We start from the raw sequence: 56,253 nt of genomic DNA on the forward strand, positions 1-56,253 counted from the left end.
CAGCGGGTGGCACGGGTGGCCCGGGAGCACAACGCGACCAGTTTCATGGTGATCCAGGCCGGCCTGGCGGTGTTGCTGTCTAAGCTCAGTGCCAGTTGCGATGTGGCGGTGGGGTTCCCGATCGCGGGACGCGGTGATCCGGCGCTCGATGAGCTGGTGGGGTTTTTCGTCAACACGCTGGTGTTGCGGGTCGATTTGGCCGGTGATCCCAGCATGGCCGAGGTGTTGGGTCAGGTGCGCCGGCGCAGCCTGGCCGCCTACGAGCACCAGGATGTGCCTTTTGAGGTGCTGGTGGAGCGGCTCAATCCGACGCGGTCGTTGACCCATCATCCGCTGGTGCAGGTGTTGTTGGCTTGGCAGAACAACGACACCCCAGAACTGGACTTGGGTGATGTGCACGTCACACCGTTGCCGACTGATACCCATACCGCCCGAATGGATTTGGCGTTCTCCCTGACCGAGCAATGGGCCCCAGAGGGTGCACCGGCGGGGATCGGCGGGACGGTGGAATTCCGCACCGACGTGTTCGACCCGGCCAGCATCCACACACTCATCGAGCGGTTCGAGCGGGTACTGCACGCAATGACCGCCGACACCACCCGGCGGCTGTCGTCGATCGATCTGCTCGGCGCATCCGAGCACGCCCGCCTCAACGAGTGGGGCAACCGGACGGTGTTGACCCAGCCCGCACCCGCACGGGTATCGATCCCGGAATTGTTCGCCGACCAAGTGGCGCGCTCACCCGAGGCGATCGCGGTCACCTTCCAGGGTCACTCGTGGAGCTACCACGAGCTCGATGAGTCCTCAAACCGGTTGGCGCACTTGCTGTGCGACTATGGCGCCGCCCCGGGACAATGCGTGGCCCTGCTATTCCCGCGATGCCCGCAGGCCATCGTGGCGATGCTGGCCGTGCTCAAAACCGGGGCCGCCTACCTGCCGATCGACTCAGCCCTGCCCGATGCCCGGATCGATTTCATGCTCACCGACGCCGCGCCGATCGCCGCCATCACCACCACCGATCTGGCCCAGCGGCTCGACAGCTGGGATGTGCCGGTGGTGGATGCCGACGATGGCGCCCTCGAGGCTCAGCCCCGTACCGCCCTCGCGGTGCCGGCGGCGGAGAACATCGCCTACATCATCTACACGTCGGGCACCACGGGAGTCCCGAAAGGTGTTGCCATTCCTCACTACAACGTCGCCTGGCTGATCGAGTCACTGGACCAAGCACTGCCGCCGGGGCGCGTGTGGACGCAGTGTCATTCCTCCGCCTTCGACTTCTCGGTCTGGGAGATCTGGGGTGCGCTGCTGCAGGGCCGGCGGTTGGTGGTGGTGCCGGAGCCGGTGGCCGCCTCGCCGGAGGACTTCCGCGCGTTGCTGGCCGCAGAAAAGGTCAGCGTGTTGACCCAGACCCCGTCGTCGGTGGCGATGCTGCCGGCGGAGGGGTTGGAGTCGGTTGCGTTGGTGGTGGCCGGGGAGGCCTGCCCGACTGAGGTGGTGGAGCGGTGGGCGGCGCCGGGTCGGGTGATGGTCGATGCCTACGGACCGACGGAAACTACGGTATGTGCCTCGATCAGTACGCCCCTGGTCCCGGGATCAGCGGTGCCGATCGGTTCGCCGATGCCGGGTGCCGCAATATTCTTGCTGGACAAGTGGTTACAGCCGGTGCCGTCCGGCGTAGTCGGAGAATTGTATTTGGCCGGTCGTGGCGTGTCTGTAGGGTACGTGCGTCGGGCCGGGTTGACGGCGTCGCGATTTGTGGCCTGTCCGTTCGGCGGGTTGGGAACACGGATGTATCGCACCGGCGACCTGGGTCGGTGGGGTGCTGACGGGCAGGTGCAATACGTTGGGCGGGCCGATAAGCAGGTCAAGATTCGCGGTTACCGCATCGAACTCGGCGAGGTGCAGGCGGCATTGCTTGCGCTGCAGGGGATCGACCAGGCGGTGGTGATCGCCCGCGAAGACAGGCCCGGCGACAAACGGCTGGTGGGCTACATCACCGGGACCGCTGACTCCGCCGAGATCCGGGCTCAGCTGATCGAACGGCTCCCGTCCTACATGATCCCGACCGCGGTAATGGTGCTTCAGACACTGCCGCTGACACCCAACGGCAAACTCGACACCCGCGCCCTACCGGCACCCGAATACCAGGATGCCAACCGCTACCGCGCCCCGGCCGGTCCTCTCGAGGAAACCCTGGCCGGCATCTACGCCCAGGTACTCGGGCTCGAGCGCGTCGGGGTCGACGACTCCTTCTTCGATCTCGGTGGCGACTCGCTGTCGGCGATGCGCCTGATCGCCGCCATCAACACCAGCCTGGATGCGGACCTGGCGGTGTCAACCGTGTTCCGCGCGCCGTCGGTGTCAAGCCTGAGTCAGCAGTTGGAGAGCGATGGCGGCTCGATGGGAGCAACCCCGCTGACCGGGCCCAGCTTTGCGTCCGTGCACGGCCGCAACGCCTTTGAGGTCTACGCGGGCGACCTCACGTTGGACAAGTTCATCGACGCCGCAACCCTGAACGGCGCCCCGGCGCTGCCCGGACCGAGCGCCGAGGTGCGGACGGTCTTGCTGACCGGGTCGACCGGATTCCTTGGGCGCTACCTGGCCCTGCAGTGGCTCGAGCGCATGGAATCGGTCGGTGGCACCCTGGTCTGCCTGGTGCGAGCCCAGTCCAACGAAGATGCGCGGCGGCGTCTGGAAAAGACGTTCGACAGTGGCGACCCGAAGCTACTACGCCACTTCCAGGATTTGGCCGCCGATCATCTGCAGGTCATTGCCGGCGACAAAAGCGAGGCGAACCTGGGCGTGGACGAGCAGACCTGGCAGCGGCTGGCCGCCACCGTCGATCTGATCGTCGATCCCGCGGCGGTGGTCAGCAGCGTTCTGCCCTACGCCGAGCTGTTCGGGCCCAACGTGGTGGGGACCGCCGAACTGATCCGGTGCGCTCTCACCACGAAGCTCAAGCCGTACATCTACGTGTCGACGGCCAACGTGGGCGACCAGATTGAGCCGTCGGCGTTCACCGAGGATGCGGACATCCGCGTCATCAGTCCCGCGCGAATCAACAACGGCGGCAACGTCAACGGCTACGGAACAAGCAAATGGGCCGGCGAGGTGTTGCTGCGCGAGGCCAACGACCTGTGCGGGCTGCCGGTCACAGTGTTCCGTTGCGGCATGATCCTGGCCGGCACCACTTATGCGGGTCAGCTGAACGTGTCGGACATATTCACTCGGATGGTGCTGGGCCTGGTAGCCACCGGCATAGCGCCGGCTTCGTTCTACCCCGTTGGCGCCCAAGGTAATCGGCGACGGGAACACTTTGACGGGTTGCCCGTCGAATTCGTTGCCGAGGCGATCACCACGCTGGGTAATGGGGCAATCGATGGGTTCGAGACCTATCACGTGATGAATCCGCATGACGACGGCATTGGAGTCGACGAGTACGTCGACTGGTTGATCGAGGCCGGTTACCCGATCGAACGCATCGATGACTTCGGGGAGTGGTTAGAGCGGTTTGAGACCGCCCTGCGTGCCCTGCCGGAGCGGCAGCGTCAGCATTCGCCGCTGTCGGCGTTGCCGTCGCGAAACTCCAATCATTCGATCGATTTTCAGCCGGCAAGGCCGGTGCGCGGCTTCCTCGCCTCGGCCGACCGATTCCGTGCCGCGGTGCAAGAGGCGAAAGTAGGCCCTGATAAGGACAGCCCAGACATCCCGCACGTCTCGGCACCGATCATCATCAAATATGTGACCGACCTGCAGCGGCTCGGATTGCTTTAGGCCGCTTGAGGAACGTTCGCAAACGGCTATTTCGCGTCACGAATCAAGCTTCGCCAGAGCGGCATCGGCAATGGCGAACACTTCATCGGTGTCATAGAGGTCCCTGGCGAACGTGACATTGCCGGTCAGGCGGCCGTGCAACCTGAATACGGTGAAAAGAACCGTTTGGGATTTGGTGGTGCCGGTGCCGGACTCGACTTGAGCGCAGATTGCCGGAGATTTGATGCTACCGATGTTTGTCACGGCGCAGGAAACGTCCTGAAACGGTCCGCGGTGCAGGACAGGAAGCGACGCAGCACGGGCGCCGGTTTTCAAAAGTTTCTGCTGGTTCGCGGACAAGAAACCGATGACCCGGGTGAGCCAGTAATCGATTCCCCAGCGAAACCAGCGAAATTGCCGGGCCACCTGCGAATGCAGTGGCGCTCCCCGGCGCAATTGCACCGACAGGCTGCCGGTGAAATTGCCGGGTACGGTATGTGGCAAACCGGGTGCATAGCGGGCGAGATCGGTGGGGACGGCGATACAGACGCGCGATTTCTCGGGGTGGGCGGAAAGCATTGCTTCGCCGACCGCGAGGCAAACGTATTGGTGCAGCGAGAGACCGAGGGCGTGGGCCTTGTCCAGGATCCGAGTCGTCTCCTGCTCAGAGAATCGATAGGTGCGGGACGCGTAGCCCTTATCGTGGGGAATCGGCGTCTTGCCATGGGTGAGGTCGACTGTTTTGCGGGCTTGCTTCAGACCCGCCCTGGCGAGAAAGCTGAGGAAATAAAACGGCAACAGAGCCAGTCCGACTAAAGGGGCGGTGGAGCGGAAGCGGCCCGCCGGATGGTCCACTTTCTGGTCGACAGCGGCGCATTCACCATCGGTGGCAGCGAGCCAATATTCAATCCATTGCAGGGCGCCGCGACCGCTGGTGAACGCGTGGCTCATCTGGAAGCAGACTTCCCTGTCGCCGACCCGCGAGATCTGAATGGGTAGCGGGGGCCGCAGCGCATGAGCGGGCAAAAGTAATTCCTCGAAGGAGAATGGCTGTGAGAAGTGTGCGCGCTGTTGGTCGAGGGCGGCGGTGAGCTCCGCAGAATCGATGGATTCCCACGAATAGGAATTGCCAACAGGTTTGAGGGCTACTTGTAAGGCAGGGTTTCGGCGCACCAGAGATTCGTACGAAGCCCACAAGCGATCGGGATCGTAGCCTTCGCGAAATGTGACCACGAATGCGATGTCTTCGCCACGCAGTACCGGCTCCAGTGCGTGGATGAGCAAGCTGCCAACACGGCCTACGTCCATATCGCTCTCCAGGTTGATCGGCAAGCGCGCACGATGGCTTTTAAGCGTACCGGCTCATCAGGCCCAGTTGAGAACTCTTGGTATACCCCAAAATATGGGCCCGGCGGCCCGCCCCGCGTCGTGAATACCTGATTGCTACGGCTTCCGAACGGATGGTGTTCCACGACCGGGGCCAACCACCCAGTGGCTCAGCCGGCCGCGGAATCGCCGTCGGTGAACCGATGCTTGCGCGCGGGCGCGCCCCCAGGCTCCCGGTCGCTTCCGAGAATGCGGTTTCCACTTTTCGGAAACCTGTTATACGGTTCAGTGAGCAATATTCTGTTGGCGGATTGTGCACGATCCTGGAGGATCCCTCGATGCAGAAGGCACTTGCCCCCGAGATCTCTACCTGGCCCGATGAGAGCCCGCAGCTGATCGGCAGCCGATGCGGCAGCTGTGATGCCACCACCTTCCCGGTGCAGCAGTGGTGCCCGCGGTGCAGCGCCGGCGAGATGTCCGACGTGCTGTTGCCCCGCCGCGGGACGCTGGTGGCGTGGACCACCCAGGGCTTCCCGCCCGGAGCCCCCTATGCCGGCCCGACCGGCAAGGACTTCGTGCCGTTCGGTGTCGGGTTGGTCCAGCTCGGTGACGTCATCCGCGTCGAGGGCCGGCTGACCGAGAACGACCCGGCCAAATTGCAGTTCGGGCAGGAAGTCGAGCTCACCATGGTGCCGCTCACCACCGACGCCGAGGGCGCCGAAATCATCACCTTCGCGTTCCAGCCGGTCTAGGCGGACTCATGGCGATCACGAGGGCGGCGCAGCCGGGCGAAGCGGGTCGCCGCCATCTATCCAGGGAGGATTTGAGATGACCAACGACGTCGCCATCATCGGCGTGGGCCTCCACCCGTTCGGCAGGTTCGAGAAGACCGCGATGCAGATGGGCGCCGAGGCCATCCAAAGCGCGCTCACCGATGCCGGTCTGCAGTGGAAAGACATCCAGTTCGGCTTCGGCGGCAGCCACGAAGTGTCCAACCCCGACGCGGTGACGCGCCTGGTCGGGTTGACCGGCATCACGTTCACCAACGTGTTCAACGCCTGCGCCACCGCGGCCAGCGCGATCCAGCAGACCGCCGACACCATCCGGCTGGGCAAGTACGACATCGGCATCGCCATCGGTTTGGACAAGCACCCGCGCGGCGCGTTCACCGATGACCCCGCCAAGCTGGCGCTGCCCCAGTGGTACGCGCAGAACGGCCAGTTCGTCACCACCAAGTTCTTCGGGATGAAGGCCAACAAGTACCTGCACGACCACAACATCTCGCAGGAGACGCTGGCGCGAGTGGCCAACAAGAACTTCCGCAATGGCGCGCTGAACCCGAATGCGTTCCGGCGCAAGGAGATCTCCGTCGAGGAGATCCTCAACTCGAACGTGCTCAACTACCCGCTGACGCAATACATGTTCTGCGCGCCCGACGAAGGCGCCGCGGCCGTCATCATGTGCCGCGCCGACATCGCGCACAAGTACACCGACAAGCCGGTCTATGTGCGCGCCTGCGAGATACGCACCCGCACGTTCGGCGCATACGAGGTGCATGCCACGTTCGCCCCGTTGGACGAGGACGTTTCTCCGACGGTATACGCGTCCAAGGCGGCCTACGAAGCCGCAGGCATCGGCCCAGAGGATGTGGACGTCGCCCAGCTGCAGGACACCGACGCCGGCAACGAAGTGATCCACATGGCCGAGACCGGTCTGTGCGCCGACGGCGAGCAGGAGAAGCTGCTGGCCGACGGCGCCACCGAGATCCACGGCTCGATGCCGGTCAACACCGACGGCGGGCTGATCGCCAACGGCGAGCCGATTGGCGCGTCGGGGCTGCGGCAGATGCACGAACTGGTGCGGCAGTTGCGCGGCGAGGCGGGGGAGCGTCAGGTACCCGGCAACCCGCGCGTCGGCCTGGCCCAGGTGTACGGCGCGCCCGGCACCGCATCGGCGACCATTTTGTCACTCTGAATCGCCCGATTCGCAACGCTTCTCAGGTCAAGCGGTCGGCCCGGCTATGCGGCATAGTCGGGTAATGCGATGTCGTCGCGGAATTCGCTGCGGACGGCCCAATCGGCCAGCCGCGGAATGTTCAGCAGTTTCGACGCCTGGTTGCGGGTCCACACGCCCAGCGCCGTCTTCGGCGCGAACATCGTGGCGAATGCCCGCGCCGACCGCTGCCTGGCCTCAACGATCGGACGCAGCCGCCGCTCATAGCGACGAAACGCATCCTGGTGATTGGCTGCTGCGCGATTGAGTTCGCCGGCCAGTATGTAGGCCTGCACCATCGCGAGACCCGTTCCCTCACCGGCCAGCAGCGAGACCGCGGCCGCGGCGTCACCGATGAGCGCTACACGTCCCTTCGACCAGCGGTCCATGACGATTTGGCTGACGCGATCGAAGTACAGATCGGAGGTCTCGTCGAGTTTGCGCAAGATCTCCGGACATTCCCAGCCCACGTTGCCGAAAGCCTCACGCAGGGTCGTCTTGGCCTGTGGCACATCCTGTGGATCGGGGCCGCTCATGTGATCAGAGGTGAAAACAAAAAGGAACATCGTTTTATCGCCGCGCATCGTGAATCGTGCGACCATGCGGCCGGGCATGGTGTGCGCGAGGTAGACGAGTTCATCACGCGGTTGATAGCCCTCGGCCTCGAACGCCGCGACTCGGTAGCCGAGGTCGACCTCGTATTGGGGTTGCGGGCCGAATACCAAATCCCGCACAGGCGAATGGATACCACCTGCGCCAACGAGCAGGTCGAATTGCCGTGACCCGCCGCGATCGAGGGTCACGTGCACCCCCGAGTCGTGTTGTTCGATGGCCGAAACGCTTTCATCGAACAGAGTTTCGGCATGGTTGTCGATGGAGCGATAGACCATGGCCGCCAAATCACCGCGGGGGACAGTCACGAACCGGCCATCGACGTTGCGCCGGAACGCTTCAGCCGAAAAGCCGCCTACCTTGCGCGAATTCCGGTCCACGATTCGCACCTCCTGGACCGCGTATCCGGCGGCGTGCAATTCGGCGGTAAGACCCATACGTTCGGCAACGGCATACCCGCCGCCCCAAAAGTCCACTGCGTAGCCGCCGGTGCGAAGATGCGCCGCCCTCTCGATCAGGGTGGGCTCGTGGCCATGGCGCCAGAGCCAATACGCAAGTGTTGGACCGGCGATGCCAGCACCGACAATGGCGATCTTCATAGGCGTACCTCCGCGGCGAGCACGGTCCGGACTATCATAGCACTATGCAATAGTTGCGCTGGGCTATTATTCTAGACGTTGGAGTGGCCTGGGCGAGCGCGTCGATTTGCCCGTCGACGACGGAGAGGAGACCGCGGTGCTGAAGGAACTTCTGGGTATGCCCGCCGGCATGCAAGGACTGGAGGCCGTCGGAACAGTGACCGCAGCAGATTACGAGCGGGTCTTCGCGCCGATGATCGAAAATGCAGGGCGCGCAGGGGCTCGGATGCGGCTGCTGTACGCGTTCGGACCGGAATTCCAGCGCATCACGGCGGGAGCGCTGTTGGCGGACGCGCGACTCGGGTCGGCCTATCTGCGCCTGCTAGACGGCTGTGCCGTCGTGAGTGATATCCGCTGGATTCGGGCACCAAGCCGCGCCATCGGTACCTGGATGCCATGCCCGCTTCGGGTGTACGGCAACGATGAACGCGATGACGCCGTCGCATGGCTAGCCTCGCTATCGGAAGGCGCTAACGTGTCCGTCCGCGATATGGCCAAGGCCTACATCGGTGGAGTCGGTGCTGGTCTCGTCAGCCTCGGTCGGTTCGTCGTTTCGAAGGATGCCAAGAAGCGCAATAGCATTCGTTGCTGACGGGGGTGTCGACGATATCGCGGCCGCTGGGCTGAGCGGCGGCCCTGAGCCCCAGGCTAAATCGCCGGGCCCAGAAGATCGTCCGCGTCGCGGATGATGTAGCCGTAGCCCTGCTCGGCCAGGAAGCGCTGCCGGTGCGCGGCGTACTCGGCGTCCAGGCTGTCGCGCGCCACCACGGAATAGAAGATGGCGCCGCCACCGTCGGACTTGGGCCGCAGCAGCCGGCCCAGCCGTTGCGCCTCCTCCTGGCGTGATCCGAACGTTCCCGAGACCTGCACTGCCACAGAGGCTTCCGGCAAATCGATGGAGAAGTTGGCGACCTTGGACACCACCAGGGTGGACAGCTCGCCGCGGCGGAAGGCGTCGAAGAGTTCCTCGCGTTCCTTGGTCCGGGTGGATCCCTGGATCACCGGGGCATTCAGCTCGGCACCGAGTTCGTCGAGCTGATCGAGATAGGCGCCGATCACCAGGGTCTGTTCGCCGGGATGCTTCGCCAGGATTGATTTGACCACAGCGATTTTGGTGTGCACCGTCGAGCACAGCTTGTAGCGCTCGTCGGGTTCGGCGGTGGCGTAGATCATCCGCTCGTTGTCGGTCATGGTGACCCGCACCTCGACACACTCGGCGGGCGCGATCCACCCCTGCGCCTCGATGTCCTTCCACGGCGCGTCATAGCGTTTCGGGCCGATCAGGGAGAACACGTCGCCCTCGCGGCCGTCCTCGCGGACCAGCGTGGCGGTCAGGCCCAGGCGCCGCTTGGACTGCAGGTCGGCGGTCATCCGGAACACCGGCGCCGGCAGCAGGTGGACCTCGTCGTAGATGATCAGTCCCCAGTCGCGGCTGTCGAAGAGCTCCAGGTGCCGGTACTCGCCCTTGGTGCGGCGGGTGATCATCTGGTAGGTCGAGATGGTGACCGGCCGGATCTCCTTGCGTTCGCCGGAGTATTCGCCGATCTCGTCCTCGGTGAGCGACGTGCGGGCGATCAGCTCGCGTTTCCATTGCCGCGCCGCGACGATATTCGTGACCAGAATCAGCGTTGTTGCACCGGCTTTCGCCATCGCGGCCGCCCCAACCAGCGTCTTACCGGCGCCGCACGGAAGCACCACCACGCCCGACCCGCCGGACCAGAACGAGTCGGTGGCCATCTGCTGATAGTCGCGCAGGTGCCAGCCGTCCTGGGCCAGGCTGATCGGATGCGCCTCGCCATCGACATAGCCCGCGAGATCCTCGGCGGGCCAACCGATCTTGAGCAGCATCTGCTTGACGCGGCCGCGCTCGCTGGGGTGGACGATGACGGTGTCGTCGTCGATCCGGGCGCCGAGCATCGGGGCAATCTTCTTGTTGCGCAACACCTCTTCGAGCACCGCGCGATCCAGGCTCACCAGTGTCAGCCCGTGCGCGGGGTTCTTCACCAACTGCAGGCGGCCGTAGCGGGCCATGGTGTCGACGATGTCGACCAGCAGCGGTTGGGGCACGGCGTAGCGCGAGAAGCTGACCAGCGCGTCGACCACCTGTTCAGCGTCATGACCGGCGGCGCGCGCGTTCCACAGCGCCAACGGGGTGATGCGGTAGGTGTGCACGTGTTCGGGCGCGCGTTCCAGCTCGGCGAACGGCGCGATGGCGGCGCGCGCCGCGCCGGCCTGCTCGTGGTCCACCTCGAGCAGCACCGTCTTGTCGGACTGCACGATCAACGGTCCGTCAGTCAATGGCGCCACTCCTCCTGAGCTGTGTTCGTCTCGGCGGGCATGCCAACCATTATCGGGCGGTGGCCGACACGACCGACGTGATGCGGTGGACGGCGAAGTCCCGCAGCCGTCCGGACGCGGAGTCGAAGGCCACCAGCTGGCCACCCTTGATGGTGATGGGCGACACCACCCGCTGGGTGGCCACGCCCGCCGCATCCAGATAACCGATCACCAGGGTGTCTTGTTCCTTGGCCGCGCGCTGCAACAGCGTCATGGTGACCGCCGGATCGACGCGGATATTGCCGAACGGGGCGGCGGTCACCTTGCGCAGCACCGCCACCACCGCGTTGAGGCTCTCGCTGTTGGGACGCCGGACCGGGCGATACGGCCGGCGCTGCTGCGGTGTGGCCACCCGGGCGCCGCGCGGACGGACGTCGACGATGGCGCCCGAGGAATCCTCGGCCGCCGGAGCGAAGCCCGCGGCCCGCAACGCGACGAGCACCTCGCCGATCGGCGCCGGCGACACCGCGACCGTCGGCGCCAGGGCCCGCAACTGCACCTCTTCCGTCGCCGGTGCGGCCACTGCCTGGGCCAGCAGCGCCGGGTCCTCGCAGCGCACGAACGACGTGGCCATGCCGATTCGCAGCTGCCCATGCCGTCGCGCAACATCGTCGATGAGGTAGGTAAGCCCTTGAGGCACCGGCGTTTTGGAATGCTTGGCAAACAGGGAATGCATCCAGTCGCGGGTCTTGCCGACATCGAGTGCATGCCGGATCGACTGCTCGCTGACCCGGTACACCATCGCGGTGCCGGCCGATTCGACGGTGGCCACGACGGCCAGCTGCTCGGCCAGGTCGCGTTCCAGCGGCCCGGGCACGACCACGGTCAGGTCCGCCTGTACCAGGAAATGGTCGACCGGTTGGGGCAACGACCGGTTCATCGCCTCGATCGCGACCTGCGGATCGCCGTCGTCGTCCAGCAGCGCGCGGCCGGGCGTGCTGATCGCGCCGCGGCCCACCAGGCCCAGGGCGTTGCTCTCGGCGAGCAGATCACCGACGGGCCCGGGCTGCAATCGCTTGGACCACCGCGGACGCCGCCAGATCAGCGCGGCCGAGGCTTCCGCCGCGTTGACGCCGGCACCCGGGGGCAACTCGGCCAGCATGCCGAGCAACAGCCGGCGGTCCAGCGGGGCGGCCGTGGAGTACAGGCCGTCGGTGAGGGCCCCGTAGGGCTTGGCGTCGGGGCCGCGACTGCCGATCAGCGCCGGCCGGCCGGGCAGGTCGAGCCAGCTGCTCGCCAACAGCTGCCAGCGCTCCGCGGCCGACATCGCGGCGTACCGGTCGGTGGCGTTCGTCGGCGCCCAATACGGTGCCTCGCCGGTGACCGGCTCGGGATCGGGCATGCCGCTGGCGATCAGTCCGGCCGCCGCCGCGACTTCGAGGATCAACCCCAGCCGCGGCTCTTCGATGCCGGTCACCTTGCTCAGCCGCTTGACGTCGCGAATGCCCAGGCCGCCGCTGCGCAGCTCGGAAACCGGTGCGGTGGAAAGGGTTTCGAGCAGGACATCGACCTCGCGCAGCAAGTCGATGACGGCCCCGGCGGCCGCGGCGTCGGCGTCGCCGGGCGTGGTGGTCGACACCACCGGGTCGGGCGCGGTCAGCCGCATGGGGCCGGGCTGCTCGCCGCGCAGCACCTGCCCGACGTGGCGGGGCAGGATCACCGTCTCGGCGTCGATGCGCCGCAGCAGGCCCAGGGCCAGCAGCTGGGGCACCGGCCGGTCGGCGGGGGCGCCGGGCGCCGCGTCGCGGGTGCGGCCCATCGGGGAGCCCTCGAGAAGTTTCTGTAGAACGTCGAGCTGCGCCTGGTCGAGGTCGTCGATCAGGGCGGCGATCTGCTCGGCGCTGCGGGAGGAATCCTCGAGCATGACCTGGCCCGGATGCCACGGCATTCCCGTCCCGGCGTCGGCGGCCACCCGCAGCGCGGCCTCTCCCCAGACCAGGGCGCGTTGCCGGAGGTCGTCGACCGCGTCCACAACGCCGGTTTCGGGGGCGCGGTCGCCGATCAGCGCCAGCAGCTTGGCGGTCGGCACCGGCTCGGCGTCGGCCTGTAGCACCAGCAGCGCGTCGAGTACGGCCAGCCGCAGGAAGTCGAGGTCGTCGGTGCCGGCCTTGATCGACTGGCGGGCCTGGGCGCGCGCGGCCAGCGCGGCGATGCTGCCGGGTGGGGGCTGGGCGAGGTCCGGCCGCAATTCCAACAGTCGGATCAGCCGCTCATCGGACAACTCGGCCAGCCACGACCCCAGCGGGATATCCGGGGTGTTCTCGGTCATTGCTGACCAGCGTAAAGCAGGTTGCGGGCGCCCAGCAGACGCTCTGGTCGCCGGAATCGTTCGGTTGAACGGCGCCTAGCGGTGAGGGTGGCCGCTCCAGCGTCGGATCGCCTCTGCGGCGAAGTGGCGCACCGGGACGTTCGTACGACCAGCATGGCGGCGCAACTCATTCACGGCGTCGTCCAGGGAAATGTCGAGTCGGGAGCTGAGCATCCCGGCGGCGATGGTCACGTTGAGGTAGGGGTCGTCGATGCCTAGTTGCGATTCGATATGCACTCCGTCCGCGAGCAGAGCCGATACAGCCAGATCGGCCGCGATCGCGGTGTCAATCCACTCGGCGTCGTCGGGAGCTTGCCCGCGCTGGCTGCGGTAGACGGTGAACGTTCCCGCCGTGTCGCTGCTAAGCGGCATCGGGAATGCCGACACTCCGACGATGCCGAGGTCGAGGGCGGCCGTGGCGTAGCCAGGCCAGAGGGCACGGTCGCTCGCTATGTCGGCGACGTGCACCGGAACACCGCTGAGCAGCGCCGCATGTAGGGGGCCTTCCCCCAGCACGGCGCCCAATTCTTCCATCTTGCTTGCGCGCGCATCGCTGGCGGTCAGGAGTGCGAGCTGCCCAGGCGCGTTCCGCACCGAAATGGCAGCACCAACGACGGTGTCGAATGCTTCCACGGCGAGCGCGCATAACGACGCCGACCACCCGCGCCGGGACTTTTCGCCGGTGCGCGCCGCGAGCAGCCGCCAGAGCCGGCGACGTCGTTGGCTTGACGCCGTACGGCCGGCCGGCCCGCGCGAGGTGCCTACCGCGATCAGCGCATCAGTCAACCGCGAGTTCTCCTCCAGCAGGAGATCGTGAACACTCCGATAGCGCAATGCCGTCACGGCAAGGGCGCGGACCTCGGTAGTCTCGTCGATCCCATCGCCTATCAGTTCGGTGAGGTCTTCGACGTGGTGCAGCAATCCCACCGCGCGGCCCTCGTCGTCGGTGATCGGAGAGTTGACCGGACTCCATATCTTGGGGATGAACTCGGCGCTGCCGCTGGGCACGACGTCGTAACGCTGGATCGGCATCTGGTGCGCCGCCGCGTCCCGCAGGACCCGGCTCAGCGACGCCTGCAGGTTGTGCACACCGGTGGCCGCAGCGTCGGCGGGATTATCTGGGAAAGCGTCGAACATGTGCGCGCCGATGAGTTCGTCTCGCTCGCGACTCGTCGCCCGCAGGTAGGCGTCGTTGACGGCCCGGATGTTGAGTTTCGCATCCAGGAGCAGGTAAGGAGCAGCCGTCACGGCAAAAACCGGACTGTTCGCGGCTGCGTCTAGCACAACTGGCACGGTCGTTTCAGCGTAACTCGGCGGTGGTCAACTGTCGCATTACGTTTCAAGGCGCCCATACTTGAGGCCTTGCCGCCGCATACCCTCGGGCCACCTGTCAGAATGGACCTCGTGGCTGACACTGCTGAGGGCAAAGCACGCAAGACCAAGTACGTCGACAACGGGTGGCCGACGACGGACCCCGACGACCATGCGGTCAGTGAGCTCGTGACCGATCGCACGGGTGCGCTGTCGCCCTTCGGCGAGCTGGTGTTCCCGCTGCCCTCCACCGATCTGCCCTATCTGCACCCGGTCACCGTCGTCAATCGGTAGGCCGCCGGATGGCCAGGGCCTCTGACGCCTCGAAAGCCCCGGCGACCTGGGCGTCGGGAGATTCCGGCTCGGGCGCCCTGTCACACCTGGACGACCACGGGGCGGCGCACATGGTCGACGTCAGCGAGAAGGTGGCCACCAAGCGCACCGCGGTCGCCGCGGGTGTCCTGCGCACGTCGGCGCAGGTGGTGGCGCTGATCTCGACTGGCGGCCTGCCCAAGGGCGACGCGCTGGCCACCGCGCGGGTGTCCGGCATTCAGGCCGCGAAGCGCACCAGCGACCTCATCCCGCTGTGTCATCAGCTCGCACTTACGGGGGTCGACATCGACTTCACCTTGGGCGAGTCTGAGATCGAGATCATCGCAACGGTGCGAAGCACCGACCGCACGGGGGTGGAGATGGAAGCGTTGACGGCGGTCAGCGTCGCGGGGCTGACGCTCTACGACATGATCAAGGCGGTAGACCCGGCGGCACGGATCGACGACATTCGAGTGCTGCGCAAGGAAGGCGGCAAAACCGGAAAGTGGGCACGCCCATGAGCTCCCGTTCAGCCCGCGTCATCATCGCCTCGACTCGTGCGTCGTCAGGTGTGTACGACGACCGATGCGGTCCCATCATCGCCGAATGGCTTGCAGAGCGGGGCTTTTCGGCCGTGCAGCCCGAGGTGGTCGCCGATGGGCCGCCGGTCGGCGAGGCGCTGCGCACGGCGATCGACGCCGACGTCGACGTGATCATCACCTCCGGTGGCACCGGCATCTCGCCCAGCGACAGCACGCCGGACCAGACCGTGGCCGTCGTCGATTACCTGATTCCGGGGCTGGCGGAGGCGATCCGCCAGTCGGGCCTGCCGAAGGTGCCCACGTCGGTGCTGTCGCGGGGGGTGTGCGGGGTGGCCGGTCAGACCCTGATCGTCAACCTGCCGGGTTCGCCCGGCGGGGTACGCGACGGTCTTGGAGTGCTCGCCGACGTGCTGGACCACGCGCTCGATCAACTCGCCGGTAAAGATCACCAGCGATGACGCTCGTCCTGCGCGCAGCGATGACCGAGCACCCGATTTCGCTGGCTGAACATGAGGAGTTGGTGGGCCATCAGTCGGCCGGGGCCGTCGTCGGCTTCGTCGGAATGATCCGCGACCACGACGGCGGACGCCGGGTGGTGCGGCTGGAATACTCCGCGCACCCTTCGGCCGACCAGGTCATCGCCGAGGTGGTGGCCGACGTGGCCGAGCAATCCAGCGGCGTGCGCGCCGTCGCCGCCAGCCACCGGATCGGCGCGCTGCGCATCGGGGAGGCGGCGTTGGTGGCGGCGGTCGCGGCCGATCATCGGCAGGCCGCGTTCGCCACCTGCGCGCACCTGGTGGACACCATCAAGGCCCGGCTACCGGTGTGGAAGCACCAATTCTTCGCCGACGGCACCGAGGAGTGGGTGGGCTCGGCCTGACGCCCTAGGCGCGGTCGGCCGCCGGAATGGTCCGCCGTGCCCGACACGCCCCGAACAGGAGGGTTTCGGGGCGTGCGGGGAGTGTGGCGGTGTCAGGCGCTGGGCGACGGCTGCGCCAGAGCGTCCAGCGCGTCGTTCCCCTGAACGTCCTGCGCCCGGATCGCGTCCCACAGTTGCTGCGTGTAGCCGGCGTCGGCGACATGCTGCGGCATGCCGGCCGGTACGAAACCGTGGAAGTCGGTGTCCACCGCGGGCGGTGCGTCGGCCGGGGGTACGGGCGGCATCGCGTCGGCCGGCGGCGGGGCGTCGGCCGGGGGTACGGGCGGCATCGCGTCGGCCGGCGGCGGCGCGTCGGCCGGGGGTGCGGGCGGCAGGTCCCCGGGAGGCGCGGGCGGAACCGCGTCCGCCGGGGGAGCGGGCGGCAGGTCCGCCGGCGGCGGAGGAGCGTCCGGCGGCGCGGGCCGGTCAAACGAGGCCAATTGCACCGGCGCGGGCGGCGGGGCGTCCGGCGGGGGCGCGTCCGCGGGCGGGGCCAGCGGCGCCGGGGCGCCGTTGATTCCGGGCGCGTCCAGCCCGGCCGGCGCGGGCACGTCACGCTGGGTGGGACCCGACAACGGGCCGCCGCACACGGGCCACGCGCCGCGGCCCTGAGTGGCGAGCACCCGCTCGGCGACGGCGATCTGCTGTTCCCGGGTGGCGAGTTCGGCCGACGGGGCATACTGGCCGCCGCCGTGCGAGGCCCAAGTGCTTGCGCTGAACTGCACGCCGCCGTGGTAGCCGTTGCCGGTGTTGATGCCCCAATTGCCGCCGGATTCGCAATGGGCTACCTGATCCCATTCGCCGTCGGTGGCCGCGGCCGCTTGGCCGGCAAGGGCGATGCTGCCGCCGCCAAGAACCGCGCCGGTGACGGCGATCTTGGCGACGCTGATGTTCGAACTGCTGGGCTTACGGTGACGTCCACTCATACGCGCCGACTTATTCCTCTCGTCACGCGCCTGCGAGGTCAGCTGTCGGGTTCGGGTTGGAGAGGCCACCCGGCCGGCGTGGTCTGCAAAGCGAGACGACGCCGGCTTCACCCCTAGGAGCCGCGAGCGGCCCCAGTTCGATCACGGTGGACCGGTGGGTCCCCCGTCTCCATCCATGTAGTTCGGTGGCCCCCGCCTATTGGATGGAGCTCGGCGCGATAGGGAGGGGAGGTCCGCCAATCGGGATGGCTGGCGAGCCTTCGGAGACGGTAACGGTTTCTGTTGGTCGCGTCACGTTCTGCGAAACCCGGCGTTTCCCTCTCGGCCATCCGCGAAAACCGCAGGAACACAATGTGTTTGCGCAGGTCATGAGGGGCGATATCGGAGCGTGATCGCGCCGTTATCGTTCCGTTACGTGATGTATTTCACAGTTTCAGCCGCCAGAAAAGGGCGGCAGAACATCGATCGTGTCACCGGATTGCAACGCCGCGGTCTCGTCGCGGACGGCGATCCCGTCGCGCAGGTACGAGCATCGGGTCAACACGGTGGCCAGGCGAGACCCCCGATCGGCGAGCCGGTCGACCAGCTCGGCAACCGTCGTGCCGGGGCGCAGCACCACCGTCTCCGAGTCCACGCCGGCGGCCGCGCGGGCGGCCGCGAAAAAGCGCACCGTCACGTGGATTCCGTTTGCTTGGACAGGGGCCTGTCCCATGGGGCTAGCCACCGATCGCGCTCATCGGGCGGTCGGGCTGGATGAAGTTCGGGTCGTTGATGCCGTGACCGGCGGGCTTGCCCCACATCGCGATGCGCCACGCCGACTCGATCGCGTCGTCGGGTGCACCGCCGCGCAGCAGTCCCCGCAGGTCGGTCTCCTCTTCGGCGAACAGGCAGCTGCGAATCTGGCCGTCGGCCGTCAACCGGGTGCGGTCGCACGCCGCGCAGAAAGCGTGCGAGACCGAGGCGATGACGCCGAACTTTCCGCTCGGTGTGCCCGGGCCGGTGTCGACCAGCCAGAGCTCGGCGGGTGCCGATCCGCGCGGCGCCGGGTCGGGCCGCAGCCGAAAGTGTGGGCGTAGCGCTGCCAGGACGTCGTCGGCGCTCAGCGCCGCATCGCGGCGCCATTGGTGCCCGGCATCCAGCGGCATCTGCTCAATGACCCGCAATTGGTAGCCGTGCTCGAGGCAGAATCGCAGCAGCTCAACCACGTCCTCGCGGCCGGTGGCCGGGTCGAGCACGGCGTTCACCTTCACCGGCCGCAGGCCGGCACCCTTGGCGGCGGCCAGGCCGGCGAGCACATCGTCGAGCCGGTCGCGCCGGGTGATGGCGGCGAAATGCTGCCGGTCCACGCTGTCCAGCGAGATGTTGACCCGGTCCAGGCCCGCCCGAACCAGCCCGGCGGCGCGCCGCGCCAGCCCGATGCCATTGGTGGTCAGCGAGATCTCGGGGCGGGGCTGCAGCGCGGCGGCCGCGGCGACCACCTCCTCGAGGTGGCGCGCCAGCAGGGGTTCGCCGCCGGTGAACCGCACGCTGGTGACCCCCAGCCGGGTGACGGCGATATGCATCAGCCTCGCCAGCTCGGCGGCACTGAGCAGCTGCTCACCGGGCAGCCAGTTCAGGCCCTCCGCCGGCATGCAGTAGTTGCAGCGCAGGTTGCAGCGGTCGGTCAGCGAGACCCGCAGATCGGTGGCGACCCGCCCGTAGGTGTCCACCAGCGGACCGGCGGACGGCGCGTCCGTCGGGACGGCACGGTCACCGGCCGGGCCGTCGGCACGGCTCGGCACCGTCGGGACACCCAACGCCGTCAGCGTCATGCGGCCACCGGCGGCAGGTAGTGGGGCGGCGAGCTGACCGGCACGATCTCCTTGCCCAACGGCATCAATGACACCGGAATCAGCTTGAGGTTGGCCAGCGCCAGCGGAATGCCGACGATCGTGAGCGCCATCGCCGCCGCGCTGACCAGATGGCCGATCGCCAGCCACACGCCGAACAGCACCACCCAGATGATGTTCCCGATCAGGGCGCCGGACCCCGCGGTCGGCTTGTCCACGATGGTGCGGCCGAACGGCCACAGGGCGTACAAGGCGATGCGCAGCGCCGCGAAGCCAAACGGGATGGTGATGATCAGCACGAAGCTGATGAGCGCCGCAGCCAGGTATCCGACGGCCATCCACAGGCCGCCGAAGACTAGCCAGATGACGTTCAGGATCAGGCGCATATCTCCTCCGCAGGTATTACCAAGCGTACCGAGTACCCGATAACGGGGGTGCTCGTTACCCGGGCATCCGAGTAGGATCAGACTCCTAATACGGCGTCCTGCGCAGGCGGGACGCTTATTGCGTTGCCTATTTCAATTGATCCGCTAGACAAGCAGGTGAGACCAGTGCCGACGGGCAAGGTTAAGTGGTACGACGCTGAGAAGGGCTTCGGCTTCCTGTCGCAAGAGGACGGTGAAGACGTCTACGTCCGCTCGTCGGCGTTGCCCGCGGGGGTCGAGGGCCTCAAGGCGGGCCAGCGTGTGGAGTTCGGCATCGCCTCCGGACGGCGCGGACCGCAAGCGTTGAGCCTCAAGCTGATTGAGCCGCCGCCCAGCCTGACCAAGACTCGTCGCGAGGCGCCCGCCGAACACAAGCACAACCCCGACGAGCTGCACGGCATGGTCGAGGACATGATCACGTTGCTGGAAAGCACCGTGCAGCCCGAGTTGCGCAAGGGTCGCTACCCGGACCGCAAGACCGCCCGTCGGGTTTCCGAGGTGGTCAAGGCCGTGGCCCGGGAGCTCGACGCCTAACCGGCCGGTGACTCAGAACCGACTGCGCCAAAAGCTACTGGGTGGTAACTTCGACATCCGTAGGTGTGGTGTTCGGGTCAGTAGTGGTTAGCCACACGTCGTGTGAGTCGTTAGCAAGGAGGCTGCGATGTCACAGCAAGCGCAGGTCACCGAGGAGCAGGCGAGAGCGCTCGCCGAGGAATCTCGCGAAAGTGGTTGGGACAAACCATCCTTCGCCAAGGAGTTATTCCTTGGTCGTTTTCCGTTAGAGCTGATACACCCATTCCCCAAACCGTCTGACGCCGACGAGGAGCGCACCCGCGCGTTTCTCGACAAGGTGCGGCAATTTCTGGACACTGTCGACGGCAGTGTCATCGAGCGCGACGCGCAGATTCCCGATGAGTACGTGAAGGGCATGGCCGAATTGGGTTGTTTCGGCATGAAAATTCCGTCCGAATACGGCGGGCTGGGCATGTCCCAAGTTGCCTACAACCGCGCGCTGATGATGATTTCGAGCGTTCATCCCAGTCTCGGCGCACTGCTATCGGCCCATCAGTCGATCGGAGTACCCGAACCGCTCAAGCTCGCCGGCACCCCGGGACAGAAGCGGAAGTTCTTGCCGCGGTGTGCTGCTGGGGCTGTATCGGCGTTCTTGCTTACCGAACCGGATGTGGGCTCAGACCCGGCGCGCTTGGCCTCGACGGCCACACCCGTCGAAGAGGGGAAGGCTTACGAACTCGAGGGTGTGAAATTGTGGACCACCAACGGCGTGGTCGCCGAACTGCTGGTGGTCATGGCCCGGGTGCCCAAGAGCGATGGGCACCGGGGTGGAATCAGCGCATTCGTGGTCGAGGCCGATTCGCCGGGGATCACCGTGGAGCGGCGTAACAAGTTCATGGGGCTGCGCGGCATTGAGAACGGAGTGACCAGGCTGCACCGGGTTCGGGTGCCCAGCGAAAATTTGATCGGCCGCGAAGGTGACGGGCTCAAGATCGCGTTGACCACACTCAACGCCGGACGGCTGTCGCTGCCTGCAACCGCGACAGGTGCGTCTAAGTGGGCGCTGAAGATCGCCCGCGAATGGTCTGGTGAGCGTGTGCAGTGGGGCAAGCCGCTGGCCAAGCATGAAGCAGTGGCCGGCAAAATCTCGTTCATCGCCGCGACCAATTACGCGCTTGATGCGGTGCTCGAGCTGTCTTCGCAGATGGCCGACGAGGGACGCAACGACATCCGCATCGAGGCGGCGTTGGCCAAATTGTGGGCTAGCGAGATGGCCTGCACCATCGGCGATGAGGTTTTGCAGATCCGGGGTGGGCGGGGCTATGAGACCGCGGAGTCATTGGCCGCGCGAGGTGAGCGCGCGGTGCCCGTCGAGCAGGTGGTGCGGGACCTGCGGATCAACCGCATCTTCGAAGGATCCAGTGAGATCATGAGGCTGCTCATCGCACGCGAGGCGGTCGATGCACACCTCGCAGCGGCCGGCGATCTGGCCAAACCCGACGCCGGTTTGCGGCAGAAGGCCGCCGCGGCGGTCGGTGCGAGCGGGTTCTACGCGAAGTGGTTGCCACAGCTGGTCTTTGGCGAAGGTCAGCGACCGAAGGCCTACAACGAGTTCGGCCCGCTGGCGACGCACCTCCGGTTCGTCGAACGCTCCTCCCGCAAGCTGGCCCGTAACACCTTTTACGGGATGGCGCGTTGGCAGGCCAAACTGGAGCAACGGCAGGGATTCCTCGGGCGCATCGTCGATATCGGTGCCGAACTGTTCGCGATGTCCGCGGCGTGCGTGCGCGCCGAGGGCCAGCGTGTCGCCGATCCCACCGTCGGTCAACAGGCGTACGAGCTGGCCGAGACGTTCTGCCAGCAGGCGACCCTCCGCGTCGAAGCGTTGTTCCATGCGTTGTGGGCCAACACCGACGGCAGCGATGTTCAGCTGACCCATAACGTCCTGGAGGGCCGCTACGCCTGGCTGGAGGATGGGATCGTCGACCAGTCAGAAGGCACCGGACCTTGGATCGCGCACTGGGAGCCCGGCGAGTCCACCGAAACCAACCTGGCCCGGCGATTTTTGACGGTGTCTGCGCCGTCGGAGGCGAACCTGTAGCTCCGCGTTCGATTCTCCGGGTTCGTCGACAGCCGTCGCGGGGGCAGAATTGTCGTCATGGCTACCTACGTTGCTCCGGCAGGCGAATTCACCCGCGACACCAACTACATCACCACCCGCATCACTGCCGACGGGCGTGACGGCTACCCGGTGGAGCCCGGCCGGTATCGGCTGGTCGTCGCGCGGGCGTGCCCGTGGGCGAACCGCGCCATCATCGTGCGCCGCTTGTTGGGCCTGGAAAGCGTTCTCTCCATTGGCTTTTGCGGTCCCACCCACGACGAGCGCAGTTGGACGTTCGACCTCGATCCGGGCGGTGTCGACCCGGTATTGAAGATTCCACGGCTGCAGGACGCCTACTTCAAGCGCTTTCCCGACTATCCCAAAGGCATCACGGTCCCGGCGATCGTCGATGTTCCAACCGGGGCGGTGGTCACCAATGACTTCGCGCAGATGACGCTGGATCTCTCGACGGAGTGGTCGGCCTACCACCGCGACGGAGCGCCCGATTTGTACCCGGAGCACCTGCGCGCGGAAATCGATGAGGTGAGCAAGAGGGTCTACACCGAAATCAACAACGGTGTGTACCGGTGCGGGTTCGCCGGCTCACAGCAGGCCTACGAAGCGGCCTACGACCGGTTGTTCACCGCGTTGGATTGGGTGAGCGAACGGCTGAGCAATCAGCGATTCCTGGTGGGCGACACCATCACCGAGGCCGACGTGCGGTTGTTCACCACCCTGGCCCGCTTCGACCCGGTCTATCACGGGCACTTCAAATGCAATCGCAGCAAGTTGAGTGAGATGCCGGTGCTGTGGGCCTACGCGCGCGACCTGTTCCAGACACCGGGCTTCGGTGACACCGTCGACTTCGTCCAGATCAAGCAGCACTACTACATCGTGCACGCCGACATCAATCCCACTCGGATCGTGCCCAAAGGCCCCGACCTGGCCGGCTGGCTATCCCCGCACGGGCGAGAAAGCCTGGGAGGCAAGCCCTTTGGTACTGGAACGCCGCCCGGGCCACCGGTCGAGGGTGAACGCGTACCCGCCGGCCACTCGGCTTGAGCCACACCGGCGAGCCGCGCGGCGGATCCTCAAAAGGTCAGCCGCACCGACCATTCCGCGTGCGGGACATCGCGAAGCTCGCCGGCCGGATCAACGGCCAACGTCAGCAACTGCACCACGATCCCGGCCAGCCGCCCGCGCTGTGGGTCGACCGAGGGGATCGTCACGGCGAATCGGGTGCCCGGTCGGAAGATGGTGCTGGTGGTGTTCGTCGGGTCGTCATACACCTGCAGCAGCCGCCACGGCGCGCGGTAAATCGCATCGGGCACCGACAGCTGAATCGGGTACCGCTCGCTGACCCGCAGCTCGCCCTGATTCTGCGGCGTCTCACAGTCTTCGAGGTTGAGCACGTTGCAGTACAGGTAGGGCCCCACCCGGGTCAGGTGACCGTGTGAATACGCGCTGATTTCGGGGTGCCGCGGTCCGGTGCGGCCGACCAGCAGCCAGGTCCCGACGCCGGCGCCGACGCACAGGAGGGCCACCAGGCAGGCGAGCAGCACGGCCACCCCCCGCTTGCTTCCGGGTTTCACTCGGCTACCACCGCCGAAGCGCCGACACCGCGACGCGTGCCCTCCTGCTCGACCATGATTGGTCTATTTCCTCCCAGGCCGGGAATCAGTGAGTTGCCGCGGAAGCTGACAAGGGTCTGCGCCAGGCCCAGGATGAGCAGCGCAGTGACCGCGGTGAAGCCGACCCACAGTTCGGTGTACACCAACACGCCCAGCGCGCCGCCGAGGACCCAGGCCAATTGCAGCGTCGACTCCGAGCGCCCGAAGCCCGACGCGCGGGACTCCTCCGGCAGGTCGTTCTGCAGCGACGCGTCCAGCGACGCCTTCGCGATGGCGCTGGACCCCGACGTGACCAGGGTGGCGATCACGGCCAGCATCAGGTTGCCGGCCACCGCGGCGGCCAGCGCGACCGCGCTCACCGCGACCGTGCAGCGCACCACCAGCACGGCGGGCCTGCCCAGCTTCAGGCGCGCACTGGTGAAGTTGCCGACGAAATTGCCGATCCCCGCCGCGGCGCCGATCATGCCGAGCATTGCGATCTGGGCCCAGCCGTTGGCCTGGTGGGCCTTGGCGACGAACGCGGGATACAGGAACAAGAAACCCACCATGACCTTGATGGTGCAGTTACCCCACAGCGAGGTGATGATGTTGCGGCCCAACGGTTGCCGAAGCGCCCCGCTGACCTCCTGATGCCAGCTGCGCCGCAGCGGTTCACTGTCCTGGCGGTAGCTCAACGTGGCGGGAACCTCACCGGCGGTCACCTCGACCCAGCGGGGTATCCGCATGGACAGCATCGCGCCGGCGATCGTCACCGCGATCACCACGAACAACGCCCCGGGCAGCTTGAACAGGTGGGTGCAGGCGAATTCCACGCCACCGGCGATGGCACCGCCGACGATGGTGCCGCCCAGCAGGCCGAACGTGGTCAGCCGGGCGTTGACCCGCACCAGGTCGATGGTCGGCGGCATCACCCGAGGCGTCACCGCGCTGCGCAACACGCTGAACGACTTCGAGAAGACCATCATCGCGAGCGCGCACGGGTAGAGCACCCACGACGGGAAACTGCCGGTGGGGCCGTCGTAGTTCATGATCAGCAGCACCGCCAGTGCGGTGCGCAGGGCGAACGACGCGGCCAGCGCGACGCGGCGGCCGTGCTGCAGCCGGTCCAGTGCCGGACCGATGAACGGTGCGACGACGGCGAACGGCGCGATGGTGATCAACAGGTACAGCGCGACCCGGCCCTTGCTCTCCCCGGTCGCCGCGGCGAAGAACAACGTGTTGGCCAGCGCGACGGCCATCGCGGCGTCGACGGCGAAGTTGGCCACCACGGGCCACGTCAGCGCCGTCAGGCCGGACTTGTCGGCGCCGTCCGCCGTCGCGGCGCGCTGCACCATCCAGTACATCCGCGAGCCCATTTCGCGGCTGCGCAGGGCGGCGGCGCGGGTGACGGTGATCCGCTCGCCGGAGACCGGACCGCGAGAAGCCGTGCCGCTGCTGCGCTCCGGCTCCGGCTGTTGGCCCAGCGGGGGCAGATAGCGGTTGGCGCTCGGCATCGGCGAAGGCCGCCGTGTGCGCCGATCGGTGCTGTCGCCGGCGGGGTAGTTGGCCGCGCCCGGATGTTGGGAGGCGGCGCCGTTGCGGGGCCGGCGGCCCCGCTGAGAGGGCACACGGCCCGGATCGTTTTGCCGCCGTCCAGACACGTCCCGATTCTCCCCTATGCCGACTCCGTGCGTCTGCAGGTAACGGGGTGTGGCTCGTCAACCTAGTATTGGAAACGCAATGCAGAAAGAAGACAGCGTGACCAGACCCAGCGAGGAGCCCTCCGTGGAATCCGCCGTGGCAACCGTGGACGACTGGCCGGAGGGGTTGGCGGCGGTGCTCACGGGCGCGGCAGACCAGGCCAGGGCCGCCGTCGTGGAGTTCAGCGGGCCGGAGATGGTCGGCGACTACCTGGGCGTCGGCTACGAAGATCCGAACACCGCGACCCACCGGTTCCTGGCGCACCTGGCCGGTTACCAGGGGTGGCAGTGGGCGGTCGTCGTGGCGGCCTATCCCGGCGCCGAGCACGCCACCATCAGCGAGGTGGTGCTGGTGCCGGGGCCGACGGCATTGCTGGCACCCGAGTGGGTGCCATGGGAGCACCGGGTGCGGCCCGGGGACCTGAGCCCCGGCGATCTGCTGGCGCCCGGCACCGACGATCCTCGGCTGGTTCCCGGCTACACCGCCAGCGGGGACCCCCAGGTCGACGAGACCGCCGCCGAGATCGGGTTGGGCCGGCGTTGGGTGATGAGCGCCGAGGGCCGCGCGGAGGCGGCCGAACGCTGGCGCACCGGCGATTACGGCCCCGACTCGCCGATGGCGCGATCCACCAAGCGGGTGTGCCGCGACTGCGGTTTCTTCCTGCCGCTGTCGGGATCCCTGGGGGCGCTGTTCGGGGTGTGCGGCAACGAATTGTCGGCCGACGGGCACATCGTCGACAAGCTGTACGGCTGCGGTGCTCATTCGGACACCCCGGCCCCGGCGGGCACTGGGTCGCCGGCGTACGAGCCCTACGACGACGGCCTGCTGGACGTCACCCAGGCACCGGTCGAGCCGTCCGCGCCGTCCGGGGAAGCGGAGGCGCCGGAAGCGCAGGAGGAGCCCGCGACCCAGGAGCCCGCGACCGAGGAGTCCGCGATCCAAGAACTTGCGGCCCAGGAACCGGCGGCCCAAGAGTCTGCGGCCCAAGAATCTGCGACCCAGGAGTCCCGGCCCGAGACACCGGCCGAGACGGCCGAAGCCGAGCCCGAGACGACGGAAGCCGAGTCCGAGACGACGGAAGCCGAGCCCGTGGCTGAGGCGCCGGAAGGCGAGCAGCCGCCGCAGAGCGAAACGCCGGACTAGCCGGTTTCGGCGGCGGCCTTGATGCGCGCCAGCGAGGCGTTCATGCCGTCGAGCAATTCACGCTCGAAGTTGGCGGTGCCGCCGAAGAGCGTATTCACCGACAGGTTCGAAAACGCGGTGACACCGTTTTCGGCGTGACGGCTCTCGATCAGCCGGGTGCCCTCGCCGCTGGGCTCGAGCTCGTAGCTCCAGATGGTGTTGTTCGTGTCGACGCGGAACGCGAGCTTGCGGTCGGGAACGACCTCGACGACCGTGCACGTGGTCGGCCAGAACATGCGCTTGCGGCGGTTGAGGTTGAGGGTCCGGGTGCCCTGACGTACCGGGCCGAAGGGCTTCATCCAACGACACTGCGGACTCCACTGCGGCATTCGCCGCAGGTCGGAAATCAATCCCCACACCGTGGCGACCGGTGCGTTGATGTCGACGTGGGCTTGCAACAGCGGGGCTACCATCGCTCCTCCAGTGGTGCGAATTACTTGTGGTCGAGATAGTTTTCGAGGCCGGCCTGCGCGCCGCGGGCACCGCGACGGGCCGCGGCGAGCTGCAGCAGGAAGATGCTCGTGCCGAGCACCCCCACACCCAGCCCGGCCAGGGCGACCGGACGCCAACATTGCAGGGCGGGCACCAGGAAAGCGGCCGCCACCGCGGACAGCCACCCCAGCGCGCCGAGCGCGATGAACGGCCACACCTGCAGCAGCGCGGCCGGCAGCGGCGGCGCGGTGGGGTTCTGACCGGGTTCGGCAGACATCGCGCTTAACATAGCCCGCCGCCGGTGTCCGCGGGCGGCGCACCCACTAGCCGAATCGAATGACCCGGCCCGGCCGAACGGGATACCCGCGGCTATAAGCGTTTCGATGAAAAGCCCGCAGCACGGTGAAAGGGATCAATACCGGTCGTTCACCGGTTGGTGTCCCGGTTTCTCAGCCTGCCGTGTAACCTCGCGCCATGCCTGACAGCGATGCGCGGCTGGCCAGCGACCTGTCACTGGCTGTTACGCGGCTGGCCCGACAACTGCGGTTTCGCAATCCGTCGTCGCCGGTGTCCCTCTCGCAGCTGTCGGCGCTGGCGATGCTGACCAACGAAGGCCCGATGACGCCCGGGGCCCTGGCGATTCGCGAACGGGTCCGGCCGCCGTCGATGACCCGGGTGATCGCGTCGCTGGCCGAGATGGGGCTGGTGGACCGCGCGCCGCACCCTGTCGACGGCCGCCAAGTGCTCGTCTCGGTCTCGGAGTCCGGGGCCGAGCTGGTCAAGGCCAACCGCCGTGCCCGCCAGGAGTGGCTCGCCAAGCGGCTGGCGACGTTGAACAGCGAACAACGCGACACCCTGCGCAGCGCCGCCGACCTGATGTTGGCCCTGGTCGACGAAGGCCCGTGAGTTACCGGACCGAAGCCCTGAATATTCAGGACGTTGACGACCCCGACGATCCTAGGCTCGACGATTTCCGCGACCTGAACAGCGTTGATCGCCGTCCCGATCTGCCGTCCGGCAAGGGGCTGGTGATCGCCGAGGGTGTGCTGGTGGTGCAGCGCATGCTCGCCTCACGGTTTCACCCGCACGCCCTGCTGGGCACCGACCGCCGGCTCGCCGAGCTCAAAGATGATCTGGCCGGCAGCGCCGTGCCGTTCTACCGAACGTCCGCCGACGTCATGGCCCGGGTGGTCGGCTTTCATCTCAACCGCGGCGTGCTGGCGGCCGCCCGGCGGGTACCCGAACCCAGCGTCGCCGAGGTGATCGCCGGGGCCCGCACCGTCGCGGTGCTCGAAGGGGTCAACGATCACGAGAACCTGGGCTCGATCTTCCGCAACGCGGCGGGGCTCGGCGTCGACGCGGTGGTCTTCGGTAGCGGCTGTGCCGACCCGCTGTACCGTCGCGCGGTCCGGGTGTCGATGGGCCACGCGCTACTGGTGCCGTATGCGCGCGCAACCTGTTGGCCCGCCGAGCTTGCGACATTGCGGCAGAACGGTTTTCGACTTCTGGCGATGACGCCGCAGGGCACCGCATACGCGTTGTCGGAGGCGATGACGGCCGCGCGCGACGAACGGGTCGCGGTGTTGGTCGGCGCCGAAGGGCCGGGGCTGACGCCGGCCACCCTGCGGTTGAGTGATGTGCGGGTGCGTATTCCGATGTCGCGGGGCACCGACTCGCTCAACGTCGCGACGGCGGCGGCGTTGGCGTTCTACGAGCGGGCCCGCATGGTGACGGGAGGTGGCGATGGACAGCCAGGCTAGGCTCCGGCTGATGAGAGACGAGTCCGTGCCCTGGGCAACGGGTTTGACGGTGACCGCGTTCGTCGCTGCGGTCACGGGCGCCGCGATCGTGGTGCTCAGTCTGGGGCTGGTGCGCGTGAACGCGCTGCTGGCCGTCGGGCTCAACGTCGTGGCCGCCGGGGGATTGGCGCCCACGCTGTGGGGGTGGCGGCGTACGCCGGTGCTGCGCTGGTTCGTGTTCGGTGCCGCGGTGGGGGTCGCGGGGGCGTGGATTGTGCTACTCGCCTTGGCGGCGGGTCGCGCCTAGTGGTGATCGCGAGCGCGGCAAAGCCGGGCGAAGCGGGTCGCCACCGTCGGCCCTAGCGCTGTCCGCCCGAGCGCACGCCGAGCAACACGTCCTCCCACGCCGGGATGACCGGCTTGCCCCGGCGGGTGTGCACGGGCTTTTCGTCGGGCTCCGCGACCGGTGCTTCCGCGACGGGCGACTTCGCCGGCTCTTCGAAGTCGACGTGGGCCACCCGGGCCACCGGGCGCAGCGGGCGTTCGAAGGTGGGGTCGATCAGCGCGCTGGCCGCGTCGTCGATGGCCGTGACCGTTCCGCCGTGGGCGCCCGGAGAGAAGCAGAAATGCGCGAGGTTGTCGGAACGGCCGACCTTCCACGCGAGCTGCACCGTCCATCGGTTGTCTTCGTTGCGCCAGGCGTCCCAGCTGAGTTTGTCGTGGCTGAGGCCCCGGGTCACCAGGGCGGCGCTGACCGTCTCCAGCAGCGTCAGGACGGCGGGGCCGTCGGCCAGCATCGGATGGGCGGCGGTTGCCAGCTCCGCGGCGCGGAACCGTTCCAACAGCACCGGATGGGCAAAGCGGCGGATCCGCGACACTTCCGAACCCGACGCCGCGGCGACCTGCTCGACGGAGGCGCCGGCGCGGATCTTGGCCTGAATTTCTTTGGGGCTCAGCATGTTGGTGACTTCAATCTCGAGCTGCGGTTGCTCAGAGGACAGGGCCGCCTCGCGCAGCAGCGTTCGCAGGCGGTCGTCGGCCACCAGCTTGAACTGCTCCGCGGGATCGTCACCCTCGCAGATGACATATTTGCTGTCGGCATCCAGCCCAACCACTTTGAGTTCCCGCATGGTTATCTCCTCGCAGGCTCCGTGCAGGTCAGCGACGGACCCGTCACGTGCGCACTCTAGTCCAGCAACCGCCCATCACCTGTGCTGACACGCGGTGTGGTTGCCGGTCGATTGCCGCCCGGTTACAAGCGCTCGACGACCCAGTCGATGCATTGGGTCAGGGCGCTGACGTCGTCGGGGTCAACCGCCGGGAACATCCCCACCCGTAGCTGATTGCGGCCGAGTTTGCGGTACGGCTCGGTGTCGACGACGCCGTTCGCCCGGAGGATCTTCGCGACGGCCGCGGCATCGACGTCGTCGGCGAAGTCGACGGTGCCCACCACCTGCGAGCGCAGCTTGGGGTCGCTGACAAACGGCGTGGTGTAGGACCGCTCCTCGGCCCAGGAGTACAGCCGGCTCGACGAGTCCGCCGTGCGCTTGACGGCCCAGTCCAGCCCGCCGTTGCCCAGCATCCAGTCGACCTGCTCGACCATCAGCGCCAGGGTGCCGACCGCCGGGGTGTTGTAGGTCTGGTCCTTCAGGCTGTTCTCCACGGCGATGGGCAGCGACAGGAAGTCGGGAACCCAGCGGCCGGAGGCGGCGATGGACTCGACGCGGGCCAGCGCCGCGGGGCTCATGACGGCCAGCCACAGGCCGCCGTCGCTGGCGAAATTCTTCTGCGGGGAGAAGTAGTAGGCATCGGTCTCGGCGATGTCGACCGGCAGTCCGCCGGCGCCCGAGGTCGCATCGATGACGACCAGTGCCTCGCCGGAATCGGCGGGCCGGGCGATGGGCACCGCGACGCCGGTCGATGTCTCGTTGTGCGCCCAGGCGATCACATCCACCGAGGGGTCGCTCTGCGGCTCGGGTGCGCTGCCGGCGTCCGCCTTGATGACGACGGGATCGCCGACGAAGGGGTTCTTGGCGACCGCGGAGGCGAACTTGGAGCTGAACTCGCCGAAGGACAGGTGCAACGAACGCTTGTCGATCAGGCCGAAAGCCGCGGCATCCCAGAACGCGGTCGCGCCGCCGTTGCCCAGAATGACCTCATAGCCCTCGGGCACCGAGAACAGGTCGGCGAGCCCGGACCGCAGCCGGCCGACCAGATTCTTGACCGGCGCCTGCCGGTGCGAGGTGCCGAACAACGGGGCGGCTGTCGTGGTCAGCGCCTGCAATTGTTCGGGTCGGACCTTGGACGGGCCGCACCCGAAGCGGCCGTCGCGGGGTTTCATGTCAGCGGGGATCTCGAGCTGGTCAGCCATGCTCATCAGGGTAGTGAGCCGACCCGGCGCCCCGGCGCGGAGGCCCGGCTGTCGGCCCCCGTCGCCGGGACAAAAAGCCTGTTCGGCTGCCCTCGGACGTTTCGTCGCGTGTGATCTGGGGCATAAAATTTCCATGACCACCGGTCAGGTCACAGTGCCCGGAAGGGGCCTAGGAAATATCCGGTACCTGCGGTACTGTCTGGACACAGCACAGCCAAATGTAAACCTCGTTGGGGAGGCCTGGATATGGCTAGGACGCGATTGGTCCGGCGTTGGCGAAGCAACATGGAAGTGCGCGACGACGCCGAATACGTCAACATGCTTGCCACACTGTCCGAGGGGTCGGTGCGGCGTAACTTCAATCCCTACACCGATATCGATTGGGAATCACCAGAATTCGCCGTCACGGAAAACGATCCGCGGTGGATCCTGCCGACGACCGACCCGCTGGGTCGCCATCCCTGGTATCTGGCGCAGTCGGACGAGCGCAAGATCAAGATCGGGATGTGGCGCCAGGCCAACGTGGCCAAGGTGGGTCTGCACTTCGAGTCCATCCTGATCCGGGGCCTGATGAACTACACGTTCTGGGTGCCCAACGGGTCACCGGAATACCGGTATTGCCTGCACGAGTCGGTTGAAGAGTGCAACCACACCATGATGTTCCAGGAGATGGTGAACCGCATCGGCACCGACGTGCCGGGCATGCCGCGAATCCTCAAGTGGCTCTCGCCGTTGGTGCCGCTGGTGGCGGGCCCGCTGCCGGTGGCGTTCTTCATCGGGGTGCTCGCCGGCGAGGAACCGATCGATCACACGCAGAAAAATGTTCTGCGCGAAGGCAAGTCGCTGCACCCCATCATGGAGCGGGTGATGGCCATTCACGTGGCCGAGGAGGCCCGGCACATCTCGTTCGCCCACGAATTCCTGCGCAAGCGGGTGCCGGAATTGACCAAGAGGCAACGATTCTGGACCGCGCTGTACCTGCCGCTGACCATGAAGGCACTGTGTCGCGCAATCGTGGTGCCGCCCAAGGCATTCTGGCAGGAGTTCGACATCCCGCGCGACGTCAAGAAGGAACTGTTCTTCCGGTCGCCGGAATCGCGTAAGTGGCTCAGCGACATGTTCGGTGATGTGCGGATGCTGGCCTACGACACCGGCCTGATGGAAACGCGCTCCGCGCGGTTGATGTGGCGGTTGTGCAAGATCAACGGCAAGCCGTCGCGGTACCGGAGCGAGCCGCAGCGCCAGCACCTGGCCGCGGTCCCGGCCGCGTAACCACTGCGAGTTCCTTTATGCCGCACGTTATTACCCAGTCGTGCTGTAACGACGGGTCCTGTGTTTTCGCGTGCCCGGTGAATTGCATTCACCCGACACCCGATGAGCCCGGTTTCGCCACCTCGGAGATGCTCTACATCGATCCGGTGGCGTGCGTGGACTGCGGTGCCTGCGTGAGCGCATGCCCCGTCGGCGCGATCGCGCCCGACACCCGGCTGGACGCCAAGCAGCTGCCCTTCATCGAGATCAACGCGTCCTTCTATCCGGACCGGCCGAAGGACGAGAAGCTGCCGCCGACGTCGAAGCTGGCCTCGGTGATCCCGGCCGTCGAGGTGCACGCCCGCCGTACGCCGCTGACCGTGGCCATCGTCGGATCCGGGCCGGCGGCGATGTATGCCGCCGACGAACTGCTGACTCAGCACGGCGTGCGCGTCAACGTCTTTGAGAAGCTTCCTACCCCTTACGGTTTGGTGCGCGCCGGGGTGGCCCCCGATCACCAGAACACCAAGCGGGTCACTCGGCTGTTCGACCGGGTCGCCGGGGATCGGCGGTTCCGGTTCTATCTCAACGTCGAGGTCGGCAAACAGCTGAGCCACGCCGATCTGCTGGCTCACCACCACGCCGTGCTGTACGCCGTCGGCGCACCCGATGACCGCCGCCTGGACATCGAGGGCATGGGCGTGCCCGGGACCGGAACGGCGACCGAATTGGTCGCATGGATCAACGGGCATCCCGATTTCACCGATCTGCCAGTCGATCTCAGCCACGAGCGGGTGGTGATCGTCGGCAACGGCAACGTCGCCCTCGATGTCGCCCGGCTGCTCACCTCGGATCCCGACGACCTGGCCCGCACCGACATCGCCGACCACGCGCTGTCGGCCTTCCGGGCCTCGGCGGTGCGTGAGGTGGTGATCGCCGCTCGGCGCGGACCCGCCCAGTCGGCGTTCACGTTGCCCGAACTGATCGGGCTCACTGGCAGCTCCGAAGTGGTGCTCAGCGCGGCCGACCGCCAGCTGGTGGCCGCCGACCTCGCGACCGCTTCGGACGCGTTGACCAAGCGCAAGCTGGAAATCTTGAGCACCCTCGGCGACGATTCGGCGCCGTCCTCGCGCCCCAGGATCAGGCTGGCGTATCGGCTCACCCCGAGCAGGGTGCTGGGGGACCAGCGCGCCACCGGCATGGAGTTCTCGGTCACCGGCACCGACGAGACGCGCCTGCTGGAAACGGGTCTGGTGCTGACGTCGATCGGCTACCGCGGCAAGCCGATTCGCGATCTTCCCTATGACGAGTCGTCGGCCGTCGTGCCGAACGACGCGGGTCGCGTCGTCGATCCCGCATCTGGTGAACCGGTGCCGGGCGCATACGTCGCGGGCTGGATCAAGCGGGGGCCCAGCGGGTTTATCGGCACCAACAAGTCCTGCTCATTGCAGACAGTGCAGGCCCTGGTCGCCGATTTCAACGCCGGCAAGCTGACCGATCCGGCGGCCAAACCCGAGGCGCTGGCCAGCCTGGTGCGCGCCCGTCAGCCTCACGCGATCGACGCGGCGGGATGGCGCGCCATCGACGCCGCCGAGATCGCGCGCGGCACCGACGACGGCCGGCCTCGCAACAAGTTCACCGACGTCTCCGCCATGCTCGCGGCCGCCGCCACCGCACAGCCGGCGCCGCCACCGCGACGCCGGCTGCTGGATCGGCTGCTCGGCTAGCCGGCTCCCTGCCCGGCCATCGCCGCCGAGATCTCTTCCATGCTGACCTCGCGGACCGGCTGCCCCAGCGACCAGTGGTGGCCGAACGGGTCGGCGACCATGCCGTAGCGGTCGCCCCAGAACTGGTCCGCCAACGGGGTCACCACGGTGGCACCGGCATCCAGCGCACGCTGGAAGCTGGCGTCGACGTCGGTGACCGTCAGGTGGATCATCACCGGGGTGCCGCCCAGCGATGTCGGCGTCATCGACTTGCCGCCACACACTTCCGGAAAGTCGTCGTTGAGCATCACCGTGAATCCGTTGATGCGCACCGCGGCGTGCACCAGTTTGCCGTCGGGACGCGGCACCCGCCCTATTTCTTCGGCCCCAAAGGCCTTGACGTAGAAGTCGATTGCCGCGGCGGCATCGTCGACCACCAGGTGCGGGGACAGTGCGGGTTCGATGTTGATCGCCATGCTGATTCTCCTTGTGTCGCGTTTGCCCGTGAGGGATCACAAGTATTGACCGGACGCCGCGGCAATACTCATCGCGCCGCCCCGAACCAGTTCGTCACACCGGGTTGAAGCTGTTGATCAGCCAGCGTCCCTGCACCTTGGCGAGGCCGACCCGCACCGAGCTGGAGGTGGCCGCGGGCGCGGGTTGGTCCGCCGACGTCGTCGTCTGGGTGACGAAGACGAGGATGGCCGCCTTGTCGGTGGACAGGGTTTCCACCCCGGCGCGCGGGACGGTGGCCTTGGTGGTCACCCGCTTCTGCCGCGCGGCGGGCGCGACGACCTGGCTGGTGAACTGCCGGTAGTAGGCGAGGAAGTCGCCGGTCAGCATCGCGCTGGCGGCGTCGAAGTCCTGGTCGAGGGTGTCCGGTGTGTAGCTCAACACCTTGACCGTGCCGGCGCTCGCGGCGTGGGTGACCGCCTGGCGATCGGCGAATTGGTCCGCCACCGGCGGCGGTTGCTGACTCTTGAGCCCCATCTCCCAAACGCCCAGTGCCGTCACGGCCAGCGTGGCGACGGTGAGGACGACGACGACCGCCCACCACGCGATGCGCCCCAGCAGCCCGGACCTCATGACACGAATTCCACCTTGGACACCTTGTAGGTGTCACCGACCTGCTCGACCCGCATCTCCAACCGCCACTTTCGCGGGTCTTGCGTCGCGCCCGCCTTGTTGGTGACGTTGGAGGTCGCGGCGACCAGGACCTGCGCCTTGGTGCCGCTGATCGACTCGAGTGCCGCGGCGTTCACGCTCCCTTGGGTCGACACATTGGAATCCACGACGGTCTTGAGGAAGTCGTTGCGCGACTTCGCAAACTCGTCGTGGAATTCGCCGATCGATCCGTCGAGCAGGCGCTGGATGTCGCTGTCGGCCGACTGCGGGCTCAGGCTGGTGAGCCAGCCGGCGAACTGCTTGGCGTAGTCGACGTACGGCTGCCACTGGGGTGCGGCGGTCGACGGCTGTGCCCGCGGACGCAACACCTGCGTCCCGGTGAACGCGGCGGCGCCCAGCAACAGGACGGTGAGCACCAGCGGCACCAGCACGGCCGCGAGCACTCGTCGTCGGGGCGCAGGTGCCGGATACGGCGGCATGGGAGGCATCGCGGGCCAGGCGCCGGCCGTCAGAATCGGCGGCGCGCCCATCGCCGGCGGGCCCGCCGGCCACGGCGTGGCGGTCGGATTCCACTGCGCGCCGGCGGCATTGAGCGACTCGCCGAGGGCTTGAGCAAAGTCGAGGCACCGCGAAAAGCGTTGCGCCGGATCCTTGCTCATCGCTTTTGACAGCACCGGGTCCAGCGGCGCCAGATCGGGGCGTCGCTGCGCCAGCAGCGGTGCCGGCGCGTTGAGATGGTTGGCGAGGCCCACCGCAGGGCTGGTGTCGGCGTACGGAGCGACACCGGTCAGCAAGTGAAAGGCCGTGGCGGCCAGAGCGTATTGATCGGCCCGCCCGTCGAGGGGGCCGCCCATCAACTGTTCTGGCGCCGCGTAGCTGTCCGCACCGGCGGCGTCGGTCGACGTCAAACCGTTGATGTCATCGGTGTAGGGGGCAATGCCGAAGTCGGCCAACAGGATTCGGCGGGGTTCCGAATCGGGTTGGGTCAGCAGGATTTTCCCGGGTTTGACAGCGCGGTGCAGGATTCCACGCCGGTGTCCATGGTCGAGTGCGTCCGCGACGGCCGTGACGATCTCCAGCACGTCGCGCGCGGGCCATGCCGAAGGGGTGCCGTTCGCGCAGCAAGCGTCCGGCGTCGCTGCCCTGCGCGTAGTCCATCGCGATCCAGAGCCGGCCGTCGAATTCGCCGCGGTCGTGCAGCGCAACGATATTGGGATGCCGCAGCGCGACCGCCAAGTCCGCCTCCCGGTCGAACCGTTGCCGGAAGTCCGCGTCACCGGTCAACGAGGCGGGCAGCACCTTCAGCGCGTCCAGTCGCGGCAATCGTGGATGCCGCGCCACGTAGACGTCCCCCGTCGCACCGGAACCGAGTAGACCCTCAATGGTGTAGCCGGCGAAGACGGCGCCATTCCCCAGGGGCATGGGGCGATCCTACTGAGTGATCGCCAAAAAGTTGGGTCCCGACGGCGCGGCTCAGGCGTTGGTGAGACTGCGGTCCCAGCCCTCGACGGCGTCCGGTTTGCGCGGGCCGGGGCCCACGTAGATCGCCGACGGGCGGACCAGCTTGCCGAGCCCCTTCTGCTCGAGGATGTGGGCGCACCACCCGGCGGTACGTCCACAGGTGAACATCGCCGGCATCATGTTGGCCGGTACTCGGGCGAAGTCCAGCATCACCGCGGCCCAGAACTCGACGTTCGTCTCGATGGCCCGGTCCGGACGGCGCTCGCGCAACTCGGCCAGGGCCGCCTGCTCCAGCGCGACGGCGACCTCGTGGCGCGGCGCGCCCAGCCGCTCGGCGGTGGCGCGCAGCACCCGTGCCCGCGGGTCCTCCGCGCGGTAGACCCGGTGCCCGAAGCCCATCAGCTTGTCGCCGCTGTCCAGGATCTTCTTGACCAGGCCGCGCGCGTCACCGGTGCGCTCGACCTCTTCGAGCATCGGCAGCACCCGCGCCGGGGCCCCGCCGTGCAGTGGGCCGCTCATCGCCCCGATCGCCCCGGACAACGCCGCCGCCACGTCGGCGCCGGTCGAGGCGATCACCCGCGCGGTGAACGTCGAGGCGTTCATGCCGTGCTCGGCGGCCGAGACCCAGTAGGCGTCGATCGCTTCGATGTGCCGTGGGTCCGGCTCGCCCTGCCATCGCGTCATGAAACGGGCAGTCACCGTTTCGCATTCGTCGATGATCCGCTGCGGCACCGCGGGTTGGTAGATGCCGCGGGCCGACTGCGCGACGTAGGACAGCGCCATCACCGATGCGCGGGCCAACTGGTCGCGGGCGGTGGCGTCGTCGGTGTCCAGCAGCGGCTTGTACCCCCAGATCGGGGCCAGCATCGCCAGGCCCGCCTGCACGTCGACGCGCACGTCGCCGGTGTGGATGGGCAGCGGAAAAGGCTCGGCGGGCGGCAGCCCGTGGCCGAACTTGCCGTCGACCAGCAATGCCCACACGTCGCCGAAGGTGACCTGCTGGGTCACCAGGTCTTCGATGTCGACACCGCGATAGCGCAGCGCGCCGCCGTCTTTATCCGGTTCGGCAATTTCGGTGGTGAAGGCGACCACGCCCTCGAGGCCGGGGACAAAGTCTTCGGGGACCACAGCAGTCATGGGAAAATTCTCGCACCCCAGGATCGGGTGGACGCTACCGGCCGGTAGCAAGCGCCGGTAGCGTTGACGCGATGGCAGGACCACAAGGCGAGCACCTGCAACGGATGCGGGTGGAATACGGCTCGGTGGAAAAAGACGGCAGTCCGGACCTCGACGCGGATTGGCTCAGCGACGGCTGGGTTCCGTTGTTGCGCAAGTGGATCGACGACGCCGAGCGGTCGGGCGTGCCCGAGCCCAACGCGCTGGTGCTGGCCACCGTCACCGCCGACGGCAGGCCGGCGAGCCGATCGGTGTTGTGCAAGAGCGTGGACGAGACCGGGATCACTTTCTTCACCAACTATGACTCAGCCAAAGGTGACGATCTGGCGGCGACGCCGTACGCCTCGGCGACGTTTCCCTGGTATCAGCTCGGCCGTCAGGTCCACGTCCGTGGCTCGGTGCGCAAGGTCGCCGCGCGGGACACCGAGGACTACTGGTCCAAGCGGCCGCGCGGGTCGCAACTGGGTGCCTGGGCGTCGCACCAATCACAACCGATTGCGTCCCGGGCGGCGCTGCTCGAGCAACTGGGGGAGGTGACGGCCCGCTTCGCCGACCGCGAGCAGGTTCCGGTCCCGCCGGGCTGGGGCGGCTATCTCATCGCCCCGGACGTGGTTGAGTTCTGGCAGGGCCGGGAAAATCGACTGCATAACCGCATCCGCGTCACCGGAGACCGGGTGGAGCGCCTGCAGCCCTAACCCGCTGATGATGCACGTTGCGCGGCGGCGTGACGGGACCGATTGCTGGCGTGACCAGCGGACTCGACCCCGGGCAGGCGCCTCATCGTCGTAACGACTACCTTCAGCAGTAAGCACCAAGTCAGCAGCCATATCAGCCAGAGCGCAAAGGGGTTCTCGTGGCAGACACCGACGACACCGCCACTTTGAAGTACCCGGGCGGCGAGACCGACCTGCAGATCGTCAGCGCCACCGACGGCGCCGACGGCATCGCGCTGGGCTCGTTGTTGTCCAAGACCGGCTACACCACGTTCGACAACGGCTTCGTCAACACGGCGTCGTGCAAGAGCTCCATCACCTACATCGACGGCGACGCGGGCATCCTGCGCTACCGCGGCATCCCGATCGAGCAGCTCGCCGAGAAGTCGACCTTCATCGAAGTGAGCTACCTCCTGATTTACGGCGAACTGCCGAGCAAGGAGCAGCTGGCCGACTTCACCAAGCGGATCCAGCTGCACACCATGCTGCACGAGGACCTCAAGCGATTCTTCGACGGCTTCCCGCGCAACGCCCACCCGATGCCGGTGCTGTCCAGTGCGGTCAACGCGCTCTCCGCTTACTACCCCGATTCGCTGGACCCGATGGACACCGAGGACGTCGAGCTTTCGACGATCCGGTTGCTGGCCAAGCTGCCGACCATCGCGGCCTACGCCTACAAGAAGTCGGTCGGCCAGCCGTTCCTGTACCCGGACAACTCGCTGACGCTGGTGGAGAACTTCCTGCGCATGACGTTCGGGCTGCCCGCGGAGCCCTATGAGGCGGACCCCGAAATCGTTCGGGCGCTGGACATGCTGCTCATCCTGCACGCCGACCATGAACAGAACTGCTCGACGTCGACGGTCCGGCTGGTCGGGTCGTCGCAGGCCAACCTGTTCACCTCTATCTCCGGCGGTATCAACGCGCTGTGGGGGCCGCTGCACGGCGGCGCCAACCAGGCGGTGCTCGAGATGCTCGAGAAGATCCGCCAAAGTGACGACGACGTCAGCGAATTCGTGCGCAAGGTCAAGAACCGCGAAGAAGGCGTGAAGCTGATGGGCTTCGGTCACCGCGTCTACAAGAACTACGACCCGCGTGCCCGCATCGTCAAAGAGCAGGCCGACAAGATCCTGGCCAAGCTCGGCGGCGACGACGACCTGCTGGACATCGCCAAGCAACTCGAAGAGGCCGCGCTGACCGATGACTACTTCATCGAGCGCAAGCTCTACCCCAACGTCGACTTCTACACCGGTCTGATCTACCGGGCCCTCGGTTTCCCGACCCGGATGTTCACCGTGCTGTTCGCGCTGGGGCGGCTGCCCGGGTGGATCGCGCACTGGCGCGAGATGCACGACGAGGGGGACAGCAAGATCGGCCGCCCGCGCCAGATCTACACCGGCTACACCGAGCGCGACTACGTCACCATCGACGCGCGTAGCTAACTAGCTCAGCGACGCCAGCACCGCCATCGCGGCGTTGTGCCCGCCGATACCCGACACCGCTCCGCCGCGGCGAGTTCCCGAGCCGCACAGCATGATTCGTTCGTGTGCGGTGGCCACTCCCCATTGTCGTGCCGGGGTGTCCAGCGGGTCGTCGTCCTCGGCGAACGGCCAGGACAGGCCGCCGTGGAAGATGTTGCCGCCGCTCATGCCCAGGGTGCGCTCCAGATCCAGCGTGGTCGTCGTCTCGAGGCACGGCCGGCCCTGCGCGTCGTCCAGCAGCAAGTCTTGAATCGGTTCGGCCAGAACGGAATTGAGTGACGCCAGTACGTCGTCGGTCAGTTGTTTGCGCAGCGCGTCGGGGTCGGCGCCTCCGAATAGCGAGTGCGGGGTGTGCAGGCCGAACACTGTCATCGTCTGGATGCCGGAGTCGCGCAGCTCGGCCGACAGGATGCTGGGGTCGGTCAGCGAGTGGCAATAGGCTTCGCACGGCAGCGGATTTGGCGGTTGGCCGGCGGCGGCCTGCGCATAGGCCGCATCCAGTTGTGTCCAGGTCTCGTTGACGTGAAACGTACCGCCGAATGCCTGCTCGGGTGTGACGGCGTCGTCGCGCAGCCGGGGCAGCCGGCGCAGCACCATGTTCACCTTGACCTGCGCGCCGGCGGCCGCCGGCGCCGGTTGTTCGCCGAGCAGCCCGGACAGCACCGTCGGTGTCACGCCGGCCAGGACGAATCGGGCCCGAACCAGATGTTCGTCCCCGCCGGCGCGATAGCGCACTTCGCCGGTGGGATCGACTGCGTAAACGTCTGCGCCGGTGGTGATTTCGGCGCCACGGCCGACGGCCGCCGCGGCCAGGGCCGTGGTCACCGCGCCCATCCCGCCGATCGGGACGTCCCAGTCGCCGGTTCCCCCGCCGAGCACGTGATACAGGAAGCAGACATTCTGCGTCAGCGACGGGTCATCGAGGCGGGCGAAGGTGCCGATGAGCGCGTCGGTCGCGACGACCCCGCGAACCACATCGTTGCGCACCGCGTCGGCGATGGCATGTCCGATCGGGTCCTCGATCACGGCCCGCCACGCCGCCGCGGCGCGGTCGTCGCCACTTTCGATCACGTGCCGGCGGGCGCCCTCGCGGGTGCGCAGGGGTTCGAGCAATGTCGGCCACAGTCGTTCGGTCACCAACCGAACGCGTCGGTAGAAGTCGGCGAAGCCGGGCGCGTCTCCGGCGGCGCCGATGCCGGCGAAGGTGTCACCGGGCGACCCGATCAGCAGCCCGCCGCGGCCGTCGGTCGCGGGGTCGGGCGTGTACGACGAATACGGCCGCCGGGCCAACCGCACCCCGGCGCCCAGGTCGGCGAGGATCCGCGCGGGCAGCAGGCTGACCAGATAGGAGTAGCGCGAGACCCGGACGTCGACACCGTCGAAGGCTTGCGCCGAAACGGCGGCGCCGCCGATGTGGTCCAGCCGTTCCAGCAGGCGCACCCGGAGGCCCGCTCCGGCCAGGTAGGCGGCCGCGACGAGACCGTTGTGGCCGCCCCCGACGACTACGGCGTCGACGTCGGTCGCGTGGTCGCTCAGCTGAGGTAACCCTCGACCTCGTCGGGGGGACGCACCTCGGCCTCTCGTGGGTCAGCGCCGCTCTCGCGCAATGCCCGGCGCTGCCGCAGCAGGTCCCAGCACTGGTCGAGTTCGACCTCCACCCGCCGCAGGCGGTCATGTTCTTCCGTCGTATCGATATCCCCGCGCTGCAGCCGGGCGCGCAGCTCTTTCTCCTGCGAGACCAGGTCGCGGATGACTGCCAGGGTTTCGTTGTCGGTGGGTTTACTGCCGTTGGCCATCGCTCCAGTGTGCCCGAGCGCGCTAGCTGGGGGCCGGGAGTCGCAGCACCAGCCGCGCGCCACCCAGTGGGCTGTTCTCCAGCGTGGCGGTCCCGCCGTGGAGCTGGGCCTGCTGGGCCACCAGCGCCAACCCCAGCCCCGACCCGGAATGGGAGGCCGTCGATCCGCGGGAAAACCGATCGAACACGATGCGGCGCTCATCCTCGGGCACGCCGCTGCCGTTGTCGTCGATGGTGATCTCGACTCCGGCGCGCGAACTGACCGCCGACAGCTGGACCTGGGTGGCGCCGCCGTGCTTGACGGCGTTGGCGATCGCGTTGTCGACGGTGAGGCGCAACCCGGCCGGCATCCCGACGATGATGCAGGTGGGTGACGGCACCAGCGAAACGTCGAGCCCGGGATAGATCCGGATGGCGTCGTGGGCGGCGCGGTCCAGCAGCTCGGTGATGTCGACGGGCACGTGGTCGTCGGCCGTCGACAATTCGCCCTGGGCCAACCGCTCCAGGGCGGTCAATGTCGCCTCGATCCGTGACTGGGTGCGGATGACGTCGCCCAGCACCTCTTTGCGTTGGTCGTCGGGCATGTCCAGGGTGGACAGCACTTCGAGGTTGGTGCGCATCGCGGTCAGGGGAGTGCGAAGTTCGTGCGAGGACACCGCGGCGAAGTCGCGGGCCGACGCGAGCGCATCCTTGGTCCGGTCCTGTTCGGTCCAGATGCGTTGCAGCATGCCGCGCATGGCTTCGGCAATCTCGACGGCCTCGCTGGCGCCGCGCACCGCCACCTGCGGCCGCTCGTCGGCGTCGATCGAGCGCGCTTGCTGCGCCAGACGTTTGAACGGTCGTACCGCGAAAGCGGCCAGGAGCCAGGCGAATACCGCTGCCGCACCGATCGAGAGCGCGCAAATCAGGATCACCCGGCGATGCAGGTTGTTGGTCTGGGCGATCGTGTCGTCGTAGGTCGCACCCACTGCCAACGTCGCCGGCTGCGGCGTGCGGACCTCCAGGGTCCGCACCCGGTAGCGCACCCCGTTGATGTAGGTGTCGGCGTAGCCGATGTCCAGCGGCGGCAGCGTGACGTCCGAGTTGGACTTGACCTGGCCGTCGCCGCGGACCGTGATCACGGTGTCCTGATCGTTCGGCGTACGCGGGATGCCGTCGAGTCCACGGGGCAGGAAGGGGATGGCGAAACCCGCCGCCTCGTCGAGGCGGCGATCCAGGCGTTCCTTCCAGGCGCTGGTGATGCCGAACCACACGACGGCCCCCGCGATGACCACCACGATCGCGGTGCCGATGGCCGTCGCGACGGCGACCCGGGCCCGTAGCGACGGCGTACGGGTCAGGATCCGGGACAAGAACTTCATGGCCGATCGATGGGGTTACTGCATGCGCAGTACGAATCCCACGCCGCGGACGGTGTGCAGCAGCCGCGGGCCCCCGTTGGCCTCCAGCTTGCGGCGCAGATATCCGATGAACACGTCGACGACGTTGGTGTCGGCGGCGAAGTCGTAACCCCACACCAGCTCGAGCAGCTGCGCGCGGGACAACACCGCGGTCTTGTGTTCGGCCAGCACCGCCAGCAGGTCGAATTCCCGCTTGGTCAGGTCGACGTCGACGCCGTTGACCCGGGCGCGCCGGCCCGGAATGTCGACTTCCAGCGGGCCGACCGTGATGGTTTCCGAGGAGGACGTGGCGGTGGCACCGCGGCGGCGCAGCAGCGCCTTGACCCGCGCGACCAGCTCGGCCAGCACGAAGGGTTTGACCAGGTAGTCGTCGGCCCCCGCCTCGAGGCCCGCGACCCGATCGTCGACCGAGCTGCGGGCGGACAGCACGCAGACCGGGACGTCGTTGTCCATGGCGCGCAGCGCCGTGACGACGCTGACGCCGTCCAGCACCGGCATGTTGATGTCGAGCACGATCGCGTCCGGGCGCGTCTCGGTGGCGCTGCGCAACGCCTCCGCGCCGTCGACAGCGGTCGACACCTCGAATCCGGACAGCCGCAGACCGCGTTCGAGCGATGCGAGCACATCTGAATCGTCGTCGACGACCAACACCCGCGGTGAGCCAGCTCCTGTGTCCATGCCGCCCATTTTGCCTGATTGTCGACTACGCCTGTGGGAGGCTGCACCGCTGTCTCGCCCGGGGGTCGACTCTCGTCTCGATCGTCGGCCGCCTCTCTGACGAGACGTAAACCACGCACACGTGGGACGGCGTGTCTTGTGCGTGGTTTACGTGTCGGTGTATCCGCGGCGGCGCAGCGCCTCGCGAACTCTGTCGATCACGGCTTCGGGTCGGTCTTCCGCGACTACCCGGACGACGATCCACCCGCAATCCGCCAACGCGTGCAGCCGGCGGATATCGCGTACGTACTGGCGTCGGCTCGTGCGGTGTTGGTCTCCGTCGTACTCGACGGCCACTTTGAAGCGATCCCAACCCATGTCGAGCACGGCCACTGTCCGGTACCGCACGACCACGGGTATCTGAGTCTCGGGAGTCGGCAGTCCCGCGTCGACTATCAACAACCGCAGCCAGGTCTCCTTCGGAGATGCCGACCCCGCATCGACCCGCGGCAGGGTCGCCCGTAGCCGCTGCAGGCCGCGCGCGCCGTGGTGTCGCTTGGCCAACAGCAGCACGTCTTCGGCGGAGAACGGTGCGGCGCGCATCAGTGCGTCGAGTCGCGCGACCGCCTCTCCGGTGGAAAGGTGCCGCGCCAAGTCGAATGCCGTCCGCGCGGGACTGGTCACTGGCAGGCCTGCGACATGCGTGACTTCGTTGTTCCCGAGGCGCAGATTTCGGGTTGATATGCCTTGGGGGGCGTGTCGATTGCGCCAGATCAACTCGACAGGCCCTTCGTCGTCGACCCAATCCGCGCCGTGCAGTGCCGCTGCAGACAGCCCGGCGAGCACGCCGCGTCGCCGCGACCATAACCATGCCGCTTCAGAACGTATACATGGCGAAGGCGTTATGTGATGCGGCAGGTAGATGTCGGGGTAAATGGCGCGGAACCCGGCCCGCAGCTGATACCGGGTCAGCTTCCCTTCGCGCAGGGCTTCGCTGCCGACGAATACTTCGCCCATGCGCGTAGGACGCGATGGGCGGCTGAGGGGTTTGGCGAGACGTAAACCATGCACACCTGCGTCGGCGTGTCTTGTGCGTGGTTTACGTGTCGCGACCAACCCGGGGCAAACCGATGTTGCGGTACCGCCGCAACCGGGCGGTCAGCCGCTCGGCGGCGGGGAGCTCGCGCAACGCCTGCACCTCGGCGGCGATGGCCCGCGACAAGCGCTGCGCGAACTCGACCGGTTCGTCGGCGGCATCGGGATGCTCCGGCACGATCGCGTCGACGATTCCGGACTCCAGTAAGTCAACCGATCGGATGCCTTGTGCCGCAGCGAGTTCGGGGGCGTGATCGGTGTCGCGGAAGACGATCGCGCTGGCGCCTTCCGGCGGCAGCGGCGCCAGCCAGCCGTGCAGCGCCGCCAGCACCCGATCGGCGGGCACCATCGCCAGCGCCGGCCCGCCGCTGCCCTGGCCCAGCAGCACCGACACCGTCGGGGTATCCAGCGTCACCAGCTCGGCCAGGCATTGGGCAATCTGGCCGGCCAGACCACCCTGTTCGGCCTCGGCCGACAGCGCCGGCCCCGCCGTGTCGATCAGCAGCACCAGCGGCAGGCGCAGCTCGGCGGCCAGCACCATGCCGCGCCGCGCCTCGCGCAGCGAGGCGGGCCCCACCAGGCCACCGGTCAGTCGCTGCTGGCCCAGCACCACCACCGGCTGGCCTGCGAATCGGGCCAGCGCCAACAGCGTGGTCGCCGCCTCGCCCTGGCCGGTCCCCGATAGCAGCACCCGATCGGTGGCGCCGTACCGCAGCAACAGCCCCACCCCGGGCCGGTCTGGCCGTCGCGACGCCACCACCGAGTCCCACGCCGCGACGTCGGGAATCGGTTCGCGAGGCGCCGGGGCTGGCAGTGGCGCGGGAACATCGGCGATCACCGTCAGCGCGCGATCCAGCATGGGGCGCAATTCGTTCAGCGCGACGACGCCGTCGATCACGCCGTGCCGCTGCAGATTCTCCGCGGTCTGCACGCCCTCGGGGAACGGCTCGCCGTAGAGGAGCTGGTACACGCGCGGGCCCAGGAAGCCGATCAACGCGCCGGGCTCGGCGACCGTGACGTGGCCCAGCGAGCCCCAGGACGCAAAAACCCCGCCGGTGGTCGGATTGCGCAGATAGACCAGGTAGGGAAGGTGCGCCTGTTTGTGCAGCTGCACGGCCGCCGCGATCTTCACCATCTGCAGAAACGCGACCGTGCCCTCCTGCATGCGGGTGCCGCCGGAGCTCGGCGAGGCCAGCAGCGGCAACCCCTCGGCCGTCGCGCGCTGCACCGCGGCGGTGATCCGCTCGGCGGCGGCCACCCCGATCGAGCCGCCCAGGAAGCCGAACTCGCAGACCACCACCGCGACCCGGCGCCCGAAGATGCGTCCCTCGCCCGTCAACACCGCCTCGTCCAACCCCGTCGCCGCCCGGGCGTCGGCCAGCTCGTGAGCGTAGGACGCGCTGACCGGCACGGCCAGCGGCTCGCTGTCCCAGCGGAGGAAGGAATCTTCGTCCAGCACCGCATCGCGTAGTTGACCGGCCGTAGTACGACTCACGGGACGAGGCTATATAGGGTGGCTGCCATGATCGGTGTTACCCAGGCCGAAGCCGTGATGACCATCGAACTGCAGCGTCCCGAACGTCGCAACGCCCTGAACTCCCAGCTGGTCGAGGAGCTGCGCGAGGCCGTACTGAAGGCGGGTGACGGCGCGACCCGCGCGATCGTGCTGACCGGTCAGGGAACGGTGTTCTGCGCCGGCGCGGACCTCAGCGGTGACGCCTTCGCGGCCGACTACCCCGACCGGCTCATCGAGCTGCACAGGGTGCTCGACGCCACGCTGATCCCGGTGATCGGGGCCATCAACGGTCCGGCCATCGGCGCCGGCCTGCAGCTGGCCATGCAGTGCGACCTGCGCGTCGTCGCACCCGACGCATTCTTCCAGTTCCCGACCTCGAAATACGGCCTGGCCCTGGATAACTGGAGTATCCGGCGGCTGTCCTCGCTCGTCGGTCACGGCCGGGCCCGGGCGATGCTGCTCACGGCGGAGAAGCTGACCGCCGACGTGGCGCTGCAAACCGGGATGGCCAACCGCATCGGGACACTCGCCGACGCGCAGGCCTGGGCCGCCGAGATCGCCGGCCTGGCCCCGCTGGCGATTCAGCACGCCAAGCGGGTGCTCAACGACGACGGCGCCATCGAAGAGGCCGGTCCGGTGCACAAGGAACTCTTCGACAGGGCCTGGAGCAGCCAAGACGTCGTCGAAGCTCAGGTCGCCCGGATCGAGAAGCGGCCACCGAAGTTTCAGGGGGCCTGACGATCATGCGGGGGGCGGTGCGGCTGGTCGCCGGAACGGCGTCGCTGGCGGCCGGTGGCTGGCTGGTGCGGGCGCTGCACGGCGCGCCGGACGCCCTCGGCGCCCACCCCGCCTCGATTGCGGCGGTGACGGCCGCGTCGCCGCACCACCGCGACGGTGTCTTCGTCAACCTCGAGCCCGCCTCGGACGCCAAGATGGACCGCGAGCAACTGCGGCTCATCGCGTGGGAGCTGATCGGGAACCGGGGCGGTAGCCGGCCGAAGGGGCCGATCCCGCTGGCCTCGCCGGGGATCGTCGACGCCGACCCGAGCCGGCTGGCCGTCAGCTGGTTCGGCCACTCCACGGCGCTGCTGGAGATCGACGGTTACCGGGTGCTCACCGACCCGGTGTGGAGCGACCGGTGCTCGCCGTCGGACGTCGTCGGCCCGCAGCGGCTGCACCCGCCGCCCATCCAACTCGAGGCGCTGCCGGCCGTCGACGCGGTGGTGATCAGCCACGACCATTACGACCACCTCGACATCGACACCGTCCTGGCGCTGGCCCGCACCCAGCGGGCCCCGTTCGTGGTGCCGCTCGGCATCGGGGCCCACCTGCGCCGGTGGGGGATACCCGAGCACCGCATCATCGAGCTCGACTGGCATGAAAGCGCCAAGGTCGCTGAGCTCACGGTGGTCTGCGTGCCGGCGCGGCATTTCTCGGGACGCTTTCTGGACCGCAATACGACGCTCTGGGCATCGTGGGCCTTCGTCGGGCCCACCCATCGCGCGTACTTCGGCGGCGACACCGGCTACACCAAGAGCTTCGCGCAGATCGGTGCCGATCACGGGCCGTTCGACCTGACCCTGCTGCCCATCGGGGCCTACAACACGGCGTGGCCGGACGTCCACATGAACCCCGAGGAGGCGGTGCGGGCGCACCTGGACGTCACCGACGGCGGACTGCTGGTGCCGATCCATTGGGGCACTTTCCGGTTGGCCCCGCACCCGTGGGCGGAACCGGTTGAGCGCCTGCTGGCCGCCGCAGCGCCCGAGCAGGTGAACGTGGCGGTGCCGCTGCCCGGTCAGCGCCTCGACCCGGCGGCATTGGCGAAACCCGGCCCCTGGTGGCGGCTGTAGCTTCACGCGGCGCGCATCGTCACCGCGCTAGGGTTCGCGCATGACCAAACGTGCGGTCGCGGCCGCCGTCACCGCGGCCCTACTCGGGTTGGCGGGATGCGGCTCAACCCAGCCGACCGCCGGCCCGCCGTCCACGCCGTCCGACGTCCCGCCCAACCAGGTCTTCGGCGTGGCGATCCCCGCCGGCCGCATCGACGAAGCCGTCGCCAAGCTCGACGGGCTGGTAAACGACCTGATGAAAAGCAGCGGCATCCCGGGGATGGCCGTAGCCGTGGTGCACGGCGGGAAAGTGTTGTACGCCAAAGGCTTCGGCGTCAGGGATGTGGGCAAGGGGCAGGGGCAGGACAACAGGGTGGACGCCGACACCGTCTTCCAGCTGGCCTCGGTGTCCAAATCGGTTGGCGCCACGGTGATCGCGCACGAAGTCGGCGACAACGTCGTCTCCTGGGACACGCCCGTCGCATCCAAGCTGCCGTGGTTCACGCTGAGCGATCAATACGTCACCGGCCATGTGACCGTCGGAGACCTGTATTCGCACCGCTCCGGGCTGCCCGACCACGCCGGTGACAAACTCGAAGACCTGGGCTACGACCGTCGGCAAACCCTGGAGCGGCTCAAGTACCTGCCGCTGGATCCGTTCCGAATCAGTTACGCCTACACCAACTATGGGATCACGGCCGGTGCGGAGGCGGTGGCGGCCGCGGCGGGAAAACCATGGGAAGACCTGTCCGACGAGGTGCTCTATCGCCCGCTGGGAATGACGTCGACCAGTTCGCGGTTCGCCGACTTCATTGCCAGGCCCAATCACGCGGTCAACCACATCAAGATCGACGACAAGTGGCAGGCCCGTTTCCAGCGGGACCCGGATCCCCAGTCGCCCGCGGGCGGCGTGAGCTCGTCGGTGAACGACATGGCCCGCTGGCTGTTGATGTTGCTGGGCAACGGAACCTACAACGGGCAGCGGATCACAGCACCGGAAGCCCTGCTGCCCGCCATCAGCCCGCAGATGGTGTCGACGCCGGCGAAAACACCGCAGGCGCGCACCGGGTTTTACGGATACGGCTTCAACTCCTCGGTCGACTCGTCGGGACGCACCGAGTACAGCCATTCGGGCGCCTTCGATTTGGGCGCGGCGACCAATTTCGTGGCATTGCCCTCCGAGGATCTAGGGATCATCGCGCTGACCAACGCCGCACCCTACGGCATCCCGGAGACGCTGACCGCCGAGTTCATGGATCTCGTTCAGTACGGTCAGATCCGCGAGGATTGGGGGTCCTTGTACAAGAAGGCGATCGGCTGGCTGAACAATCCGGTGGGCTCGCTGGTCGGCAAGCAGCCGCCGGCCAACCCCGCCCCGGCCAGACCGCTCAGCGACTACGCCGGCAGCTACGCCAGCGACTACTGGGGTCCGGCCGTCGTGACCGAACACGACGGCGCGCTGCAGCTGGCGATGGGTCCGAAGAACCGGACGGTCACCCTCACCCACTGGGACGGCGATACCTTCACCTTCCCGCTGACCGACGAAAACGCGCCCCCCGGAACGGTTTCCAAAGCTGTTTTCGCGGACAACACGCTGAACCTGGAGTACTACGACTCGAACAAGCTGGGAACCTTCACCCGATGACTCTCATCCATACGTCTGGCCTGACCGACGCCGAAGTGGCGCAGCGGGTGGCCGACGGCAAGAGCAATGCGGTGCGCGAGCGCGCCACGCGCAGCATCACCGACATCGTCCGGGCCAACGTCTTCACTCGGATCAACGCGATCCTCGGGGTGTTGCTGCTGATCGTGCTGGCGACGGGCTCGGTGATCAACGGAATGTTCGGTCTGTTGATCGTCGCCAACAGTGTCGTCGGCATGGTGCAGGAGATCCGGGCCAAGCAGACACTGGACAAGCTCGCGATCGTCGGACAGGCGAAACCCTTGGTGCGCAGGCAATCCGGAACTCAGGCGGTGCCGCCCGCCGAGGTGGTGCTCGACGACATCATCGAGCTCGGTCCCGGGGATCAGGTCGTCGTCGACGGCGAGATCGTCGAAGAGGCGAACCTGGAAATCGACGAGTCCCTGCTGACCGGTGAGGCCGACCCGATCGCCAAGGCCGTCGGCGACCCGGTGATGTCGGGCAGTTTCGTCGTCGCGGGCAGCGGCGCCTACCGCGCCACCAGGGTCGGGCCGGACGCGTACGCGACCAGGCTCGCCGAGGAGGCGAGCAAGTTCACCTTGGTGAAATCCGAACTGCGCAACGGCATCAACCGCATCCTGCAGTTCATCACCTACCTGTTGGTGCCCGCCGGTCTGCTCACCATCTACACCCAGCTGTTCACCACGCGCGCGGACTGGAGGCAGGCCGTGCTGCGCACGGTCGGCGCACTGGTGCCCATGGTGCCCGAAGGGCTGGTGCTGCTGACGTCGGTCGCGTTCGCGGTCGGGGTCGTCCGGCTCGGTCAACGCCGGTGCCTGGTGCAGGAGTTGCCCGCCATCGAGGGGCTCGCGCGGGTCGACGTGGTCTGCGCGGACAAGACGGGCACCCTGACCGAAAGCGGCATGCGGGTCGCCCGGGTGGACGAGCTCGACCAATCCGGCCAGCGGATCGCCGATGTGCTGGCCTCGCTGGCCGCCGCCGATCCCCGGCCCAACGCGAGCATGCGGGCGATCGCCGAGACCTATCACCAACCGACCGGCTGGACCGCCACGGCCACAGCACCTTTCAAGTCGGCCACCAAATGGAGCGGTGTGTCTTTCGACGACCACGGCAACTGGGTGATGGGAGCTCCGGACGTGCTGCTCGAGCCGGCATCGGCGGCGGCCGACCAGGCCGAGCGCATCGGTGCGCAGGGGTTGCGGGTCCTGCTGGTCGGTGCCAGTGACGTGGCCGTCGACCACCCCGACGCGCCGGGCCGCGTCACTCCCGTCGCGCTGGTGGTGCTCGAACAGAAGGTACGTCCGGACGCCCGCCAGACGCTGGATTTCTTTGCCGACCAAGGTGTTTCGGTCAAAGTGCTCTCCGGGGACAACGCCGTCTCGGTCGGCGCCGTCGCCGGCGAGCTCGGGTTGCGCGGCGAGACGATGGACGCACGCCGGCTCCCCTCCGAGCCCGCGCAATTGGCCGACGCGCTGGACACCCACACCACCTTCGGCCGTGTCCGGCCGGACCAGAAGCGCGCCGTCGTGCGTGCCCTGCAATCACACGGCCACACCGTGGCGATGACCGGAGACGGCGTCAACGACGTGCTGGCCCTCAAGGACGCCGATATCGGTGTCGCGATGGGCGCGGGCAGCCCGGCATCTCGCGCCGTTGCGCAGATCGTCCTGCTGGACAACAGGTTTGCCACACTGCCTTACGTCGTCGGCGAGGGACGCCGGGTGATCGGCAACATCGAGCGCGTCGCCAACCTCTTCCTGACCAAGACCGTGTACTCGGTCCTGCTTGCGCTGCTGGTGGGCATCGAATGCCTGCTGGCCAAACCGCTCAAAGCCGACCCGCTGCTGTATCCGTTCCAGCCCATCCACGTCACCATCGCGGCCTGGTTCACCATCGGAATACCGTCATTCATCCTGTCGCTGGCGCCCAACAACGAACGCGCCCACGCGGGTTTCGTGCGCCGGGTGCTGACCTCCGCGCTGCCCTCCGGACTGATCGTGGGCACCGCGACCTTTGCCTCCTACCTGCTGGCCTACCACGGCCGTCATGCGACCTTCGTCCAGCAGGATCAGGCATCGACCGCGGCCCTGATCACGTTGCTGATGACCGCGCTGTGGGTGCTGGCGGTGGTGGCGCGCCCCTATGAGTGGTGGCGGGTGGGACTGGTAATCGCTTCGGGGCTGGCCTATGTGGTGATTTTCAGCCTGCCGCTGGCACGCAAGGAGTTTCTGCTCGACCCGTCCAATGTGGCGGTGACCTCGACCGCGCTGGGCATCGGCGTGTTGGGTGCCGCCGCCATCGAGGCCAGCTGGTGGATCCGGGCCAAAGTGCTGGGGGTGCAGCCGCAGTTGTGGCGCTGAGCGCGCCGAACTCACCGGCAGTAGGTTGTCACCGGGCAAGTACGATGCCGGAAAAAGGGAGGGCGCATGGGTTTCCTGGACAAGGCAAAGGACCTGTTGTCGCAGAACGCCGACAAGGTCGAGATGGCGATCGACAAGGCCGGCGAGTTCGTCGACGACAAGACGCAGGGCAAGTACACCGACACCATTCACCAGGTGCAGGAGCAGGCCAGGAAGGCCACCGGCGCCGCCGACACCGGCGACCAGCAGAACTGAGCCATGGCGAAGCTTTCCGGATCCATCGATGTCCCGCTGCCACCTGAGGTGGCCTGGCGGCATGCCTCCGACCTGTCCCGGTTCAAGGACTGGCTGACCATCCACCGGGTGTGGCGCAGCAGATTGCCCGACGAGATCGAGAAGGGCACGGTCGTCGAGTCGATCGTCGAGGTCAAGGGCATGCACAACCGGATCAAATGGACGGTGGTGCGGTACAAGCCGCCCGAGGGCATGACGCTCAACGGCGACGGCGTCGGCGGGGTCAAGGTCAAGCTGCTGGCGAAGATTCAGCCCACGGTCGACGGTTCCATCGTCAGCTTCGATGTGCACCTGGGCGGCCCGGCGCTGTTCGGCCCCATCGGCATGATCGTCGCCGCGGCCCTGCGCGGCGATATCAATCAGTCGCTGGAGAACTTCGTGATGGTGTTCACCCGACCCGACCCGAGCACGAACGGAGACGGTGGGTCTCACCGCTAGGGCGGCGGCGCCGATGAGTTTTAGGCTCGGCAGCAGTCGATAGTGTGAAGCCCTTTACCGGGGCCAGGACACCACCAGGAGGTCACCGTGCCTACCCGCGACCGCGCTCCGTTGGGCGCCCCGTGCTGGATCGATCTGACCACGTCCGACGTTGCCCGCGCCCAGGAGTTCTACGGCGCGGTCTTCGGCTGGACGTTCGAGTCCGCCGGACCCGAGTACGGCGGATACGTCAATGTCGCCAAGGACGGCCATCCGGTGGCCGGCATCATGGCCAATCGGCCCGAAGCCGGGGTGCCCGACCATTGGGCCACCTATTTCCACACCGCCGACATCGACACGACGCTGAGCGCGGTCACCGCGGCCGGTGGTTCGGTGTGCATGGCGATGGAGGTGCCCGCCAAGGGCCACATGGCCGTGGCGACCGACCCCGCCGGAGCCGCGTTCGGGTTGTGGCAACCGCTGGAGCATCGCGGGTTCGAGCTGATCGGGGCCGCCGGCTCGCCGGTCTGGCACCAGCTGACCACGCGCGGCTACGGCGCGGCCCTCGACTTCTACCGCGACGTGCTTGGATGGCAGATCGAGCCCGTCTCCGACACCGACGAATTCCGCTACAGCACAGCGCGCTTCGGCGATGAGCAATTGCTCGGCGTGATGGACGGCGCCGCCTTCCTGCCACCGGAAATCCCCTCGAACTGGGTGATCTTCTTCGGCGCCGAGGATGTCGACGAGACCCTGCGGGTGATCGCCGGCAGCGGCGGCATGGTGGTGCGCGGCGCCGAGGACACCCCGTACGGACGGCTGGCCGCGGCAAGCGATCCAATGGGTGCGGTCTTCAACCTGTCCTCGCTGCAGACCTAGCGCGTCAGCGTCGGGCCGGTGTCGGGGTCCGTTAATCTCGCTAGCATGACTCGCCGACTGCGCCCGGGTTGGCTGGTGGCGTTTTTCGCCGTGCTGGTGTCGGCGAGCGCCTGGCTGCCCTGGCTGAGCACCACCGTCAACGGCGGAGGCTGGTCCAACGCCATCGGCGGCGCCCACGGCAACTTGGAACTGCCCCGGGGGTTCGGGGCGGGCCAGCTCATCGTGCTGTTGGCCTCGACGCTGCTGGTGGTCGGCGCAATGATGGGCCGCGGTCTGTCGGTGAAGCTCGCTTCGGTTGCCGCACTGTTGATCTCGTCGCTGATCGTCGCGCTGACGGTGTGGTACTACAAACTCAACGTCAACCCGCCGGTGTCGGCCCAATACGGCCTGTACGTCGGTGCGGGCGCCGCGGTCTGCGCGGTGGCGTGCTCGCTGGTGGCCGTGATCGCCGCCTTGGCTTCCGGCCGGTCCGGCCGCTGAACCCTCAGCCCGACGGAAATTCGTGCGTTCCGGACGTGCCGCTGTTCTCGGGCTCGTTGACGCCGAATACGAACGGCGCGAACACGATTTCGCGTCCATCCGGGTCGCGGAAGGTGACTGCACCGGTGGCCGCCCAGTACGGGTGCTGTTCGACGGGTTCCACGCCCGCGCCACGCAGACGTGCCAGGGCGGCGTGTTGCGCCTGCGGGTCGGGGAAGTACAGGCACAGCTGCTCGTGATGGTCCACCTGGACCGCTTCGACGGCCTCGACGATTTCCATGGTGAGATTCCAACTGGGCAACCCGAAGATCGCGCCGTTGCTTCCGTAGCTGTCCCCGAACGTTTCATAAAGCGGCAGCCCCACCAGATCGCGGTAGAACCCTACCGTTTCGGCGAAGCGCGAGGAGCGACGCGCGAAGCGGATGGCGCCGATCGGCGCCAGCTCCGGCGGCCAGTGCGTGTGGCGGCGCTTGTGCTTGTGCTGGTCGGTGCTCATCACAGTCCGATCGCGCCGGCGGCCGAGTCGGCGGTGTCCCAGCGCCGCAATTGTGCACCGGGTGCCCACGTCGAGTGGGTGCCGCTGGAAATACGTTCCGGCAGTTGAAGTTTGCACACCGGGCCGTCGTCGACCCGGGCTGCGTCGAACACCAGGCAATAGGAGGCGTCGGTGTTCATGTCGGTGGTGAGGGTGACCAGGTAGCCGTCGTCTTCGCCGGTGGCACCTACGCGCGGCGCCATCGCGGTCTCGCTGCCGTAGACGCCGTCACCGAACGAGAACCCCTCCTCGGTGCCCGCGCGCAGGTCGTGTTTGACCAGGCCGTCGAACAAGAACCAGCCCGGCTTGCCGGTGGCGGCATAGGTGTAGCGGTAGTCGCCGCCGGCGTAGCCGGGATTGATGGTGCCGAACTCGGTGATGGACTCCGACAGCCGCTCTTCGCGCACCGCGCCGGTGACCATGTTGAGCCGCCACCGGTGCAGCCGGGCCTGCAGGCGGTCCAGGGCGAGGAAGCGAAACAGCTTCTCCCACTTGGTTCCTCCGGTGTCAAGCGGGGACGGATCACCTTCGAAGAAGCCGTCGAGCACGATCTCGTCGCCGTCCTCGTATGCGTTGGTGAAGTGCAGCACGAACGTCGGGTCGGCCTCGAACCAGCGAATGTTTTCGGTGCCGCCACGACGCGGGATCACCGCGAACCGCGACGGCATGTCGGGATAGAAGCGCGGCAGGTGTACGTCGTGCTCGAGCAGCTGGGGATCCCAGAACAACGGAAAGTCGTTGAGAATGGCGTAGTTTTCAGTGAACGCCATGTCGTGGGGGAGCCGCGGACCGGGTAGCGGGATGTCGACGTAGTGCGCCAGCTCGTTGCGCTCGTCGACCACACCGTAATGCATGTACGGCTCTTGCTTGCTGTAGTTGAAGAACAGCAGTTCACCGGTTCTGTTGTCCACCTTGGGATGTGCGGAGACACCCCAGTCGGCCGGGAAGCCCCCGTTCCACGACTCCTTGCCGAGCGTGGCGGCCGAGTACGGGTCGATCCGATACAGGTCGCCGCACTGGTAGAAACTGGTCAGCGCGATACCGCGGTGGACGATGACGTCCGTGCTCGACGCGTCCTTCATCTTCGTGCGCGCGCCCCAGCCCTGCTCGCGCCGGGCCAGCTGCACGGGCTCGGCCAGACCCGGCCAGAGCGGCTCGCCCGCCTCGCTCTCGGCCAGGAATCCGTCGGTGCGGATGAACCGGTTGCGGTAGAAGGCCTTTCCGTCCCGGAATCCGACCACGTGCAGCATGCCGTCGCCGTCGAACGGGTGATAGGTCTTCAATGCCGGGTGTAGCGGGTTCTCGGTGTTGCGCAGGTAGACGCCATCCAGGTCGGGAGGGATCTCGCCCTCCACGGCGGTGAGGTCGTCGGCGTCCCACTCGGTGGTCTGTGGGCGCCACGGTCCGGTGCGGTAGGGGTGGTCGTCGTCTTCGGGCAAGGTGGATAGGAACTTTGCGACGATCTCAACATCCATGGTCATAAGCCTTCGGTGCGGCTGACGATGAAACTGACTGTGGTGGCGGTGCTGCCGCCGAAGTTC

The 56,253-nt window shown here is 67.5% G+C and carries 53 protein-coding genes, 2 pseudogenes and 1 riboswitch (1 of these 56 only partly in view); of the genes and pseudogenes, 27 read left to right on the forward strand and 28 right to left on the reverse strand.

Translation table 11 applies throughout. The features are described 5' to 3' along the window. The coding region (locus A5688_RS02020) for an amino acid adenylation domain-containing protein (protein ID WP_120312443.1) at positions 1-3,774 on the forward strand (3,774 nt) is incomplete at its 5' end. 36 nt (positions 3,775-3,810) lie between these two features. On the opposite strand, the gene A5688_RS02025 is transcribed toward A5688_RS02020, so the two are convergent. Then, positions 3,811-5,085 carry a hypothetical protein gene (locus A5688_RS02025; protein ID WP_131812168.1) on the reverse strand — a complete coding sequence of 425 codons (1,275 nt, stop codon included), beginning with the start codon at positions 5,083-5,085 and terminating at the stop codon, positions 3,811-3,813. Between the two features lie 332 nt (positions 5,086-5,417). Here A5688_RS02025 and A5688_RS02030 point away from each other — a divergent pair, with 332 nt between their 5' ends. Both A5688_RS02030 and A5688_RS02035 read left to right on the forward strand, forming a co-directional pair. Next, a complete protein-coding gene (locus tag A5688_RS02030; protein ID WP_067835610.1) occupies positions 5,418-5,831 on the forward strand; it encodes a Zn-ribbon domain-containing OB-fold protein in 414 nt (137 codons plus the stop codon). A gap of 76 nt (positions 5,832-5,907) precedes the next feature. Further along, complete coding sequence (locus A5688_RS02035; protein ID WP_067835598.1) at positions 5,908-7,053, forward strand: thiolase family protein; 1,146 nt, start codon at positions 5,908-5,910, stop codon at positions 7,051-7,053. 44 nt (positions 7,054-7,097) lie between these two features. Here the strand turns inward: A5688_RS02035 and A5688_RS02040 are convergent, their stop codons facing one another. Beyond that, the gene (locus A5688_RS02040) at positions 7,098-8,282 is read right to left on the reverse strand and encodes an FAD-binding domain (protein ID WP_067914567.1); all 1,185 of its coding nucleotides are present in this window, start codon (positions 8,280-8,282) and stop codon (positions 7,098-7,100) included. Between the two features lie 136 nt (positions 8,283-8,418). On the opposite strand from A5688_RS02040, the gene A5688_RS02045 reads away from it, so the two are divergent. Further along, positions 8,419-8,913: an STAS/SEC14 domain-containing protein gene (locus A5688_RS02045; RefSeq protein ID WP_067835612.1), complete on the forward strand. Its 495-nt coding sequence runs from the start codon at positions 8,419-8,421 to the stop codon at positions 8,911-8,913. A 56-nt stretch (positions 8,914-8,969) separates the two neighbouring features. On the opposite strand, the gene A5688_RS02050 is transcribed toward A5688_RS02045, so the two are convergent. The 3 genes from A5688_RS02050 to A5688_RS02060 form a co-directional block, all read right to left on the reverse strand. Beyond that, positions 8,970-10,619, reverse strand: coding sequence for a DNA repair helicase XPB (locus A5688_RS02050; RefSeq protein WP_067835615.1), 1,650 nt, complete (start codon positions 10,617-10,619; stop codon positions 8,970-8,972). Positions 10,620-10,668: 49 nt separating this feature from the next. Next, on the reverse strand, positions 10,669-12,927 hold the full coding sequence (locus A5688_RS02055) for a helicase-associated domain-containing protein (protein ID WP_067914569.1): 2,259 nt from the start codon (positions 12,925-12,927) through the stop codon (positions 10,669-10,671). A 75-nt stretch (positions 12,928-13,002) separates the two neighbouring features. Beyond that, positions 13,003-14,214, reverse strand: a complete 1,212-nt coding sequence (locus tag A5688_RS02060; protein ID WP_067914571.1) for a PAS domain-containing protein — start codon at positions 14,212-14,214, stop codon at positions 13,003-13,005. A 156-nt stretch (positions 14,215-14,370) separates the two neighbouring features. On the opposite strand from A5688_RS02060, the gene A5688_RS02065 reads away from it, so the two are divergent. The 4 genes from A5688_RS02065 to A5688_RS02080 are packed head-to-tail and all read left to right on the forward strand — an operon-like array spanning position 14,371 to position 16,011. Beyond that, positions 14,371-14,571, forward strand: coding sequence for a hypothetical protein (locus A5688_RS02065; protein ID WP_174320979.1), 201 nt, complete (start codon positions 14,371-14,373; stop codon positions 14,569-14,571). 8 nt (positions 14,572-14,579) lie between these two features. Further along, entirely contained in the window at positions 14,580-15,110 is a 531-nt protein-coding gene (gene moaC, locus A5688_RS02070) for a cyclic pyranopterin monophosphate synthase MoaC (protein ID WP_067914573.1), read from the forward strand. After that, on the forward strand, positions 15,107-15,589 hold the full coding sequence (locus A5688_RS02075; RefSeq protein WP_067835617.1) for a MogA/MoaB family molybdenum cofactor biosynthesis protein: 483 nt from the start codon (positions 15,107-15,109) through the stop codon (positions 15,587-15,589). The genes moaC and A5688_RS02075 overlap by 4 nt, the downstream gene beginning before the upstream one ends. Next, positions 15,586-16,011, forward strand: coding sequence for a molybdenum cofactor biosynthesis protein MoaE (locus tag A5688_RS02080; RefSeq protein WP_067835608.1), 426 nt, complete (start codon positions 15,586-15,588; stop codon positions 16,009-16,011). The genes A5688_RS02075 and A5688_RS02080 overlap by 4 nt, the downstream gene beginning before the upstream one ends. Before the next feature lie 92 nt (positions 16,012-16,103). Here the strand turns inward: A5688_RS02080 and A5688_RS02085 are convergent, their stop codons facing one another. From A5688_RS02085 to A5688_RS02100, 4 genes are all read right to left on the reverse strand, one after another. Further along, the gene (locus A5688_RS02085) at positions 16,104-16,976 is read right to left on the reverse strand and encodes a transglycosylase family protein (RefSeq protein ID WP_067914575.1); all 873 of its coding nucleotides are present in this window, start codon (positions 16,974-16,976) and stop codon (positions 16,104-16,106) included. An 11-nt stretch (positions 16,977-16,987) separates the two neighbouring features. Beyond that, positions 16,988-17,174: riboswitch (cyclic di-AMP (ydaO/yuaA leader) on the reverse strand. A gap of 235 nt (positions 17,175-17,409) precedes the next feature. Beyond that, positions 17,410-17,688 carry a MoaD/ThiS family protein gene (locus A5688_RS02090; RefSeq protein WP_067835205.1) on the reverse strand — a complete coding sequence of 93 codons (279 nt, stop codon included), beginning with the start codon at positions 17,686-17,688 and terminating at the stop codon, positions 17,410-17,412. Positions 17,689-17,692: 4 nt separating this feature from the next. Continuing rightward, complete coding sequence (gene moaA, locus A5688_RS02095; protein WP_067835207.1) at positions 17,693-18,787, reverse strand: GTP 3',8-cyclase MoaA; 1,095 nt, start codon at positions 18,785-18,787, stop codon at positions 17,693-17,695. After that, complete coding sequence (locus A5688_RS02100) at positions 18,784-19,191, reverse strand: YccF domain-containing protein (RefSeq protein ID WP_067835209.1); 408 nt, start codon at positions 19,189-19,191, stop codon at positions 18,784-18,786. Before A5688_RS02100 ends, moaA begins: the two co-directional genes overlap by 4 nt. A 165-nt stretch (positions 19,192-19,356) precedes the next feature. Here A5688_RS02100 and A5688_RS02105 point away from each other — a divergent pair, with 165 nt between their 5' ends. The 3 genes from A5688_RS02105 (at position 19,357) to A5688_RS02115 (ending at position 22,906) form a co-directional block, all read left to right on the forward strand. Then, positions 19,357-19,764, forward strand: coding sequence for a cold-shock protein (locus tag A5688_RS02105; RefSeq protein ID WP_067835211.1), 408 nt, complete (start codon positions 19,357-19,359; stop codon positions 19,762-19,764). 127 nt (positions 19,765-19,891) lie between these two features. Continuing rightward, a complete protein-coding gene (locus A5688_RS02110; RefSeq protein ID WP_067914577.1) occupies positions 19,892-21,844 on the forward strand; it encodes an acyl-CoA dehydrogenase family protein in 1,953 nt (650 codons plus the stop codon). A 57-nt stretch (positions 21,845-21,901) separates the two neighbouring features. After that, positions 21,902-22,906, forward strand: a complete 1,005-nt coding sequence (locus tag A5688_RS02115) for a glutathione S-transferase family protein (protein WP_067914579.1) — start codon at positions 21,902-21,904, stop codon at positions 22,904-22,906. A gap of 29 nt (positions 22,907-22,935) precedes the next feature. Here A5688_RS02115 and A5688_RS02120 read toward each other — a convergent pair whose 3' ends face one another. Continuing rightward, positions 22,936-23,436 (reverse strand): DUF2771 domain-containing protein, encoded by a 501-nt coding sequence (locus A5688_RS02120; protein WP_067835217.1) that lies wholly within the window; start codon positions 23,434-23,436, stop codon positions 22,936-22,938. Then, positions 23,433-25,115 carry an MFS transporter gene (locus A5688_RS02125; protein ID WP_082955216.1) on the reverse strand — a complete coding sequence of 561 codons (1,683 nt, stop codon included), beginning with the start codon at positions 25,113-25,115 and terminating at the stop codon, positions 23,433-23,435. Before A5688_RS02125 ends, A5688_RS02120 begins: the two co-directional genes overlap by 4 nt. Before the next feature lie 79 nt (positions 25,116-25,194). Between A5688_RS02125 and A5688_RS02130 the strand changes: the two are divergent. Continuing rightward, positions 25,195-26,007: pseudogene (locus tag A5688_RS02130) on the forward strand (DUF3027 domain-containing protein); the annotation flags it as partial. Between the two features lie 287 nt (positions 26,008-26,294). On the opposite strand, the gene A5688_RS02135 reads toward A5688_RS02130, so the two are convergent. Continuing rightward, complete coding sequence (locus A5688_RS02135; protein ID WP_067914585.1) at positions 26,295-26,750, reverse strand: SRPBCC family protein; 456 nt, start codon at positions 26,748-26,750, stop codon at positions 26,295-26,297. A gap of 20 nt (positions 26,751-26,770) precedes the next feature. Then, on the reverse strand, positions 26,771-27,046 hold the full coding sequence (locus tag A5688_RS02140; protein ID WP_067914587.1) for a DUF2530 domain-containing protein: 276 nt from the start codon (positions 27,044-27,046) through the stop codon (positions 26,771-26,773). A gap of 197 nt (positions 27,047-27,243) precedes the next feature. Between A5688_RS02140 and A5688_RS02145 the strand changes: the two genes are divergently transcribed. The 3 genes from A5688_RS02145 to A5688_RS02155 are packed head-to-tail and all read left to right on the forward strand — an operon-like array spanning position 27,244 to position 28,815. After that, the gene (locus A5688_RS02145; protein WP_067914589.1) at positions 27,244-27,675 is read left to right on the forward strand and encodes a MarR family transcriptional regulator; all 432 of its coding nucleotides are present in this window, start codon (positions 27,244-27,246) and stop codon (positions 27,673-27,675) included. Next, positions 27,672-28,529, forward strand: coding sequence for a TrmH family RNA methyltransferase (locus A5688_RS02150; protein WP_067835229.1), 858 nt, complete (start codon positions 27,672-27,674; stop codon positions 28,527-28,529). Before A5688_RS02145 ends, A5688_RS02150 begins: the two co-directional genes overlap by 4 nt. Before the next feature lie 10 nt (positions 28,530-28,539). Then, a complete protein-coding gene (locus A5688_RS02155) occupies positions 28,540-28,815 on the forward strand; it encodes a DUF2537 domain-containing protein (protein ID WP_067835231.1) in 276 nt (91 codons plus the stop codon). Between the two features lie 52 nt (positions 28,816-28,867). On the opposite strand, the gene sepH is transcribed toward A5688_RS02155, so the two are convergent. Next, entirely contained in the window at positions 28,868-29,638 is a 771-nt protein-coding gene (gene sepH, locus A5688_RS02160; RefSeq protein WP_067835233.1) for a septation protein SepH, read from the reverse strand. A gap of 122 nt (positions 29,639-29,760) precedes the next feature. After that, the gene (serC, locus tag A5688_RS02165) at positions 29,761-30,879 is read right to left on the reverse strand and encodes a phosphoserine transaminase (protein WP_120312342.1); all 1,119 of its coding nucleotides are present in this window, start codon (positions 30,877-30,879) and stop codon (positions 29,761-29,763) included. 246 nt (positions 30,880-31,125) lie between these two features. Between serC and A5688_RS02170 the strand changes: the two genes are divergently transcribed. Further along, a complete protein-coding gene (locus tag A5688_RS02170) occupies positions 31,126-32,151 on the forward strand; it encodes an AurF N-oxygenase family protein (RefSeq protein ID WP_067835238.1) in 1,026 nt (341 codons plus the stop codon). Positions 32,152-32,168: 17 nt separating this feature from the next. Continuing rightward, complete coding sequence (locus tag A5688_RS02175; protein WP_067914591.1) at positions 32,169-33,857, forward strand: FAD-dependent oxidoreductase; 1,689 nt, start codon at positions 32,169-32,171, stop codon at positions 33,855-33,857. Here the strand turns inward: A5688_RS02175 and A5688_RS02180 are convergent. The 4 genes and pseudogenes from A5688_RS02180 to A5688_RS02195 form a co-directional block, all read right to left on the reverse strand. After that, positions 33,854-34,312: a VOC family protein gene (locus tag A5688_RS02180; protein WP_067835242.1), complete on the reverse strand. Its 459-nt coding sequence runs from the start codon at positions 34,310-34,312 to the stop codon at positions 33,854-33,856. The genes A5688_RS02175 and A5688_RS02180 overlap by 4 nt on opposite strands. 94 nt (positions 34,313-34,406) lie before the next feature. Next, positions 34,407-34,922, reverse strand: a complete 516-nt coding sequence (locus A5688_RS02185; protein WP_067914592.1) for a hypothetical protein — start codon at positions 34,920-34,922, stop codon at positions 34,407-34,409. Further along, a pseudogene (locus A5688_RS02190) lies at positions 34,919-36,383 on the reverse strand (serine/threonine-protein kinase). The gene A5688_RS02185 and the pseudogene A5688_RS02190 overlap by 4 nt, the downstream one beginning before the upstream one ends. Before the next feature lie 51 nt (positions 36,384-36,434). Next, on the reverse strand, positions 36,435-37,559 hold the full coding sequence (locus A5688_RS02195; protein WP_067835248.1) for a citrate synthase 2: 1,125 nt from the start codon (positions 37,557-37,559) through the stop codon (positions 36,435-36,437). Between the two features lie 71 nt (positions 37,560-37,630). On the opposite strand from A5688_RS02195, the gene pdxH reads away from it, so the two are divergent. Further along, positions 37,631-38,293, forward strand: a complete 663-nt coding sequence (gene pdxH / locus A5688_RS02200) for a pyridoxamine 5'-phosphate oxidase (protein ID WP_067835250.1) — start codon at positions 37,631-37,633, stop codon at positions 38,291-38,293. Positions 38,294-38,451: 158 nt separating this feature from the next. Continuing rightward, the gene (locus tag A5688_RS02205; RefSeq protein ID WP_067835252.1) at positions 38,452-39,750 is read left to right on the forward strand and encodes a citrate synthase; all 1,299 of its coding nucleotides are present in this window, start codon (positions 38,452-38,454) and stop codon (positions 39,748-39,750) included. On the opposite strand, the gene A5688_RS02210 is transcribed toward A5688_RS02205, so the two are convergent. From A5688_RS02210 to A5688_RS02235, 6 genes are all read right to left on the reverse strand, one after another. Further along, positions 39,751-41,325, reverse strand: a complete 1,575-nt coding sequence (locus A5688_RS02210) for a phytoene desaturase family protein (protein ID WP_067914594.1) — start codon at positions 41,323-41,325, stop codon at positions 39,751-39,753. Continuing rightward, on the reverse strand, positions 41,322-41,585 hold the full coding sequence (locus A5688_RS02215; RefSeq protein ID WP_067838242.1) for a DUF2630 family protein: 264 nt from the start codon (positions 41,583-41,585) through the stop codon (positions 41,322-41,324). The genes A5688_RS02210 and A5688_RS02215 overlap by 4 nt, the downstream gene beginning before the upstream one ends. 22 nt (positions 41,586-41,607) lie before the next feature. After that, positions 41,608-42,945, reverse strand: a complete 1,338-nt coding sequence (locus tag A5688_RS02220) for a sensor histidine kinase (RefSeq protein ID WP_067838239.1) — start codon at positions 42,943-42,945, stop codon at positions 41,608-41,610. Positions 42,946-42,960: 15 nt separating this feature from the next. After that, on the reverse strand, positions 42,961-43,671 hold the full coding sequence (gene prrA / locus A5688_RS02225) for a two-component system response regulator PrrA (RefSeq protein WP_120312444.1): 711 nt from the start codon (positions 43,669-43,671) through the stop codon (positions 42,961-42,963). A 138-nt stretch (positions 43,672-43,809) separates the two neighbouring features. Continuing rightward, positions 43,810-44,658 carry a DUF559 domain-containing protein gene (locus A5688_RS02230; protein ID WP_067914596.1) on the reverse strand — a complete coding sequence of 283 codons (849 nt, stop codon included), beginning with the start codon at positions 44,656-44,658 and terminating at the stop codon, positions 43,810-43,812. An 82-nt stretch (positions 44,659-44,740) separates the two neighbouring features. Beyond that, positions 44,741-46,231 carry an acetyl-coenzyme A carboxylase carboxyl transferase subunits beta/alpha gene (locus A5688_RS02235; RefSeq protein WP_067914599.1) on the reverse strand — a complete coding sequence of 497 codons (1,491 nt, stop codon included), beginning with the start codon at positions 46,229-46,231 and terminating at the stop codon, positions 44,741-44,743. A 27-nt stretch (positions 46,232-46,258) separates the two neighbouring features. Here A5688_RS02235 and A5688_RS02240 point away from each other — a divergent pair, with 27 nt between their 5' ends. From A5688_RS02240 to A5688_RS02275, 8 genes are all read left to right on the forward strand, one after another. Further along, on the forward strand, positions 46,259-46,990 hold the full coding sequence (locus A5688_RS02240) for an enoyl-CoA hydratase (protein WP_067914601.1): 732 nt from the start codon (positions 46,259-46,261) through the stop codon (positions 46,988-46,990). Positions 46,991-46,992: 2 nt separating this feature from the next. Beyond that, on the forward strand, positions 46,993-48,105 hold the full coding sequence (locus tag A5688_RS02245) for an MBL fold metallo-hydrolase (RefSeq protein WP_120312445.1): 1,113 nt from the start codon (positions 46,993-46,995) through the stop codon (positions 48,103-48,105). A 40-nt stretch (positions 48,106-48,145) separates the two neighbouring features. Continuing rightward, positions 48,146-49,729, forward strand: a complete 1,584-nt coding sequence (locus A5688_RS02250) for a serine hydrolase (protein ID WP_067914604.1) — start codon at positions 48,146-48,148, stop codon at positions 49,727-49,729. Next, positions 49,726-52,107: a cation-translocating P-type ATPase gene (locus A5688_RS02255; protein WP_067914606.1), complete on the forward strand. Its 2,382-nt coding sequence runs from the start codon at positions 49,726-49,728 to the stop codon at positions 52,105-52,107. Before A5688_RS02250 ends, A5688_RS02255 begins: the two co-directional genes overlap by 4 nt. Before the next feature lie 66 nt (positions 52,108-52,173). Beyond that, positions 52,174-52,362, forward strand: a complete 189-nt coding sequence (locus tag A5688_RS02260) for an antitoxin (RefSeq protein ID WP_067838219.1) — start codon at positions 52,174-52,176, stop codon at positions 52,360-52,362. A 3-nt stretch (positions 52,363-52,365) separates the two neighbouring features. Then, positions 52,366-52,839, forward strand: coding sequence for a type II toxin-antitoxin system Rv0910 family toxin (locus A5688_RS02265; protein ID WP_067914608.1), 474 nt, complete (start codon positions 52,366-52,368; stop codon positions 52,837-52,839). Positions 52,840-52,926: 87 nt separating this feature from the next. Further along, the gene (locus A5688_RS02270) at positions 52,927-53,697 is read left to right on the forward strand and encodes a VOC family protein (protein ID WP_067838213.1); all 771 of its coding nucleotides are present in this window, start codon (positions 52,927-52,929) and stop codon (positions 53,695-53,697) included. Between the two features lie 45 nt (positions 53,698-53,742). Continuing rightward, complete coding sequence (locus A5688_RS02275) at positions 53,743-54,177, forward strand: hypothetical protein (protein ID WP_067838211.1); 435 nt, start codon at positions 53,743-53,745, stop codon at positions 54,175-54,177. Positions 54,178-54,181: 4 nt separating this feature from the next. On the opposite strand, the gene A5688_RS02280 is transcribed toward A5688_RS02275, so the two are convergent. The 3 genes in view from A5688_RS02280 to A5688_RS02290 are tightly spaced (at most 2 nt apart) and all read right to left on the reverse strand, a layout consistent with a single transcriptional unit that may run on beyond the window. Next, on the reverse strand, positions 54,182-54,673 hold the full coding sequence (locus tag A5688_RS02280; protein WP_067914610.1) for a VOC family protein: 492 nt from the start codon (positions 54,671-54,673) through the stop codon (positions 54,182-54,184). Next, a complete protein-coding gene (locus A5688_RS02285) occupies positions 54,673-56,187 on the reverse strand; it encodes a carotenoid oxygenase family protein (protein WP_120312446.1) in 1,515 nt (504 codons plus the stop codon). Before A5688_RS02285 ends, A5688_RS02280 begins: the two co-directional genes overlap by 1 nt. Positions 56,188-56,189: 2 nt before the next feature. Further along, positions 56,190-56,253, reverse strand: partial view of an acetyl-CoA acetyltransferase gene (locus tag A5688_RS02290; RefSeq protein WP_067914614.1) — the 3' end only. It continues 1,163 nt past the right edge of the window; only the last 64 of its 1,227 coding nucleotides appear in the window; the start codon falls outside the window, past its right edge; the stop codon is at positions 56,190-56,192.

This window comes from Mycobacterium mantenii (assembly GCF_001667865.1).
Lineage (GTDB): Bacteria > Actinomycetota > Actinomycetes > Mycobacteriales > Mycobacteriaceae > Mycobacterium > Mycobacterium mantenii_A.

Excerpts from the sequence above, each read along its gene's own strand:
- sepH (WP_067835233.1), bottom strand. The coding sequence starts at position 29,638 with ATGCGGGAACTCAAAGTGGTTGGGCTGGATGCCGACAGCAAATATGTC.
- A5688_RS02195 (WP_067835248.1), bottom strand. The coding sequence starts at position 37,559 with ATGACTGCTGTGGTCCCCGAAGACTTTGTCCCCGGCCTCGAGGGCGTG.
- prrA (WP_120312444.1), bottom strand. The coding sequence starts at position 43,671 with ATGGGCGGCATGGACACAGGAGCTGGCTCACCGCGGGTGTTGGTCGTC.
- A5688_RS02110 (WP_067914577.1), top strand. The coding sequence starts at position 19,892 with ATGTCACAGCAAGCGCAGGTCACCGAGGAGCAGGCGAGAGCGCTCGCC.
- A5688_RS02135 (WP_067914585.1), bottom strand. The coding sequence starts at position 26,750 with ATGGTAGCCCCGCTGTTGCAAGCCCACGTCGACATCAACGCACCGGTC.
- A5688_RS02085 (WP_067914575.1), bottom strand. The coding sequence starts at position 16,976 with ATGAGTGGACGTCACCGTAAGCCCAGCAGTTCGAACATCAGCGTCGCC.
- A5688_RS02145 (WP_067914589.1), top strand. The coding sequence starts at position 27,244 with ATGCCTGACAGCGATGCGCGGCTGGCCAGCGACCTGTCACTGGCTGTT.
- A5688_RS02055 (WP_067914569.1), bottom strand. The coding sequence starts at position 12,927 with ATGACCGAGAACACCCCGGATATCCCGCTGGGGTCGTGGCTGGCCGAG.
- A5688_RS02180 (WP_067835242.1), bottom strand. The coding sequence starts at position 34,312 with ATGGCGATCAACATCGAACCCGCACTGTCCCCGCACCTGGTGGTCGAC.
- A5688_RS02220 (WP_067838239.1), bottom strand. The coding sequence starts at position 42,945 with ATGAAGTTCTTGTCCCGGATCCTGACCCGTACGCCGTCGCTACGGGCC.
- A5688_RS02260 (WP_067838219.1), top strand. The coding sequence starts at position 52,174 with ATGGGTTTCCTGGACAAGGCAAAGGACCTGTTGTCGCAGAACGCCGAC.
- A5688_RS02230 (WP_067914596.1), bottom strand. The coding sequence starts at position 44,658 with ATGGGCGAAGTATTCGTCGGCAGCGAAGCCCTGCGCGAAGGGAAGCTG.
- A5688_RS02265 (WP_067914608.1), top strand. The coding sequence starts at position 52,366 with ATGGCGAAGCTTTCCGGATCCATCGATGTCCCGCTGCCACCTGAGGTG.
- A5688_RS02140 (WP_067914587.1), bottom strand. The coding sequence starts at position 27,046 with ATGTCTGCCGAACCCGGTCAGAACCCCACCGCGCCGCCGCTGCCGGCC.
- A5688_RS02030 (WP_067835610.1), top strand. The coding sequence starts at position 5,418 with ATGCAGAAGGCACTTGCCCCCGAGATCTCTACCTGGCCCGATGAGAGC.
- A5688_RS02080 (WP_067835608.1), top strand. The coding sequence starts at position 15,586 with ATGACGCTCGTCCTGCGCGCAGCGATGACCGAGCACCCGATTTCGCTG.
- A5688_RS02175 (WP_067914591.1), top strand. The coding sequence starts at position 32,169 with ATGCCGCACGTTATTACCCAGTCGTGCTGTAACGACGGGTCCTGTGTT.
- moaC (WP_067914573.1), top strand. The coding sequence starts at position 14,580 with ATGGCCAGGGCCTCTGACGCCTCGAAAGCCCCGGCGACCTGGGCGTCG.
- A5688_RS02185 (WP_067914592.1), bottom strand. The coding sequence starts at position 34,922 with ATGAGGTCCGGGCTGCTGGGGCGCATCGCGTGGTGGGCGGTCGTCGTC.
- pdxH (WP_067835250.1), top strand. The coding sequence starts at position 37,631 with ATGGCAGGACCACAAGGCGAGCACCTGCAACGGATGCGGGTGGAATAC.
- A5688_RS02115 (WP_067914579.1), top strand. The coding sequence starts at position 21,902 with ATGGCTACCTACGTTGCTCCGGCAGGCGAATTCACCCGCGACACCAAC.
- A5688_RS02255 (WP_067914606.1), top strand. The coding sequence starts at position 49,726 with ATGACTCTCATCCATACGTCTGGCCTGACCGACGCCGAAGTGGCGCAG.
- A5688_RS02250 (WP_067914604.1), top strand. The coding sequence starts at position 48,146 with ATGACCAAACGTGCGGTCGCGGCCGCCGTCACCGCGGCCCTACTCGGG.
- A5688_RS02155 (WP_067835231.1), top strand. The coding sequence starts at position 28,540 with ATGAGAGACGAGTCCGTGCCCTGGGCAACGGGTTTGACGGTGACCGCG.
- A5688_RS02215 (WP_067838242.1), bottom strand. The coding sequence starts at position 41,585 with ATGGCCAACGGCAGTAAACCCACCGACAACGAAACCCTGGCAGTCATC.
- A5688_RS02090 (WP_067835205.1), bottom strand. The coding sequence starts at position 17,688 with ATGGGACAGGCCCCTGTCCAAGCAAACGGAATCCACGTGACGGTGCGC.
- serC (WP_120312342.1), bottom strand. The coding sequence starts at position 30,879 with ATGGCTGACCAGCTCGAGATCCCCGCTGACATGAAACCCCGCGACGGC.
- A5688_RS02100 (WP_067835209.1), bottom strand. The coding sequence starts at position 19,191 with ATGCGCCTGATCCTGAACGTCATCTGGCTAGTCTTCGGCGGCCTGTGG.
- A5688_RS02075 (WP_067835617.1), top strand. The coding sequence starts at position 15,107 with ATGAGCTCCCGTTCAGCCCGCGTCATCATCGCCTCGACTCGTGCGTCG.
- A5688_RS02170 (WP_067835238.1), top strand. The coding sequence starts at position 31,126 with ATGGCTAGGACGCGATTGGTCCGGCGTTGGCGAAGCAACATGGAAGTG.
- A5688_RS02240 (WP_067914601.1), top strand. The coding sequence starts at position 46,259 with ATGATCGGTGTTACCCAGGCCGAAGCCGTGATGACCATCGAACTGCAG.
- A5688_RS02035 (WP_067835598.1), top strand. The coding sequence starts at position 5,908 with ATGACCAACGACGTCGCCATCATCGGCGTGGGCCTCCACCCGTTCGGC.
- A5688_RS02280 (WP_067914610.1), bottom strand. The coding sequence starts at position 54,673 with ATGAGCACCGACCAGCACAAGCACAAGCGCCGCCACACGCACTGGCCG.
- A5688_RS02040 (WP_067914567.1), bottom strand. The coding sequence starts at position 8,282 with ATGAAGATCGCCATTGTCGGTGCTGGCATCGCCGGTCCAACACTTGCG.
- moaA (WP_067835207.1), bottom strand. The coding sequence starts at position 18,787 with ATGACGCTGACGGCGTTGGGTGTCCCGACGGTGCCGAGCCGTGCCGAC.
- A5688_RS02275 (WP_067838211.1), top strand. The coding sequence starts at position 53,743 with ATGACTCGCCGACTGCGCCCGGGTTGGCTGGTGGCGTTTTTCGCCGTG.
- A5688_RS02285 (WP_120312446.1), bottom strand. The coding sequence starts at position 56,187 with ATGGATGTTGAGATCGTCGCAAAGTTCCTATCCACCTTGCCCGAAGAC.